This is a genomic window from Streptomyces sp. NBC_00726, assembly GCF_045161735.1.
GTDB lineage: Bacteria > Actinomycetota > Actinomycetes > Streptomycetales > Streptomycetaceae > Streptomyces.
On record NZ_CP108983.1, the window covers coordinates 1704615 to 1761077 of the forward strand.

Sequence of the window (56463 nt, forward strand, 5' to 3'; positions counted from 1 at the left end):
TACGACAGGGGCTTGTGGTCGTAGACCTCGACGCACAGTAGCCGGGGCGCCCGTGCGTCGACCATGGTGAGCTGGAGCGCACCCGAGGAGTAGATCAGGGTGCGGTCGAGGTCGCTGGCGACGAGGGTGACCGGGGTGGCCGTCACGCGGACTCCACCGCCTTGCCGTCGGCGCCGGTCGCCCCGCGCGTGTACTTCGGGTGGATGAGCCCTACGCAGGTGTACGGGAGCGAGTCGACCTCCTCGACGGGTACGCCGCGCTGCTCGGCCAGGAGCCTGATGTGGTCCAGGTCCGGGCCGGCGCCGCGCCGGGCGAGGATCTTCCAGGGGACGCGGCGCAGCAGGACCCGGGTGGTCTCGCCGACGCCGGGCTTCACGAGGTTGACGTCGTGGATGCCGTACTCCTCGCTGATGCGCTCGACGGCCGCCCAGCCCTCCCAGGTGGGCGCCCGGTCGGCGGCCAGGAGCTCCTTCACCTCGGTGTCCACGTCGTCCGCGACCTCGTCGAAGCGGGCGGCGACCGTGTCGAGGAAGAGGCCGGAGACGTCGGAGGCGGCCAGCTCGCGGTAGAACTTCGCGCCGTGGAAGTCGTGCGGACCGACCAGGTCGGCGCGCAGGACCGTACGGGAAATGAGCCCGGACACCGTGGAGTTGAGGCAGGCGGAGGGGATGAGGAAGTCCTCGCGGGTGCCGTACGTCCGCACACAGCCGCCCGGGTCCGCCAGCACCGCTATCTCCGGGTCGAAGCCCGCCACTCCCCCGGCCTTCTCGAACTCGGCGACGGCGGCGGCCAGTTCGCGGGTGATCGCGCCCTTGCCGGTCCAGCCGTCCACGAAGACGACGTCGGCCGGGTCGTGGTGCTCGGCCAGCCAGCGCAGCGCGTTGGCGTCGATGCCGCGTCCGCGCACGATGGAGACGGCGTAGTGCGGCAGGTCGATACCGCGCCGTGCCAGGGCCCAGCGGCGCATCAGCACGCCGACCGGTGTGCCGGCCCGGGCGAGCGAGACGAGGACCGGGCGCGGGCCGCGCTCGGCGAGGACCGTCTCGGTGACCGTGCCCACGGCGCGGGCGATCCGGGCGGCCGACAGCGCGAGGGCGCTCCTGAACAGTTCCTGGTACTCGGCGGAGGGCTGGTACTCGACGGGGAGCGATTCCGCGTAGTGCGCGCCCCCGCTCTGTATCGCTTCCTCGCGCTCCTCCGTGGGCGCTTCGAGGCGGGTGTCCGAGAGGTCCTGGAGCAGCCAGCCGACCTCGTCCGGCGCGTACGAGGAGAACGCGGGGCCGCGCAGGGGCTCGGGCAACTGCATGGGGGCTTCTTCCTGGCGTTCGGGGGCGGGCGCCCCCGGGACGTACGAGGGGATCACCGCGAGCAGGACCTGCGCGGTGTGCGGGGCGAGGCGGTCCAGCAGGCCGCCGGGGGCGTGCAGGGCCGGGGTGTCGGCGGCGGAGTCGACCACCAGGACGACGGCGTCGAAGCCGGCGCCGGCCACGTTGTAGGCGTAGCGCTCGCCGGGGCCGTCGGCCGGGTCGTCGTGGGCCGGGAAGACCAGCCGGGTGCGTATCGCGTAGCCCGGGTCGTCCACGGCGAGGACCGGGGAGCGGGTGGTCGTGGAGTAGCGGACCTCGGTGTCGGTGCGGTCCTCCAGGGCGGTGGCCAGGCGCAGCGGCGCGTACATCAGCTCCTCGAAGCCGAGGACGAGGACGCGGCGGGGTCCTTCGCCGAGCGCCTGGGCGACGCGGTCCGCGAGGGCGGGGAGCGCGGGCTCCAGGAGGGCGCGGTGGGCCTCGGTGAAGCCGTGCCGGCCGCCGTCGGGGACGCCGGGCGGCCAGGGGAGGTCGAGGCGGGTGTGGGGGCGGGGGGCCGTCTCCCCGGGCCGATCCCCGGGCCGGCCCTCCGGCTGCCGCTCCCGCTCCCGCTGCCGCTGCCGCTCCTGCTCCTGCTGCCGCTCCTGCTCCGCGACCAGGGCCTGGCCCTTCTCCAGGACGCCGTCCGGGAGGGTGACCGTGCCGGTGTTGCGGGCCACCAGGTCGACGCGGGCGCCGATCTCGGCCGCGAATTCGGTGAGGCGGCCCCGGTCGGCCGGTGAGCGCATGTCGACCAGGGCGACGATGACGTAGTGGTCGCGGGGGTAGCGCTCATGGAGAGCGCGGATCGTGTTGAGGACGGTGTTGCCGGTGGAGAACTCGTCGTCCACCAGGACCAGTGCCGCACCGGGCCCGTCCGCCGCCAGCAGCTCCGGGTCCTCGGGGAGCAGCAGGTGCGAGGTGGCGTGCGAGTGGGCCTCCTCGAAGCCGCCCGCCCGGGCGACCCCGGGCACCGGCCTGCGGGTCGAGTGGAGGTAGGGCGCCCCGCCGAGGCCGTCGGCGACCGAGTGGCCGAGGCCGGTGGCCGTCTCCGCGTAGCCGACGACGACCGCGCGCCGCGCGCCGTCCTCGCCGAGGAGGGCCCGCACCCGGCGGCCCAGCTCGACGCCGGCCCCGTACACCACGGAGGGGCGCTGCGGCACATGCTTGCCGAGCACGTTGGAGACGAGCAGGTGTGCCCGCTTGGGGTTGCGCCGCAGGGCGAGGCCCAGCAGCTCGCGCAGCTCCCCGTCGCCCACCAGCCCGACGCCCAGTCGCTCCGCCACCCAGCTACCCGACCACACCACGTCCGCCGTCCCTCTTTCCACTCGACTGTCGGACCCGGTGCCGTGCTCGGCGCCGGTGTCCCTCTCCGATCGTCCCGCCGGCCCCGCTCATTCCGCGAGGCAGGCCGTCAGCAGGTCCACGAAGCCGACGTCCTCCCGGGCCACGCCGAAGACCTCGGCGCGCAGCAGGGTGCGCTCGGCCCAGGCCCGGTGGGGCTTCACCTCGTTCATCTTGTTCGTGTACGCGGAGCGCAGTACCCCGCCGCCGTCGCTCTCGGGCCGCAGGATGTCCTGGGCGTCGCTGAACTCTTCGTGGCTGACCACGGACAGCGCGTGCACGGGGGCGACGTGCGAGGGGTGGATGCAGGTCTTGCCGAGCAGCCCGTTGGCCCGGTCCAGGTCGATCTCGCGCAGCAGTCCGTCCAGGTCGTGCGCGATGAGCGCGGTGCGCAGCGCCTCGGCCCGGTTCCCCTGGAAGGGGCTGCTCCGCAGCTGCGGCTTGAACATGCGCTCCTGGCGGGGGAAGTACTCCCAGACGGGTCCGGTGATGGTGAAGCCCGTCCCGTCGGCCCGGCCGAGCACATTGACGACGTCCGCGATGACGTGGGCGACGATGCCGACGTCGTACGCCGTCATGTCGGGCGAGCGCCGCAGTCCGTAGGCGGAGCAGAAGTCGGTGACGCCGAGGCGGAGCGCGAGTACCCGGTCACGGTGTGCGGCGACGGTCTCGGCGATGCCCCGGAGGGTTTCGCGGCGGCTCTCCAGGTGAAGGAGCTCGGGCGATTCGAGCACGGGCATGGCGAAGAGCCGGCGGCCCGCGGCGGCCTCGGCCTTGGTCAGGGCCTCCATGAACGGGACGCCCCGGGCGCGCGTGAACTTGGGCAGCACGAAGCCGGACAGCAGCCGGGCGGACGCGCCGAGGCGGCGCACCAGGTCGGTGATCTGTTCCGGTTCGCGGACCCGGACGAACAGCAGCGGCAGCTCGATGGAGCGGGCGTCCAGCTCGGCGAACTGCCTGACCAGGTTCTCCTCGGCCCCGGCGACCTCGGAGTCGTCGATCGAGTCCTCCAGGCAGAGCACCATCGAGACGACTCCGCGCCCGGCCAGCTTGACGATGTCGTCGGCGAGCCGGGGGCGGGTGGCGGGGCTGTAGAGCGTGGCGCCGAGGGCGGCGGAGAGGAGGGGGGCCGGCGAGTCGGCGTCGAACGCACAGGGTTCCTGGAAGAAGAGCCCGCCCTTCACCGCATCTCCGATATGCCCGAAATGACGCATGCAATTCCCCCCGTACTCTCTGACTGGCCGGACAACGTGTGGCCGGTAATAGTACGTACGAACGGATGTCGACGGTTCCCGGCCTGGGTGAATTCCGGGCGTCGTGACCGTTTCGCACGAATCCCAAAAGTGGCGGAGCGGGTGAATCCGCCCGGCCCCCGGGACACGGACCCCGCCCCCCGCGTTGTCCGCGCGGGCGGCCAGCAGGCAGGATGACCGGCATGACGCACGCGATGGTGAAAGGCTCGAACGTCCCCCTCGACGCCATGGCCGTACGGGCCGTGCTGCGCTGGACGCCGGGTACCGGGGTGCCCGATGTGGACGCCTCGGCCCTGCTGCTCGGCGCCGGCGGGCGCGTGCGCTCGGACGAGGACTTCGTCTTCTACAACCAGCCGCGCCACCCTTCGGGCCTGGTGCGCAGGCTGCCCAAGCGCAGCCTGCCCGAGGGCCTGACGGACACCATCGAGGCGGACCTGAACGCACTCGACCCCTCGGTCGACCAGGTGGTCATCGCCGCGTCCTCGGACGGGGCCGCCTTCGAGGCCGTACGCGATCTGCGCATCCTGGTCTACGACGCCGCGGCGGCCGGCGGCGAACCGCTCGCCGTGTTCGACGTGCGCGCGGAGACCGGCGAGGAGACCGCGATCATCTGCGGCGAGCTGTACCGGCGCGGCGACGGCTGGAAGTTCCGGGCGGTCGGGCAGGGCTACCCGACGGGGCTCATCGGCCTCGCGACCGCGTTCGGCATCTCGGTCGACGAGGCGGAGCCCGAGCCCGAGCCGCCCGCCCCGGCGCCGCCCTCGGCCCCGCCCGCCCCGGCCCCCGTACCGGACTCGCAGGCGACCGTGCTGCACCAGCAGCCCTCGTACGGCTATCCCCAGCCCACCGCGGTCCCGGCGCCGCAGCCCTCGTACGGCTATCCCCAGCCGGCCTCCGCGCAGCCCTCCTACGGCTACCCGCAGCCCGCACCGGCGGCGGCGCCCGCTCCGGACCCGAATTTCGTGCTGCCCCCGCAGGGTCCGCAGTTCATACGGCCCTGAGGACACTCAGGCGCGGCTCTTGTAGCCGCGGCCCCACTGCATGCCGTAGCCGTACATCCGGTCCAGCTCGGACTGGAAGCCGTAGACGAACTTCACCTCGCGCCGCACGATCAGCTCGTCCTTGATGTTCTCCACCGTGAACACCGCGCAGGAGCGGGCCTGCGGGGCGCGCTCGTCCAGCTCGATCTCGATGCGCGGCCCGTTGCCCGGGTAGAGCGTCACCTTGGCGTGCGTACGGTCGAAGGCGGGCGTCTGGTCGTAGATGTAGACGAAGCACAGCAGCCGCTTGATGTGCTCGCGCTGATCGAGGTTGACGTAGAGCGTCTCGCCGGAGGGGGCGCCGAAGCGGTCGTCGCCGCTGAGCCTGATGTAGGGCGGCCCGTTCAGATCGCCGAGCAGATTGCCCAGGGGCTGCACCACGCCCCGGGTGCCGTCCGCCAGCTCGTACATGCAGCCGAGGTCCAGGTCGACGTTGACCATCCCCTGGGTGTGCGCCTGGACGGCCTCCGGCTGGAAGAGCTTGAAGGGGCGCAGCAGCCGGCCGCTCTGCCGGGAGCGGCCTCCGATGTCCGAGGTGCGCATGCGCCAGGAGAGGTTGACGCGGAGGTTCCCGGTCAGCGCCCCCTGCTTGGTCAGCGAGACCGTGGCGTGCCGCCGGGTGAGCACGATGGAGTTGGTGGCCGCGCTGCCCGACTCGAACTGCGACTCCCGCCCCGGCCACAGGCTGTTCCAGAACGCCATCCCCGACCCCGCCCCTCTCGGTCCTCACCCGTCGCACGCGGCGCGTACGACGCACGCACCACTGCGGGGCGGCTCCGGGCCGTCTCCGGGTGTGTCCCGGAACCTTGCCGTACGAGCCGCCCCGCAGAGAGCGTTCCCTCAATTCCTACCGGGTCACACCCCGGCGGTCACTTCGGTCTTGCCCTCTTCCGCCTCCAGCGCCTTGTTGCGGCGGACAGAGGACCAGAAGGACCAGGCGATCAGGACGACGCCGACGAGGCCGGTGATGATCTCGTTGATCTCGTACTGGATCGTGATGAGCAGGATGGCCGCCAGCGCGCCGATCGCGTAGTGCGCGCCGTGCTCCAGGTAGACGTAGTCGTCCAGGGTGCCCTGGCGGACCAGGTAGACCGTGAGCGAACGGACGTACATGGCGCCGATGCCGAGGCCGAGCGCCATGAGCACGATCTCGTTGGTGATGGCGAAGGCGCCGATCACACCGTCGAACGAGAAGGACGCGTCGAGGACTTCCAGGTAGAGGAACATGAAGAAGGCGGCCTTGCCGGAAAGGGCGACCGCGGAGATCTTCTTGCCGCTCCGCTTGGCCTCTTCCTCGGCCTCGTGCTCGCGCTCCTCCTCCTCTTCGAGTTTGTCCTCGAAGTAGCCGGAGAGCCCGCCGACGATGAGATACGTGATCAGCCCGGCGATGCCGGAGAGCAGGACGGTCTCCGCCTTGTCCACATGGCCGCCGCCGTGCTGGTGGGCGTGGGTGGCGACGGTCATCGCGGAGATCAGCAGGACGATGAGCGCGATGCAGACCGACAGCATGTCGACCTTGCCGAGCTTGGCCAGCGGGCGCTCGATCCAGCGGAGCCACTGGATGTCCCGGTCCTCGAAGATGAAGTCGAGGAAGATCATGAGCAGGAACATGCCACCGAAGGCGGCGATCGCCGGGTGGGCGTCCGTGACCAGTTCCTTGTAGCGGTCCGGGTCGTTGAACGAGAGGTCGATGGCGTCGACCGGGTTCAGGCTGGCGGTAATGGCCACGATCACGACGGGGAAGACCAGCCGCATACCGAAGACCGCGATGATCACGCCGATGGTGAGGAAGATCTTCTGCCAGAAGGCGGACATCTTCTTCAGGATTCCGGCGTTGACCACGGCGTTGTCGAAGGACAGCGAGATTTCCAGGACGGAAAGGATCGCCACCACACCGAAGGCTTCCCACCCCCCGTAGAACCACGCGGCCACAAGGCCGATCACGGTGATCGCGAACGACCACCCGAAGGTTTTCAGAAGCACTGGCTACCCCATCATGTATGTAACGGGTCTCCCCCGATGAGCACGGGGCTCCCCCGCGCCGTGCGCGGCTTTACGAAACGTTGACCCCGAAGTCTAGAGCGATGCCCCGGAGTCCCGACGCGTACCCCTGACCAACTGCACGGAACTTCCACTCGCCGTTGTAGCGGTAGAGCTCGCCGAAGATCATCGCGGTCTCCGTGGAGGCGTCCTCGGTGAGGTCGTAGCGCGCGAGTTCCTGGCCGTCCGCCTGATTAACGACGCGGATGAACGCATTGCTGACCTGGCCGAATGTCTGGCCGCGATTGTCGGCCTCGTGAATCGAGACCGGAAAGACGATCTTGTCGCAATGGGCCGGCACCTGCGTGAGGTTCACGATGATCGACTCGTCGTCGCCCTCGCCCTCACCCGTGAGGTTGTCACCGGTGTGCTCCACGGAACCGTCGGGGCTCGTGAGGTTGTTGTAGAACACGAACCACTCGTCGCCGAGGACCCGGCCCGACTGGCACAGCAGCGCGCTGGCGTCCAGGTCGAAATCGGCCCCCGTCGTGGATCGTGCGTCCCAGCCGAGCCCGACCAGCACCTGGGTGAGATTGGGTGCGGCCTTGGAGAGGGAGACATTGCCTCCCTTGGCGAGCGTGACGCCCATGGTGTGTCCTCCCCGAGTCTATGAACCGTCTTTGTACCGGACGGAGCCGCCGGCCGAACCCGTGCGGCCGGAAGAACTGTCCGGCGAGCGCGTCCGGCGCCGCACGTGGTGCGGCGCCGGACGGAAATGCTGGTGCCGGGGCCGGGGCCCCGGGCAGGTCAGACGTTGACGCCGAAGTCCTGCGCGATGCCACGCAGACCGGAGGCGTACCCCTGGCCGATGGCGCGGAACTTCCACTCGGCGCCGTTGCGGTACAGCTCGCCGAAGACCATGGCGGTCTCGGTCGACGCGTCCTCGGACAGGTCGTAGCGGGCGAGCTCGCTGTTGTCGGCCTGGTTGACGACGCGGATGTACGCGTTGCGGACCTGGCCGAAGCTCTGCTGGCGGGTCTCGGCCTCGTAGATCGAGACCGGGAAGACGATCTTGTCGACGTCTGCCGGAACCGTGGCCAGATTGACGTTGATGACCTCGTCGTCGCCCTCGCCCTCACCGGTGAGGTTGTCACCGGTGTGCTCGACGGAGCCGTCGGGGCTCTTGAGGTTGTTGAAGAAGACGAAGTTGCCGTCGTTGGCGACCTTGCCCTCGGCGTTCGTCAGCAGAGCGCTGGCGTCGAGGTCGAAGTCCCCGCCGGTGGTGGTACGGGCATCCCAGCCAAGACCCACGATGACCGCGGTCAGGTTGGGCGCGGCCTTGGTCAGCGAGACGTTGCCGCCCTTGCTGAGGCTGACTCCCACGAGTCCTCCCATTGGTTTCTTGGGGGCCGGCCGGTGCCGGCGCCTCCTCGTCGTGTTGACATCCGATCAACGAGTGGATCCTAGTGACCGGTTCCCGGCCGAAACAGGCTTTCCGCCCCGGGTCGGCCCGCGATCCGGGCCGGAGCCGGATCAGAGGGTGCCGAGCGCCTTGACGTAGTCGTTGAGGTCGCGCGCGTCGGGCAGGCCGTTGACGACCGTCCAGCGCACCACGCCCTCCTTGTCGATGATGAAGGTGCCACGCACCGCGCAGCCCTTCTCCTCGTCGAAGACGCCGTAGGCCCGCGAGGTCTCGCCGTGCGGCCAGAAGTCGGAGAGCAGCGGGTACTCCAGGCCCTCCTGCTCGGCGAAGACCCGCAGGGTGTGGATCGAGTCGTTGGACACGGCCAGCAGCTGCGTGTCGTCGTTCTCGAACGTGGGCAGCTCGTCGCGGAGCGCGCACAGCTCACCCGTGCAGACGCCGGTGAAGGCGAACGGGTAGAACAGCAGGACCACGTTCTTCTCGCCCCGGAAGTCGGAGAGCTTCACGGTCCGGCCGTGGTTGTCCTTCAGCTCGAAATCCGGGGCCTGGGTACCGACCTCGATCGCCATGAAACGCGTCCCTTCGCTACGTCACCGGGCTGGGCTGTCCGGGTGACCCCCACCCTACGCAGACCCCCGGGGCGCCCGTGCGGCACCCGGGACAGCTTCCCGCCCAGGTGCGGATCAAGCCACTGCGCACCCGGGACACGGATGTACGAAGGCCCCCGGGCGGCGCGATGCCGTCGGGGGCCTTCAGGGGTTGGTGGGGTCAGCGCTTGGCCTTGGCCGCTTTGGGCGTGACGAGGCGGCTTCCCGACCAGTCCTTGCCCGCGTTGACGCTCTTGGTCTGGGCGAGCCCTGCGGTCTGGGCGGCCTCGTTGATGTCGCTCGGCTCGACGTAACCGTCACGGCCGGTCTTCGGCGTCATCAGCCAGACCACGCCGCCGTCCTCGAGCAGACCAATGGCATCCACCAGCGCGTCCGTAAGGTCGCCGTCCTCGTCGCGGAACCACAGCAGGACGACGTCAGCGATGTCGTCGTAGTCCTCGTCGACGAGATCCTGGCCGGTAATGGCCTCAATGCCCTCACGGAGCTCCAGCTCGACGTCGTCGTCGTAGCCGATCTCCTGGACCACCTGTCCGGGCTCGAACCCCAGGCGTGCCGCCGGGTTGGTCCGCTCCTCCGCGTGGTCCGCGGTCGCGCTCACGGGTTGCCTCCTGATCATGTTCGGAAAATGCTTCAGCCACGCGCGGGCGCGGGGCGTTGGCCGTAGTCCACACGGGAGCGGCGGATCGCGCAAGTACCCAGCGTACGAGACCGCCTAAACGGTGACGTTTCCTGTCACGTCGCCGTCCTTCAGGCAGGCTCCCCGCGAGGGTCCGCGTCCTCCTCCACTCCTGTCGCGTCCTACGTCCATGGACAGCTTATGCCGTTTCGGTCCGGCATTCGGAGCCGAGCAGCCTTTGGGAACACTTGCACGCCTTGGGCGTATGGTGGCGGTCCATCCCTTCTCATCCTGCCTGCCCCATCCTGTCCGACACCGTCTGCCTGCACCGATACCCACTCGGCGGCCGTCCATCCGCCCCGGCGGAACCGGGCCGGGGACGCGTTCGCGGTTACCTCTCGGTAGAGATGACGTACGCGTTTCAGCGGTACACGATGGGGATGGCGTACACATCCTCATGCCCGGGGGCAGGACTCCCGCAACAGGCCCCGAAGCGCAGCACCGAACAGCGAAGGAACAGCGTGGCTTCCGGATCCGATCGCAACCCGATCATCATTGGCGGCCTTCCGAGTCAGGTCCCGGATTTTGATCCCGAAGAGACCCAGGAATGGCTCGACTCCCTCGACGCCGCCGTCGACGAGCGAGGCCGTGAGCGGGCCCGCTATCTCATGCTCCGGCTCATCGAGCGCGCGCGAGAGAAGCGCGTCGCCGTGCCGGAGATGCGCAGCACGGACTACGTCAACACGATCGCCACGAAGGACGAGCCGTTCTTCCCCGGCGACGAGGAGATCGAGCGCAAGGTCCTCAACGCGACCCGCTGGAACGCGGCCGTGATGGTCTCGCGCGCCCAGCGTCCGGGGATCGGCGTGGGCGGTCACATCGCCACGTTCGCCTCCTCGGCCTCGTTGTACGACGTCGGTTTCAACCACTTCTTCCGCGGCAAGGACGACGGTCTGGGCGGCGACCAGATCTTCTTCCAGGGGCACGCCTCGCCCGGGATCTACGCCCGCGCCTTCCTGCTGGACCGGCTGAGCGAGGCGCAGCTGGACGCGTTCCGCCAGGAGAAGTCGAAGGCGCCGAACGGGCTGTCCAGCTACCCGCACCCGCGGCTGATGCCGGACTTCTGGGAGTTCCCGACCGTGTCGATGGGCCTCGGCCCGCTCGGCGCGATCTACCAGGCGCGGATGAACCGCTACATGGAGGCGCGCGGCCTCGCCGACACGTCGAACTCGCATGTGTGGGCGTATCTCGGCGACGGCGAGATGGACGAGCCGGAGTCGCTCGGGCAGCTGTCCATCGCCGCCCGCGAGGGCCTGGACAACCTGACCTTCGTCGTCAACTGCAACCTCCAGCGCCTCGACGGCCCGGTGCGCGGCAACGGCAAGGTCATCCAGGAACTGGAGTCCCAGTTCCGGGGCGCCGGGTGGAATGTGATCAAGCTGGTCTGGGACCGGTCCTGGGACCCGCTGCTGGCGCAGGACCGCACGGGCATCCTGGTCAACAAGCTGAACACGACGCCGGACGGGCAGTTCCAGACGTACGCCACGGAGACCGGCGCGTACATCCGGGAGCACTTCTTCGGGGACGACCCGAGGCTGCGCGAGATGGTCAAGGACATGACCGACCAGCAGATCCTGCACCTGGGGCGCGGCGGTCACGACCACCGCAAGGTGTACGCGGCCTATGCGGCGGCCAAGGCCCACAAGGGCCAGCCGACGGTGATCCTGGCGCAGACGGTCAAGGGCTGGACCCTCGGGCCGAACTTCGAGGGCCGCAACGCGACCCACCAGATGAAGAAGCTCACCGCCGAGGACCTGAAGCGGTTCCGGGACCGGCTGCACATCCCGATCGCGGACAAGGAGCTGGAGGACGGCAACCCGCCGTACTACCACCCGGGCCGCGGCTCGGAGGAGATCCAGTACATGCACGACCGCCGCAAGGGCCTGGGCGGTTATGTCCCGACCCGGGTGGTGCGCGCGAAGCCGCTGCCGCTGCCGGCGGACAAGACGTACGCGGCCGCGAAGAAGGGCTCGGGTCAGCAGTCGATCGCCACCACCATGGCGTTCGTCCGCATCCTGAAGGACCTCATGCGGGACAAGGAGATCGGCAGGCGCTTCGTGCTGATCGCGCCCGACGAGTACCGCACGTTCGGCATGGACGCCTTCTTCCCGAGCGCCAAGATCTACAACCCGCTCGGGCAGCAGTACGAGTCGGTGGACCGCGATCTGCTGCTCGCGTACAAGGAGTCGCCGACCGGGCAGATGCTGCACGACGGCATCTCGGAGGCGGGCTGCACGGCCTCGCTGATCGCCGCGGGCTCCGCCTACGCGACGCACGGCGAGCCGCTGATCCCGGTGTACGTCTTCTACTCGATGTTCGGCTTCCAGCGCACCGGTGACCAGTTCTGGCAGATGGCGGACCAGCTGGCGCGCGGCTTCGTGCTGGGCGCGACCGCCGGCCGGACGACACTGACCGGCGAGGGGCTCCAGCACGCCGACGGGCACTCGCAGCTGCTGGCGTCGACCAACCCTGCCTGCGTGGCCTACGACCCGGCGTTCGGGTACGAGATCGCGCACATCGTGCAGGACGGCCTGCGCCGGATGTACGGCGGGGCCCCCGAGGAGAACGAGGACGTCTTCTACTACCTCACGGTCTACAACGAGCCGATCCAGCATCCGGCGGAGCCCGCCGATGTCGACGTCGAGGGCATTCTGAAGGGCGTCTACCGCTACAGCAGCGGGGAGAAGGGCGAGATCCCGGCCCAGATCCTGGCGTCCGGTGTGGCGGTGCCGTGGGCGGTGGAGGCTCAGCGCATCCTCGCCGACGAGTGGAACGTGAAGGCGGACGTCTGGTCGGCGACCTCCTGGAACGAGCTGCGGCGCGAGGCCGTGGACGTGGAGCGGTACAACCTGCTGCACCCGGAGGAGGAGCAGCGCGTGCCGTACGTGACGCGCAAGCTGTCCGGGGCGCAGGGGCCGTTCGTGGCGGTGTCGGACTGGATGCGGTCCGTGCCGGACCAGATCGCCCGCTGGGTGCCCGGCGCGTACCAGTCGCTGGGCGCGGACGGTTTCGGGTTCGCGGACACGCGGGGCGCGGCGCGGCGGTACTTCCACATCGACGCGCAGTCGATCGTGCTCGGGGTGCTCACGGAGCTGGCGAAGGAGGGGAAGATCGACCGGTCGGCGCTGAAGACGGCGGTCGACCGCTACGAGCTGCTGGACGTGGCCTCGGCCGATCCGGGAGCCGCGGGCGGCGACGCGTAACGCGGGCGCGGAGACCGGCCCGGTGCGGGGCGGCGGGACCCGGGAAGGGTGCCGCCGCCCCGCGGCGCGTCCGGGCCCGGTCAGTTCTCCCACACCTTGAAGGCGCGCACCTGGTACGGGGAGCGGGGCAGCCAGGTGCCGCCGCCCGGGTACGTCTCGAACTCGCCGGTCTCCTGGCACTCGGCGGACTGGTAGGTGGTGACGGGCCGGCCGGTGCGGTTGGCGAGGGCCTGGGCGGTGGTGCCGGGTTTCAGCGGGACGCAGCTCTCGATGTCGATGGTGGACAGCTCATGGGTCTGCCGGGCGCCGGTGAAGTCGGGCTTCGACCAGAGGCAGAGCTGCCCGCTCGCGCAGGCCCCCAGGGATACGGGCGCGGCCTCGGCGGGCGCGGTGGTCCCGGTCGGCGCGAGCAGGAACAGGGCGGTGACGGCCAGGAAGGCCGCGGCGACGGTCGTACGCATGTGAGTTGAACCCCCGTGATGATGAGACGGCTGTGATTCCCAGCACCCACCCTGCGCCGTTACGGAGAGTAATCGGAAGGGCTGGAGGTCAGGTCCACTCCCAAAGGTGACGACCCGCACAGCGTTGACGCGAATGGCGCGGAGCGTGCCGCAGGGCCGTACACAGGGTGAGGCGATCGCCGTGTCCTTCCGCACAGTCGGGTGATGTGCGTCACCCCGCTCCCGAACCGGCTCCACCCGTCTCCTAGGGTGGTCCGGAGTGACTTCCTTCGACTCCTCCCCCACGCTCACCGCCTGGCGCGCGCTGCTCGCTGTCGCGGTCGTCTTCGTGATGCTCGCGACGACCGGCTGGACCGCCGTGCACCACCAGCGGTCCGGTGACGCCCGCGCGCTCGCGCTGGCCGCCTGGGCCAAGGGGTCGATAGCGGGACAGCCGCTGCCGGACGCCGACACCCCGGCGTACAAGCTGGCGCACTTCTTCGCCACGCTGGCCCCGGCGCAGCGCGCCCACCTCGCCGACCGGTACCCGCTCGTCGTGGGGAACCTCAACGGCGCCCCGGTCACCACCCGTTACCGCGCGAACCGGCGGGCGATCGGGCAGGCGAGCGCGGTCGAGCGCGAACGCGTCCACGACACCAGACTCTCCGCGTCCGGCCGCGCCGAGGCCCAGCACCGCCTGGACCGGTTCCGGTCGATGCTCGCCCGGGACCGCCACTTCCTGGCGTTCGACCCGTCGGGGCGCGGGCTCGCCGCCGAGGTGTTCGGCGACCTGGACCGGGCGCAGCGCATCTCGCTCGTCGTGCCCGGCGTCGACACGAATCTGCTGACCCTGGAACGCACCGGGCCCAAGACCAACGCCGCGCCCGTCGGCATGGCCAGGTCGCTGTACGCCGCCGAGCGCGCCGCGAGCCCCGGGGTGCGCACCGCCGTCATCGCCTGGGCCGACTACACCACACCGGTCGGCATCGGCATGGACGCCGCCCTCGGCAATCTCGCCGCGCGCGGGGCGGTCCGGCTCGACGCGCTCGTCCGGGTCCTCCCGGGACCGGCGCCCGTCTCGCTGTTCTGCCACAGCTACGGCTCCGTCCTGTGCGGGCTCGCCGCGAGCAGGCTGCCCGGCCGGGTCGAGGACATCGCGGTGGCCGGCAGCCCCGGCATGCGGGCGGACAACGTCGGCCGGCTGCACACCCGGGCGCACGTGTGGGCGATGCGGGACAGCGGGGACTGGATCGAGGACGTGCCGAACCTGGAGTTCGGGGGCCTCGGGCACGGCGCGGATCCGGTGGACCGCGGCTTCGGCGCCCGGGTCGTCTCGGCGGACGGGGCGGTCGGCCACAGCGGTTACTTCGAGCCCGGCACCGAGAGCCTGGACAATTTCGCCGCGATCGGAGTTGGCGCGTACACGTCGGTCAGCTGCGCACCGGCCGACAGCACCTGCAACGACGGGGTGTACGCCGACTCGACAGCCTGACGCGCGTAGAGACACCGCGTCCGGCCTCCGGAAGCGGTCGACTCCGAGAGGAGACGGGGCGGGCAAGTGCCGCATACGATGAGGCGCATGGGTGATGTGCTGGCCGGAATTCATGCCACCTGGGAGTTCGACACCGACTCCGTGCTCATCCGCTACGAACGGGGTATCCGCACGCCGAGACTTCTCCAGAGCCTCCGCGAGCGCCGCGTCCCGCACGCGGCGCTGTCGTCGGTGACGCTGACCCCGGGCAGGCGGGGCACGGTGGTGCTGCGTGCCGTCCCGCGCCCCGGTGCCGATCCGCTCCTCGAAGCCGCCGCCGGGCAGCTCAAGGACGGCTGCGACCCGTACCGGCTGGTGCTCCCCGCCGCGCGCGAGACCCTGGCCGAGTACTACGCGGACGAGCTGCGGGCCTGCCTCGGCGCGGGCTCGGGCGAGCCGGCCGACCGTTTCCTGGTCGCGGCCCCCGAGGCGCCGATGCAGTTCAAGGCGTACGACGGGCGGGCCGGCTTCGACGGTGAGCGGATCTCGTTCCGCTGGTTCTGGACGGGCGCCTCGTCGGAGAAGTGGAAGGCCGGCGACCAGACGTTCCCGGTCACGGATCTGTGCGGGGTCGAGTGGCGCTCGCCGGAGGGGCTGGAAGGCTATCTGCGGCTGCTGCCCAGGGGCTCGGACGCCGTGGTCCACACGTCCGGAGGGCTCACCGGCCCCACGACGGGCGGGACCGCCACCGGTGTGCAGCCGGTGATACCCCGGCCCGCCCGGGCCGACCAGGACCCCGCGGCGGTGATCTTCGGGCTCGGCTACGGCCCGGTCCACGAGTCGCTGCCCTTCGCGGCCGCCGTCCTCGAATCCGTACGCAGGAAGCAGTCCGCGCCCCCGGCCGCCGCTCCCCTCACCGCCGCGGCCCGGCGCGATCCGGCGGACATCGCGGAGCGCATCCACCACCTCGGGGAGCTGCACCGGGCGGGCCTGGTGACCGACGAGGAGTTCAGCGCCAAGAAGGCACAGCTCCTGGCCGAGCTGTAACCGGAAGCCGGCGGCCACCCGAGATGACCGAGCCGATACCCGCTCCCGCCCTCGCGCACACCACCCGTTCGCGGCGGTGGACGAGGTTTCTGCCGCAGGCGGCCGCCGTCGCGCTGACGGTGCTCTTCCTCCCGGTCACCCTGGCCAATCTCCTCGATCAGTACGGGCTCGGCGGCGCGGCCGCCACCGCCCTCGCCGTCACCCAGGCCGGGCCGCTGCTGCTGGTGGCGCGCCGGCCGCTGTGGGCCTGGTGGATCGTCTTCCCGGCGGACATCGCGGGCGCGCTGGTGATCCTGGGGCAGCCGGCCCGCGAGTACGACGTGTGGCCGTGGCCGCCCGCGCCGCTCGTCGGCTACCTCTTCCTGCTTCTCGCGCTGGCCCTGCGCCGGTCCCGGCGGGTGCTCGTCGCCGTCTGGCTGGCGACCGGGGCGGCGAGCCTGATCCTCCATCTGGTCCGCGCGGACCGCAGCAACGGCAGCGCGCTGCTGCTGCCCCTGTTCGCGGCCGTGGTGCTGGTGATCGGCGCGGCGGTACGGGAACGGCGCGTCGCTCAGCGCCGGCTCGCCGAGCAGGAGACCGTCAGCGAGGCGGAGCGGGCCCGGCGGACGCTGCTGGAGGAGCGGGCCAGGATCGCCCGGGAGCTGCACGACGTGGTCGCCCACCACATGTCCGTGATCACGGTCCAGGCGGACTCCGCGCCCTACCGGCTGCCGGAGCTGTCGGACGAGGCGCGCGAGGAGTTCGGGACGATCGCGGCGAGCGCGCGGGAGTCGCTGGCCGAGATGCGGCGGCTGCTCGTGGTGCTGCGCGGCGACGGCACGGAGGGCGAGCGGGCCCCGCAGCCCGGGATCGGCCGCTTGCAGCAGCTGGTGGAGGCGACGGTACGGGCGGGGCTTCCGGCCGAACTGTCGCTGGCCGCCGAGCTGGGTGACGTACCGCCAGCCGTTGACTTGTCCGCGTACCGGATCGTTCAAGAGGCGCTGGCCAACGTGGTCCGGCATGCGCCGGGGGCACGGACACTGGTATCGGTCACCTCGGACGAAGGGCAGTTGACGGTGCTGGTCGTCAACAGCCCGCCGGAGCGGCCGGTTTCGCCGCTGGAGTCGGCGGGAACGGGGCACGGTCTGGTCGGGATGCGGGAGCGCGTACGGTTGACGGGCGGCTCACTGGACACCGGGCCGCTGCCGGACGGGGGGGTTCCGGGTCGCCGCGCGGCTGCCGCTGTCCCCGGCCGGGCCCGACGACGCCCCCTGAGTCCGGAGGAACCGTGCCCATCCGTGTGATCATCGTCGACGACCAGGCCATGGTGCGGGCGGGTTTCGCGGCCCTGCTGGCGGCGCAGGCGGACATCGACGTGGTCGGTGAGGCGCCGGACGGGCGCCAGGGCGTCGAGGTCAGCCGCCGGGTCCATCCGGACGTGGTCCTGATGGATGTCCGGATGCCCGAGATGGACGGCCTCGCGGCCGCCCGCGAGCTGCTGGAACCGCCGCCGGGCGTGGTCCATGTGCCCAGGGTGCTGATGCTGACCACGTTCGACGTGGACGACTACGTGTACGAGGCGCTGCGGGCCGGGGCGTCCGGCTTCCTGCTGAAGGACGCGCCGCCGGCCGACCTGATCGCGGCGGTCCGGGTGGTGGCAGCGGGCGACGCGCTGCTCGCGCCGTCCGTGACGCGCCGGCTGATCGCCGACTTCGCGAAGCAGGGCCCTTCGGCGGCGGCCCGGAACGGTGCGACGCTGCGGCTCAACGGGCTGACGCCGCGCGAGACGGAGGTCCTGGAGCTCATCGCGCGCGGCCTGTCGAACCAGGAGATCGCCGGGAAGCTGGTGCTCGCCGAGCAGACGGTGAAGACGCACATCGGGCGCGTCCTGGCGAAGCTGTCCCTGCGGGACCGGGCGCAGGCGGTGATCTTCGCGTACGAGGCGGGGCTCGTCGTCCCCGGCTCCGCCTGACGCACCCCCTACCCGGGTATCACGAGCCGGTTGGCTCCCCGGTGTGACGCCCGGGCGCCCACCGCGTTCCTACCTTCCTCCCGTCGCGCCGAACGGCGTGCGGGGACCGGCCGGTTCGGCCGGAGAGGGAGGGCGGGGCGGATGCGGCGTTACGCGAGGACCCTGGTCGCGGCCGCGCTGGCGGTCACCGTGGTGTCGGGGACGGCGGGCTGGGTGTCGGGCAACGCCCAGCAGGCGGTCACGGGCCCGCCGCCCGGCACGGCGTCCTGGCGGGCCGACCGCACGCTGGGCCGCGAGCTGCCCGACCCGGAGCGGGACGCGCCCGCCGAAGTGGCCCGGTTCTTCGCGGGGTTGACCGGGGCACAGCAACACGCCCTGGCCGTCCGGCACCCGCTCGTCGTCGGCAACCTCGACGGCGCCCCCATAAAGCTGCGCTACCGGGCCAACGCCCTTGCCCTGAAGGCGTCCCACGACCCCCGCTACGCCCGCCTCGCCGAGGACCCGGACCGCCGCTTCCTGGCGTTCGACCCGCGCGGCCGGGGCCAGATCGCGGAGGTCTTCGGTGATCTGGCGGCCGCCCGGCGGGTGTCCGTGGTGGTGCCCGGGTCCGACATCGACGCCGGCACCTTCGACCGTACGACCGATGTGTACGGCACTCCGGCCGGCATGGCCAGGTCGCTGTACGCCCGTACGGGGCCGGGCACCGCCGTGATCGCCTGGACCGGGTACACCACCCCGGTGGGCCTCGGGCCCGACGCGGCGCGGGGGACGCTGGCGGAGGCGGGGGCCACGCGGCTGAGCCGGTTCACGGACGGGCTGGCGGCCGCCGGGACGCCCGTCACCGCGGTGTTCTGCCACAGCTACGGCTCGGTCGTCTGCGGCCTGGCCGCGCACCGGCTGCGCGTCGCCGACCTGGTGGTGCTCGGCTCGCCCGGGATGCGCGCGGACAGCGTGGCCGGTCTGCGCACCGGGGCGCGGGTGTGGGTGGCGAAGGACCCCGGCGACTGGATCGGCAAGGTCCCGCACGTCGAGTTCGCCGGGCTCGGCCACGGCGCGGACCCCGCGTCGCCGGGGTTCGGCGCCCGCCGGGTGCCCGCGGACGACGCGGAGGGGCACACGGGGTACTTCGCGCCGGGCACCGAGTCGCTGCGGGCCTTCGCGGAGATTGCCGAAGGCGCGTACGCCCAGGGCTGATCCGGAGGAAAGGGCCTAGCTGTTCCCGCCCAGCTCCTCCGCCAGACCGACGATGACACCGTCCGGGCCGCGCAGATAGCAGAGCAGGTAGCTGTCCTCGAACCGGGCGATGGAGCCGACGACTTCGCCGCCGAGCGGGCGCAGCCGGGCGACCGTGTCCTCGATGTCGTCGACGGCGAACATGACGCGGTGCGTGCCGAGCACGTTGTGCGGCCGGTCGCGCGGGGCGTCGATCAGTGCGGGGCTGAGGTACTTCGCCAGCTCCAGGCGGCTGTTCCCGTCCGGGGTCCGGAGCATGGCGATCTCGCAGTGGGTGCCGTCGAGGCCGGTGCACCGGTCGGCGAAGCCGCCTTGGACCTCGCCCTTGCCCTCCAGCTCCATGCCGAGTTCTCGGAAGAACGCGATGGCCGCGTCCAGGTCCTCGACCACGATGCCGACGTTGTCCATCCGCTTGATCGCCATGCGTGTGCCTCCTCCGTCGCTCCCCCCGGCCGCTTCCTCGTACGGACGCTACTCCGCGTTACTCGCGTGCGAGGGAGGTCAGGCTCATGTCCTGGTAGCGGTCGCCCGCGACCTGTCCGGCGATCGGTTCGAGGAGGGCCAGCTCGTCTTCGGTGAGCGTGAGGCGGGTGGCGCCCGTGTTCTCCAGGAGGCGGTGGCTCTTGCGGGTGCCGGGGATCGGGACGACGGTGATGCCGTGGACCTGGGCGCGCTGCTGCACCCAGGCGAGCGCGACCTGACCGGCGGTCGCCCCATGGCCGGCGGCGATCTTGTGGACGGGCGCCAGGAGCGCCGCGTTGGTCTTCGCGTTCTCGCCGGTCATCCGGGGCTGCGAGGCGCGGAAGTCGCCCTGGGACAGCTCCTTGCCCGCGTCCGCGAAGGACCCGGTGAGGAAGCCCCGGCCCAGCGGCGAGTACGGCACGACCGTGACGCCCAGTTCGGCGGCGGCGGCGAGCGCGCTGCGCTCCACGTCCCGGCTGAAGAGGGACCACTCGGACTGGAGGGCGGCGATCGGGTGCACGGCGTGCGCCTCGCGCAGTTCGGCGCCGGTGACCTCGCTGAGCCCGAGCTGTTTGACCTTGCCCTGCCGGACCAGCTCGGCCATGGCGCCGACGGACTCCGCGAACGGGACGGCGGTGTCGTGGCGGTGCATGTAGTACAGGTCGATGACGTCGGTGTTCAGGCGGCGCAGGCTCGCCTCGACGGCCTTGCGGATGTAGGCGGGGCTGTTGTTGACGCCCCGGTAGTCGGGGTCGTCCTCGCGCCGCTCGATGCCGAACTTCGTGGCGAGGGTGATCTCGTCGCGGTGCGCCCCGACGAACGGCGCGAGGAAGGTCTCGTTGGCGCCGCTGCCGTAGATGTCGGCGGTGTCGAAGAGGGTGACGCCCGCCGTCAGCGCCGTTTCCAGCGTCTCGCGGGCCGAAACCTCGTCGGTGTCGCCGTAGAACTCGCTGATACCCATGCAGCCGAGGCCCTGAACCCCGATCCGGGGGCCGCCCCGGCCGAGCTCGACGGTGGCGATCTTCTGGTCAGTCATGAAGCACTGGTCCCTTCCGGCACCCCACGGGCGTCCGCGTAGAAGTCGATCTTGTAGTCCAGTACGGCCAGGGTGTCCTGGAGCTCCGCGATCCGCGTCCGTACGTCGCGGCGGGTGGCCTCCAGCAGTTCCTGCCGTTCCTCGAAGGTGTGGTCGCCCTCACGTATGAGCTCGGCGTACCGGACCATGTGGGCGACCGGCATCCCGGTCAGCCGCAGCTTGGTGACGAAGGCGAGCCAGTCGAGGTCCCGGTTGCTGAAGCGGCGCTGGCCGGTGTGCGACCGGTCCACATTCGGCATGAGCCCGATCCGCTCGTACCAGCGCAGGGTGTGGGCGGTCAGGCCGGTGAACGCGGCGACCTCGCTGATCGTGTAGCGGTCCCGCCCGTCGGGGCGCGGGTGCGCCGAGGGGGCGGAGGCGCAGATATCGGCCCGGTTCGAAGTGGTCTCCATCACCGTCATGCCTCCACGCTATGACGTTGGAGTGCACTCGAAGCAAGCAGGACCGGGGCGGTTTCCGGCCGGTGGGACCTGGAATCTACTCTCGTACGCATGCAGAGCCTGGCGATGATCGAGAACTGGCCGGTCCCCACCGCCGCGGCGGCCGTCGTACGAGCGGACGGGACGGTCGTCGGTACGCACGGCCCGACCGCGCACCGCTTCCCGCTCGCGTCCGTCACCAAACCGCTCGCGGCCTACGCGGCGCTGGTGGCGTACGAGGAGGGCGCCGTGGAGCTGGACGAACCGGCGGGCCCCGAGGGCTCGACCGTGCGCCACCTCCTCGCCCACACCAGCGGCCTCGCGTTCGACGAGCACCGGGTGATGGCCCCGCCCGGCAACCGGCGCCTCTACTCCAACGCGGGCTTCGAGGTGCTGGGCGACCACATCGCGAAGGCCACCGAGATCCCGTTCCCGGAATACGTCCGGCAGGCGGTCCTGGAACCGCTCGGGATGACCGCGACCACCCTGGAAGGCTCCCCCGCCAAGGACGGCGTCTCCACGGTCGCCGATCTCGCGCGCTTCGCCGCCGAGGTGCAGGCCCCCCGCCTCCTCGACCCGCGCACGGTGCTCGCCGCGCAGACCGTGGTCCACCCGGGCCTGAAGGGCGTCCTTCCCGGCTACGGCCACCAGAACCCCAACGACTGGGGCCTCGGCTTCGAGATCCGCGACTCCAAGTCCCCGCACTGGACGGGCGCCTCCTCCTCGCCCGCGACCTTCGGCCACTTCGGGCAGTCGGGCACCTTCCTCTGGGTCGACCCGGCGGCGGGCGCGGCCTGCGTCGCGCTCACCGACCGGGCCTTCGGCCCGTGGGCGGCCGAGGTGTGGCCGCCGTTCACCGACGCGGTGCTGGCGGAGCTGGCGGGCTGACCGGACCCGGCCGTCAGCGGTCGTTCACCGTCGCCACCCGGCCCGCGTACCGCTGGGTCCAGCCGGTGCCGGTGTCGGCGGTGAGGACCACGTCGTAGTAGCCGTGCTCGGTGGGCCAGTCCACGACCGCGGAGTGGCCGCCGGGGACGGTGACCTTGCGGGTGCCGCCCGCGTAGTCGTGGGCCTTCAGGGTGTAGCGGACCGGGTGACGGCCGTCGTTGTGCAGCCCCAGCCGGACCACCGGGCGCCGGCCCCGGACCAGCCGCGGCTCGACCCGGGGCAGGCCGATGTGGCGCGTACTCGCGTCCTCGGGGAGCAGCTGCCCGGCGAAGGAGCGCAGGAACCCGTCGGGGCCGTACACCGAGAAGGCGTACCTGCCGTCGGTCGCGCTCGTGTCCCAGGTGTACGTGCGCGGGGCGGCCGCGCTCACCGTGTGCGGGATGTTCTCGAACGGGAGGTGGCGGTCCGGGAAGACCTGGAGGCTCACCGCTTTGCCCTCCGGACCGCCGGTGAGCGTCATGGCGGCGGTCACCGTTCCGGCGGCCCGGTCCTCGGTGAGCACGGCGTGCGGGTGGAAGGAGAGGCCGCGCGGCTCCAGCCGGTCGCGGGGCGGCCTCGGCGGGGTGCCGGTGACCGGGTCGGCGATGACGACCGGGCCGGGGCGCGGGTGCGCGAAGTCGATGGCGCTGGTCAGGTCCCCGGCGATGGAGCGGCGCCACGGGGTGATGTTCGGGCAGGTGAACGGCTTGCCCAGGTGCGCGGCCCAGGTCTCCAGGAACTTCACGGTCGAGGTGTGGTCGAAGACCTCCGAGGCGACGTAGCCGCCGCGCGTCCACGGGGAGACCAGCACCATCGGGACGCGGGGCCCGAAGCCGTACGGGGTGGTGCCGGAGAACTCGCCGGGGGTGCCCGGCTCCGGGCGCGGCGGCAGAACGTGGTCGAACTTCCCGTCGTTCTCGTCGTACGTGATGATCACCAGGGTGTGGTTCCAGATGTCCTCGTTGCTCTGGAGGGTCCTCAGCACCTTGTTCATGTACCGCTCGCCGTGCACCGTGTCGAAGCCCGGGTGCTCGCTCCAGGCGGCGGGCATGACCACCCAGGACACCTCGGGCAGCGGGTGCTCGGCGCCCGGCTCGCAGGCGGCGATCAGGTCGCGCAGGACGGCGTCCAGATTGGCGTCGGAGTCGTCGTCGGGCGTGGTGGCGCCCGCGTAGACGAAGGAGTTGGCCTTCCAGACCCGGCCGGTGCCCGGTTCGAGTTCGGCCGGGCCGGTGGTGCGGGGGTCGAAGGCGGCGAAGCTGTTGGTGACGTTGCAGCCGTACTCGCCGACGTAACCGCTCTGGAGGCTGCCGCCGACGCCGTTGCCGCTGTTGTCGGAGTAGACCCGCCAGTCGATGCCCGCCTGCTGGAGCTGTTCGGGGACGGTGGTCCAGCGGCGGGTGTAGTCGTTCTGGCCCGCGTTGGTGGTCTCGCCGCCCGCCGTGCCGCTCATCAGGTAGTAGCGGTTGGGGATGGTGGGCCCGTGCAGCGAGCAGAAGTTCATGTCACAGACGGTGTACTGCGAGGCGAGCGAGTACATCCACGGCATGTAGTCGGGCGTGTAGTACCACATGCAGTGGTCGCCCTTGTCCTGCACCCAGGTGTCCCAGCGCCCGCCGTTGGCACCGTAGAAGTTGTGCTTGTCGCTCCAGGTGGCGGTCGAGACGGCGGGCGTCACGATGGCGCCGGTCGCGTCGCGCTGCTGGAAGACACTGGTGCCGTCCTGGAAGGTCAGGACCTGCTTGTCGTCGTGGCCGCGCACCCCCTTCAGCTGGCCGAGGTAGTGGTCGAAGGAACGGTTCTCCTGCATCAGGATCACCACGTGCCTCAGGTCGGAGATATCGCCCTTGAAGCCTTTGGGCAGGCGGTATTCGGCCGCCTCGGCCTGCGCCCCGCCGACCGCCTCGGCCACCGGCCCCGCGGCGAGGGCGCCGAGCGAGACGGCGGCCGTCCGAAGCACCCGTCGGCGGCTCATGCGCAGGTCGTCGGCGAGCCGGCCGGTGTCGGCGGCGTCGGCGGGGGCTTCGGTCTGAAGGGTCATCGGGGCACCTCTGGGGGGAGTGGTTCACAAGGGAAGGAAGCGCGCCTGCGAAAACTAGGCCGCCGGTACGAACGGCGGGCGAACCGCGGGGGACGTGTTCCTGAGGCACCGGCAGATTTCCATGGCCCCGGCACGTAGTCGAGATCCCGCACGGTGATAGCCGAAAGTCGTGCCCCATTGGCCGGTCCGCCGGTCTTGCCGGGACCCTGGCCGCCGGTCCCGGACGGCCGCTACGCTCCCCGCCCATGACCGACGACATAGTCCGCGCCACCGCCTCCGACGTCCCCGCGCTCGCGGACGTGCTGGGCAGCGCGTACGCCGAGGACCCGGTCTGGTCCTGGCTGATGCCCCGGGACCGCGACCGGCGGCTGCGGCTGCTGTTCACCGCGCACCTGGCGCAGCAGGTCCCGGCGGGCCGGGTGTGGACGGACCGGGACCGCACGGTCGCGGCGGTCTGGGCGGAGCCCGGTGCGTGGAAGCTCCCGGCGCGCTACCTGCTGCGCAACGCGGGCACGCTGCTGCGGGCGGGCCGGGCACAGCTCCCGCGTACCGCCGGGCGGCTGCTGGCCCTGGAGCACCGGCACCCGGCCCGCCCCGCGCACTGGTACGTCGAGTACATCGGCACCCACGCCGACGCACGCGGTACGGGGCGCGGCTCGGTGGTCCTCGGCGGCCTGCTGGAACGGGCGGACGCGGACGGCCGCCCGGTCTTCCTGGAGTCGAGCAACAGCCGCAACCTCACGTTCTACCGCCGCCACGGCTTCGAGGTCCGCGAGGAGATGACCTTCCGGTCGGGGCCGCCGATGTGGTCGATGTGGCGGCGGTAGCCGGTGCGGGGCCGGTGCCGGATGCCGGCGTCCCGGTGCCGGTCAGTCGCAGAGCTCCCAGACCAGCACCTCGGCCGCGTCCGACGCGACCAGGTCGAGTCCCGTCTCGCCGGTGATCCGGGCCGCGTCGCCCGCCGTCAGCTCCTCGGCGCCCACCCGCACCGTGCCGCGCACCACGTGCACGTACGCCCGGGCGGCGTCGGGGACCGCCGCGCGCTCGCCCTCCGCGAGGCGGCGCACGTGCAGCATGGCGCCCGCCTCGGGGAGGGCGTACGGGGTGGAGTCGGCGATGCCCGGGACGGTCGTGTACGAGGGCTCGCCGCCGGGCTCCAGGGGCGCGAGCCACATCTGAAGGAAGGTCAGCGGATGCTCGCCGTCGTTGCGTTCGACGTGCCGGACGCCGGAGGCGGCGCTGAGGTGCTGGACGTCACCGGCCCGGACCACCGTGGCGTGGCCGGCCGAGTCGCGGTGCGTCAGCTCGCCCTCGACGACCCAGGTGACGATCTCCGTATGGCTGTGCGGGTGCTCCTCGAAGCCCGCGCCGGGCGCGAGGCGCTCCTCGTTGCAGGCCAGGACCGGGCCGAAGCGGAGGTTGTCGGGGTCGTAGAAGGCGCCGAAGGAGAACGCGTGCCGGGAGGCGATGCCGGCCGCCACGTCCCCGCCCTCGAACCGGTCGCCCGCGCGGTGTACGGAAATCACCCGTCCACGGTAGCCCGCCGGCCCGAGCGGAGCCCCCGCCGGACACCGAACCCGGTCCGCCACCGGCCCCGGCCCTCCGCCCGTCCGTCCCGATAAGGCAGTCTTGTGTCCGTGCCCCGACCCGATCCTGAGCAGCCCGCTGCGAACGACGCCCATCTCCATGCCGCGACCCTGAAGCGGCTTGAGCAGTCCTCCGGCCGGCTGGCCGCGAACGCGATCGCCCGCATGGACGAGTCGCTGCCGTGGTACCGGGCGATGCCCCCGGAGAACCGGTCCTGGATCGGCCTGGTCGCCCAGGCCGGTATCGCCGCGTTCACCGAGTGGTTCCGGCATCCGGAGACCCCGCAGGCGATCTCGACCGATGTCTTCGGGACCGCCCCGCGCGAGCTGACCCGGGCCATCACCCTGCGGCAGACCGTCGAGATGGTGCGGACCACGATCGAGGTCATGGAGGCCGCGATCGACGAGGTCGCCGCGCCCGGCGACGAATCGGTGCTCCGGGAGGCGCTGCTCGTCTACGCCCGCGAGATCGCGTTCGCGACCGCCCAGGTGTACGCGCAGGCGGCCGAGGCCCGGGGTGCCTGGGACGCCCGCCTCGAATCGCTCGTGGTGAACGCGGTGCTGTCCGGCGAGGCCGACGAGGGCGCCGTCTCCCGGGCCGCCGCCCTCGGCTGGAACTCCCCCGAGCATGTCTGCGTGCTGCTCGGCACCGCCCCGGACGGGGACAGCGAGCTGACCGTGGAGGCGATCCGGCGCGCCGCCCGGCACGCCAAGCTCCAGGTCCTCACCGGGGTGCTCGGCAACCGCCTGGTGGTCATCGCGGGCGGCAGCGACAACCCGCTCCAGGTCGCGAAGGCCCTGATCGGGCCGTATGCGGCGGGGCCCGTGGTGGCCGGGCCCGTGGTGGCCGACCTGCTGGCCGCGACCCGGTCCGCGCAGGCCGCGGCCGCCGGGCTGAAGGCGTGCGGCGCCTGGCAGGACGCGCCGAGGCCGGTGCTCGCGGACGATCTGCTGCCGGAGCGCGCGATGGCGGGCGACCCCGCCGCGCGCGAGCAGTTGGTGGAGGAGATCTACAGACCGCTCGAAGAGGCGGGCTCCGCGCTCCTGGAGACGCTGAGTGTGTATCTGGAACAGGCGAGCAGCCTGGAGGGCGCGGCCCGGATGCTCTTCGTGCATCCCAACACCGTGCGCTACCGGCTTCGACGTGTGACAGACGTCACCGGCTGGTCACCTTCCGATGTGCGCTCGGCGTTCACTCTGCGAATCGCCCTGATCCTGGGGCGCCTGGCCGACCGGGATACGCAATCCTAGACTTTTGTCGGACATCAACAATTCCCCCTACGGTTCTTCGTCCCTGTCCCCACGGGTGTTCCGGACCGTTCACAAGAGAGAGTGTGAGGGTGCTCGTACTCGTCGCTCCCGGCCAAGGCGCTCAGACGCCCGGCTTCCTGACTCCCTGGCTCGACCTCCCCGGTGCCACCGACCGCGTCGCGGCCTGGTCCGACGCCATCGGGCTCGACCTCCTGCGCTACGGCACCGAGGCGGACGCGGAGGAGATCCGCGACACCGCGGTGGCCCAGCCGCTGCTGGTCGCCGCCGGTCTGCTGTCGGCCGCCGCGCTCGACGCCTCCCCGGACGTCGTCGCCGGCCACAGCGTCGGTGAGATCACCGCCGCCTCGTTCGCCGGTGTCATCGGCGAGGAGGCCGCGCTGCGCCTGGTGCGTACGCGTGGGCTCGCCATGGCCGACGCCGCCGCGGTGACCGAGACCGGGATGGCGGCGCTGCTCGGCGGCGACCCCGAGGTCACCGTGAAGCACCTGGAGAAGCTCGGGCTGACCCCGGCGAACGTCAACGGGGCGGGCCAGATCGTCGCCGCGGGCACCGCCGCGCAGATCGCCGCGCTCACCGAGGACAAGCCGGAGGGGGTGCGCCGCGTGGTGCCCCTGAAGGTGGCCGGCGCCTTCCACACGCACCACATGGCGCCCGCCGTCGAGCGGCTGCGCGCGGCGGCCGGGGACCTGGACGTCTCCGACCCCTCGGTGACGTACGTCTCGAACGCCGACGGCAGGACCGTCGCCACCGGCCACGAGGTCATCACCCGGCTCGTCGGCCAGGTCGCCAACCCGGTCCGCTGGGACCTGTGCATGGAGACCTTCAAGGCGATGGGCGTCACCGCCCTCATCGAGGTCTGCCCCGGCGGCACGCTCACCGGCCTGGCCAAGCGGGCGTTGCCCGGCGTGCCGACCCTCGCGCTCAAGACCCCCGACGACCTCGACGCGGCCCGCGCGCTCATCGCTGAGCACGCGGGCGCCTAAGGAGCCCGAGCATGTCGAAGATCAAGCCCAGCCAGGGCGCTCCGTACGCGCGGATCATGGGAGTCGGCGGCTACCGCCCGACCCGGGTGGTGCCCAACAAGGTCATCCTGGAGACGATCGACTCCTCCGACGAGTGGATCCGCTCCCGCTCCGGCATCGCGACCCGCCACTGGGCCTCCGAGGAGGAGACCGTGGCCGCGATGTCCGTCGAGGCGTCCGGCAAGGCCATCGCGGACGCCGGGATCACCCCGGAGCAGATCGGCGCGGTCATCGTCTCCACCGTCTCGCACTTCAAGCAGACCCCGGCCATCGCGACCGAGATCGCCCACAGGGTCGGCGCCGGCAAGCCCGCCGCCTTCGACATCTCGGCCGGCTGCGCGGGCTTCGGCTACGGGCTGACCCTGGCCAAGGGCATGATCGTCGAGGGCTCCGCGGAGTACGTACTCGTCATCGGCGTCGAGCGGCTGAGCGACCTCACGGACCTGACGGACCGGGCCACGGCCTTCCTGTTCGGCGACGGCGCCGGAGCGGTCATCGTCGGCCCCTCCAAGGTGCCTGCCATAGGCCCGACCGTCTGGGGCTCCGAGGGCGACAAGTCCGAGACGATCAAGCAGACCGTGGCGTGGGACACCTTCCACGCCGACCGGCCGGAGAAGTTCCCCGCCATCACGCAGGAGGGCCAGGCGGTGTTCCGCTGGGCCGTCTTCGAGATGGCGAAGGTCGCCCAGCAGGCGCTGGACGCGGCCGGGATCTCCCCGGAAGACCTGGACGTCTTCATTCCGCACCAGGCCAACATGCGGATCATCGACTCGATGGTGAAGACGCTGAAGCTGCCGGAGAGCGTCACGGTCGCCCGTGACGTGGAGACCACCGGCAACACCTCCGCCGCCTCGATCCCGCTCGCCATGGAGCGGCTCCTGGCGACCGGTCAGGCCAAGAGCGGTGACACCGCGCTCGTCATCGGCTTCGGGGCGGGTCTCGTCTACGCCGCGACGGTCGTTACTCTCCCCTAGGCACTCCGGGCTTTTCGCCCGGACGCCCGAACCCAGCAGAAATACATCGAAGGAGCGCCGAAATGGCCGCCACGCAGGAAGAGATCGTCGAAGGTCTCGCCGAGATCGTCAACGAGATCGCCGGTATCCCGACCGAGGACGTCAAGCTCGACAAGTCCTTCACGGACGACCTGGACGTCGACTCGCTGTCCATGGTCGAGGTCGTCGTCGCCGCCGAGGAGCGCTTCGACGTGAAGATCCCCGACGAGGACGTCAAGAACCTGAAGACCGTCGGCGACGCCGCGGACTACATCCTCAAGCACCAGGACTGATCCAGCCGGTTCGTGTGTCGCCACCCGGCGGTGGCGCCGCTGATTCACGACCCCCTACACGTGGAGAAGATTTTCCAGTGAACTCGACCAATCGCACCGTGGTCGTCACCGGTATCGGCGCAACCACTCCGCTGGGTGGCGATTCCGCATCGACCTGGGATGGTCTGATGGCCGGGCGTTCCGGCGTCAAGCCTCTTGAGGGCGAACGTTTCGCCGAACTGCCTGTCCGGATCGCGGCCCTGGCGGCCGTCGATCCCTCCGAGGTCCTGCCCCGTCCGCTCGCCCGCCGGCTGGACCGCTCGGCGCAGTTCGCGCTGATCGCGGCCCGTGAGGCGTGGGCGGACGCGGGCTTCACCGGCAAGGCCGGTGAGGACGAGAAGATCCGGCCCGAGCGGCTGGGTTCGGTGATCGCCTCCGGCATCGGCGGCGTGATCACCCTGCTCGACCAGTACGACGTGCTGAAGGAGAAGGGCGTACGCCGCGTCTCCCCGCACACCGTGCCCATGCTCATGCCCAACGGCCCGGCCGCGAACGTGGGCATCGAGGTGAACGCCCAGGCGGGCGTGCACACCCCGGTCTCCGCCTGCGCCTCGGGTGCCGAGGCGATCGGGTACGCCGTCGAGATGATCCGCACCGGCCGCGCCGACGTGGTCCTCGCCGGCGGCACCGAGGCGGCGATCCACCCGCTGCCGATCGCCGCGTTCGCCAACATGATGGCGATGTCCAAGAGCAACGACGAGCCGGAGAAGGCTTCCCGCCCGTACGACGTGGGCCGCGACGGCTTCGTCCTCGGCGAGGGTGCCGGGGTCGTCGTCCTGGAGTCCGCGGAGCACGCGGCGAAGCGTGGCGCCCGGGTCTACTGCGAGGTGCTGGGCCAGGGCCTCTCGGCCGACGCCCACCACATCGCGCAGCCGGAGCCGACGGGTCGCGGTATCGCCGCGGCGATGCAGAACCTGCTGGACCAGACGGACCTCAAGCCGTCGGAGATCGCCCATCTGAACGCCCACGCGACGTCCACCCCGCAGGGTGACCTCGCGGAGGTCAAGGCGCTGCGCGCGGTGCTGGGCGACGACCTGGACCATGTCGCGATCTCCGCGACGAAGTCGATGACGGGTCACCTGCTCGGCGGTGCGGGCGGCATCGAGACCGTGGCGACGGTCCTGGCGCTGCACCACCGGATGGCTCCGCCGACGATCAACGTGGACCAGCTGGACGAGTCGATCGACGCGGACATCGTCCGGGACGCGCCCCGGGCGCTGCCGGAGGGGCCGATCGCGGCGATCAACAACTCGTTCGGCTTCGGCGGCCACAACGTGGTGCTGGCGTTCCGCAGCGTCTGACGCGCGAAGCGCGTCGTGTCCGAAGCCCGTGCCCCTCGGGGGGCACGGGCTTCGTCGTACCCGGGCCGGCCGGGAGACCCCTACACGACCTGGTGCAGCCAGCGGACCGGTGCGCCCTCGCCCGCGTGGCGGAAGGACTCCAGCTCGTCGTCCCAGGGCTTGCCCAGGAGCCCCGCGACCTCCGCCGCGAGGTCGGTCTCACCGCCCGCGGAGCGGGCCAGCGCGGCGCGGAGGCGGTCCTCGGGGACCAGGATGTCGCCGTGCATGCCGGTGACGGCGTGGAAGATGCCCAGCGTGGGCGTCGAGCTGTAGCGCTCGCCCTCCGCCGTGGGCGACGGCTCCGCCGTCACCTCGAAGCGCAGCAGGTCCCAGCCGCGCAGCGCGGACGCCAGCTTGGACGCCGTGCCGGGCCGTGCCTGCCAGGAGAATTCGGAGCGCCAGGTGCCCGGCGCGGCCGGCTGTCTGATCCAGTCGAGCTGCACCCGCCCGCCGAGGACTCCCGCCACCGCCCATTCGACGTGTGGGCAGAGCGCGCGCGGTGCGGAGTGAACGTACAGGACTCCACGTGTCGTCACCGGGACCTCCAGTGTGGGACGAGGTTCGCCTTCCCCAGCGGCCTGTCATCAGTAAACAGCATCGGGAGTTATTCTCCGGAAAAGCGACAGTATGTGACGCGGTGTGATGTTCGGATGCCACCCGAGTGGAGCCGGAAGCCGCGAAAGCCACTGGTTCGACGGGGAAAAGCTACCGCGCCCCGGTACCGGAGGTGTGACGTACCGTCGGTCCCGGGGCCCTTCTTCGCTCAGTCTTCACCCGACGGAGCGGCGGGGCACGAACATGAGGAGACCAGGCAATGCCGGATCGGTCCGTACGGCACCGCTCGCGCACCGCACTGGCGGGGCTGGCCGCGCTGGCCTGCCTCGGCCCGGCGGTGCTGGCGGGCTGCGGCTCGGGGTCCGACGGGACGACGAAGGGCTCGGCGGCCGCGCACCGGCCGTCCCCGGCGGCGGGCCCGGTCTGGGACCCGCGCCCGAAGTCGATCGCGGCGGTCGGGGACTCCATCACGCGCGGCTTCGACGCGTGCTCGGTGCTGGCCGACTGCCCGGAGGTCTCCTGGTCGACCGGCACGGACAGCTCGGTCCGCAGTCTGGCGGTACGGCTCCTGGGCGCGTCCGGCGCGGTGGACCACAGCTGGAACCACGCGGTGACGGGCGCCCGGATGGCGCAACTGCCGGAGCAGATGGCGCTGGCCGCGGACGAGGACCCGGATCTGGTGACCGTGATGATCGGCGCCAACGACGCCTGCCGGGACTCGGTGCGGTCGATGACCCCGGTGGCGGACTTCCGGAGGTCGTTCGAGACGTCGATGCGCGAGCTGCGCGCCGGGGCGCCGAAGGCGCAGGTGTACGTGTCGAGCGTGCCGGACCTGAAGCGGCTGTGGTCGCAGGGGCGCGCCAATCCGCTGGGCAAGCAGATCTGGAAGCTGGGCATCTGCAAGTCGATGCTGTCGGACGCGGACGACATGGGCGCGGCGGCGGTGGCCCGGCGCACCGCGGTCCAGGAGCGGGTCGTGGCGTACAACGAGGTGCTGCGCGAGGTGTGTGCGAAGGACAGCCGCTGCCGGTACGACGGCGGGGCGGTGTTCGACTACCGGTTCACCGGCAAGCAGCTCAGCCAGTGGGACTGGTTCCACCCCGGCCGCAACGGACAGGCCAGGCTCGCCGAGATCGCCTACCGCAACGTCACGGCGGTCCGGCCGCCCGCGTAGAGTCGCTGATCATGCAGACGGGTTCGGGCACGGTGATCGGTACGGAGCACTTCGGCACCCTGGCGGACGGCACCGCGGTGCACCGCTGGACGCTGGAGCGGGACGGCACACGGGTGTGCATCCTGACGTACGGCGGGATCGTGCAGTCGGCCGAGGTGCCGGACCGGGACGGTGTGCGGGACGGGATCGCGCTCGGGCTGCCGGACCTGGCCTCGTACCAGGAGTACACCGGGCCGTACTTCGGCGCGCTCGTCGGCCGGTACGCGAACCGGATCGGCGGGGCGTCCTTCGAGCTGGACGGCCGTACGCACCACCTCACGCGCAACGAGGGCCGCAACCAGGTGCACGGCGGGGCGTGCGGCTTCGACAAGCGGGTGTGGGACGCGCGGGCGATCCCGGACGGGGTGGAGCTGTCCCTGGTCTCGGCGGACGGCGAGGAGGGTTTCCCGGGGCGCGTCGAGCTGACGGCGTCGTACACGCTGGACGAGGACGGGGCGCTGCGCATCGCGTACCGGGCGGTGACGGACGCGCCGACCGTGCTCAGCCCGACGAACCACACCTACTGGAACCTCGCGGGCGCCGACAGCGGCAGCGCGCTCGGCCAGCGGCTGCGGATCGCGGCGGAGGCGGTCACTCCGGTGGACGCGGAGTCGCTGCCGACCGGTGAGCTCCTGCCGGTGGCGGGCACCCGCTTCGACTTCCGGGAGCCCCGGCCGGTGACCAAGGAGTACGACCACAACTTCGTGCTCGACGGTACGGCTCCGGCGGCGGAGCTGTACGACGAGGGGTCCGGGCGCGTGCTGACGGTGACGACGACGGAGCCGGGGCTTCAGCTGTACACGGCGGACCACTTCGACGGGCGGCCGTTCGGCCCGTGTGCCGGGATCGCTCTGGAGACCCAGCACTTCCCGGACTCGCCGAACCGCCCGGAGTTCCCGAGCACGGTGCTGCGGCCGGGCGAGGTGTTCACGTCCACGACGGTGTACGGGTTCTCGGTGCGCTGATCAGCCTTCGGCGGCCGTCTCGGCCTGGGCCGCGCCGTCCGGTTCCTCGTCCGTGTCCTCTTCGCCCACCAGGCCCCGCGCCAGCAGGGTCGCCCCCGCGACGGCGCCGGGCATCAGGAACACGGCGACGAACGGCAGCATGAAGGCCAGCCCCAGGGGTACGCCGAAGCCGAGGGTGCGCAGGCGGTGGCCGCGCAGCAGGGCGAGGCGGTCCTTCAGCACCATGCCCCGGCGCTGGAGCGCGACGGCGGTCAGCTCCTCGGCCAGGAAGTACCCGGTGACGCAGAAGCCGAGGACGGGGACGACGGTCTGCCCGGCCACGGGCACGAATCCGAGGGCGAAGAGCAGGATCGCGTACAGCCCGACCCGCACCAGGATGCGCACGCTGTCGCGGGCGGAGATCCACAGCTCCCGCCAGAGCGGCAGTCCGGATGCGGGGACCGTGCCGCCCTCGGTGCGCTCGACCTCCTCGGACAGCGACTCGTAGAAGGGCTGCCCGACCAGCAGGGTCACGGCGGTGAAGGTGATCACGGCCAGGAACAGGCCGAGCACGAAGACCAGCACGGTCAGGGTGTTGCGCAGCAGGCCCGGCCAGGGCGAGGACCAGTCGTCGGCGAACGGCGTCGCCCACGCCACCAGGTCGTCGGCGCCGTAGCCGAGGCCGACGAGGGCGCCCGCGTACAGCACGAGGGTGATCAGACCGGGCAGCAGCCCTATACCGAACCACTTGCCGTGGCCGAACACCCAGCGCTGGCCCCTGATCAGAAAGCCGAGCCCCGCCCCCAGGCCGTGCCCGGAAATTCCCGTCGTACGCCCGAAGGGCGTGGCCCGCGGCGTCTGGTGCGTGCTCTCGGCGTGCCGGCCGACATCCCTCGTACTGGATGTACTAGGGATTTCGGCCGGTGCGGCGAGAGTGCGTGCCAGGCGTCGCGGGCCAGACGGGAATTTGCGGGCACGGCCTGGATCACGCATGGCGTCAGCCTAGCGGGATACGGGACGGGGCTCGGTTCAGTGGTGCGGGGGCGGTCAGGCGACCGCGAGCTCCACCTTGATGTTGCCGCGTGTGGCGTTCGAGTACGGGCAGACCTGGTCGGCCTGCTCGATGAGTGCCTGTGCGGTCGCCCGGTCGACGTTCGGGATGGTCGCGGTGATGGCGACCTCCAGGCCGAAGCCGCCGGCCTCGGTCTTGCCGATGGAGACCGCCGCGGTCACCGTGGAGCCGGAGATGTCGGCCTTCACCCGGCGGGCGACGACGCCCAGCGCGCCCTGGAAGCAGGCGCTGTAGCCGGCGGCGAAGAGCTGCTCCGGGTTGGTGCCGGCGCCGCTGCCGCCCAGCTCCTTCGGCGGGTTGACGACGACGTCGAGCTTGCCGTCGTCCGAGGCGACGCGGCCGTCGCGGCCGTTCTCCGCGGTGGCGACGGCGGTGTAAGCGACGGCGATGTCCTGAATGGTCATGCTGAGATTTCCTCTGCTGATGCGCCGCGACTCGCGCCCACGATCGCGACGGCCTGGGGTTGAGCCTAGCGGGTACGGGGAAGAGCGGTTCAGCCGAGGGAGACGATCATCTTTCCGGTGTTCTCACCGCGCAGCAGACCGAGGAAGGCGTCGACGCCGTTCTCGATGCCCTCGACCACGGTCTCGCGGTACTTCAGCTCGCCCGAGGCCAGCCAGCCGGCCACGTCCTGGACGAACTGCTGCTGGAGGTCGGCGTGGTCGCCGACCAGCATGCCCTGGAGGCGCAGCCGCTTGCCGATGACCAGCGCGAGGTTGCGCGGGGCGGGGGTGGGCTCGGTGGCGTTGTACTGGGCGATCATGCCGCAGATGGTGGCGCGGCCGTGCACGTTGAACGAGGAGAGCGCGGCCTCCAGGTGCTCGCCGCCGACGTTGTCGAAGTAGACGTCGATGCCGTCGGGGGCGGCCTTGCGCAGCTGCTCGGCGACGGGGCCGTTCTTGTAGTTGAACGCGGCGTCGAAGCCGTACTCCTCGGTGAGGAGCTTGACCTTCTCGTCGGAGCCGGCGGAGCCGATGACCCGGGACGCGCCCTTGATCCTCGCCATCTGGCCGACCTGGCTGCCGACCGCGCCGGCGGCGCCGGAGACGAAGACCGCGTCGCCCTCCTTGAAGGACGCCACGTCGAACAGGCCGGCGTAGGCGGTGAGGCCGGGCATGCCGAGCACGCCGAGGTAGGCGGAGAGCGGGGCGAGCGAGGCGTCGACCTTCACCGCGTGCTGGGCGGGGACGCTCGCGTACTCGCGCCAGCCGAGGCCGTGCAGGACGTGGTCGCCGGCCTGGAAGCCCTCGGCGTTCGAGGCGACGACCTCGCCGACGGCGCCGCCGTCCATGGGGTGGTCGAGCTTGAACGGCGGGGTGTACGACTTCACGTCGTTCATCCGGCCGCGCATGTACGGGTCGACGGAGAAGTGCAGGTTGCGCACGAGGACGCGGCCCTCGGCGGGGGCGGCGACCGGGGCCTCACGCAGCGCGAAGTCCTCGGTCTTCGGCCAGCCGTGCGGGCGGGCGGTGAGGTGCCATTCGCGGCCGGACGCGGGAAGAGCGGCAGACATGGGCTCGGGTCTCCTCTGTGTGGGGGTGGGGTGCGGGTGTCTCGGGGTGTCTCGGCGGCGAAAAGCTTCACTACCTGAAACAACCATGCTCCTGGATATTTCATGTTGTCAAGCAACTGGGTATCCTGGGTGTCATGGCCACCTCGCGCACAGATCCCCTGACTCTCGAAGTCATCGAGCTCATCGGCAGCGTCGTCGCGCGTTATTACGAGGAGTACGAGCAGGCCGCCGCCGCACACAGCCTCACCGGCGCGCAGGCCCGGGTGCTGGGGCTGCTGTCCGTCGAGCCGCTTCCCATGCGCCGGATCGCCCAGAAGCTGAAGTGCGAACCGTCCAATGTGACCGGCATCGTGGACCGGCTGGAGGCTCGCGGCCTGGTGGAACGGCGCCCGGACCCGGCCGACCGCCGGGTGAAGCTGGCCGCGCCGACCGAGCGGGGCGCGGCGACGGCCGCGCAGCTGCGGGACGCGCTGGACTTCGCGCGGGAGCCGCTGGCGGGGCTGCCCGTGGCGGACCGGACGGTGCTGCGGGATCTGCTGCGAAGGATGCTGGGCGCCGGCGCCTGAGCGGCGGGCGGGCACGATGGGGGGCATGAGCGCTTCCGCCCCCTTCGGGCCCCGCGAGTTCCAGCTCGTCCTGTTGCGCCGGATGGCGGACCACCAGCCGGGGCTGGTGGAGGACGCCCGGCACGAGTTGAGCGCGACGCTCGCGGAGATGCGGGAGGCGAACCGGCGATGGCAGGCCATGGTCCGCGCGCCGCGCGGGCGGGGCGCGCTGCGGCGGTACCGGTCGGTGCTCGGCGAGCCGGAGCCGACGGGCCGCCGGGCCATCGGTGACCTGGAGTTCGACGTGCTGCTGTGGCCGGTGCCGCTCTGGCCGGAGCTGCGGTTCGAGGTGCTGGTGGCGCCGGGCGGGGCGGTGTGGAACGAGTGGCTGGTACGGGCGCGGGGCGCCGGCGCGCCGGTGCTCCGCACGGTGGACGACCTGGTGCCGTGGTCGTGCACGGTGGACGAGGTCGCCCGGGCCTTCGCCCCGGCCCGCCCGATGGAGGGAAGCGCGCCGACCCGGTTCGCGCTGGGGGTGGGGTCCGGGGCGGGCGCGTGCGTCGCGGAGTTCACATGGGGGTTGTTGCAGCGGGTGGTTCCGGGGAGCGGCGGCTGAGGGGGCCAGGACCAGCCGGGTTCGTCCGCGCGGGCCGCGTGTGACCGGTGAGCGAGCGCCCCGCGCGCAACACGCTCGACACGCCGTCAGGTTGTCCCTCCTCCGGACCAGTCCAGCGGGCGGCGCGTCCCCGAACGGCGCAGGCTTCAGGTGGGCCGGCTGTTCGCCGGTCGTCCTCAGCGCTCTCGGGAGGAACCCGCCGTGACCGTCAGCCTTGAGCAGTTGCGCCGTTGCCATGTCGCCGTCGACCTGGGGGCCGCCCGCACCCGGGTGTACGTGAAGGGGCCCGGCCTCGTCGTGGACGAGCCGAGTGTGGCCGCCGTCAACACCCGTACCGGGTCACTGATCGCCGTGGGCGCGCTCGCCGAGCAGATGACGGGCCGGACGCCGGACTACATCCGGGTGGCCCGGCCCGTGTCCGGCGGGACCGTCGTGGACATCGAGATGGCCCAGCGCATGCTGCGCCACCTGCTCGGCGAGAAGCTCCGGCGCCAGCTGCGCCGCAAGCCCTGGCTGCGCGCCGCCGCCTGCACCCCGCACGACAGCGACCCGCTGGCGCGGCGGGCCTCCGTGGAGACCCTGGTCGGCCTCGGCGCCCGGCGGGTGGAGCTGGTCGACACCCTGATCGCGGCGGCCGTCGGCTGCGGGCTGCCGGTCGAGCAGCCGACCGCGACCATGATCATGGTGTGCGGGGCCGCGACGACGCAGATCGCGGTGCTCTCGCTCGGCTCGATCGTGACGGCGGTCCGCCTCCCGGTCGGCGGCGACGCCATCGACCACGCGGTCATCCAGCACCTGCGCCAGCACCACGAACTGATGCTGCCGAGCCAGTCCGTGCGCCCCCTCCAGCTCGCCCTCAGCGGCACCGGGCTGACCGCGCGGGGCCCCTCGGTCACCGAGATCCACGGCCGGGACGTCGCCACCGGACTCGCCCGGTCCGTCCAGGTCGACACCGCCGCGATCCGGCAGGCGATCCACCGCCCGCTCACCGCGGTCCTGGACGGCGTCGGCAAGGTGCTGCGGGACTGCCCGCCCGACCTGGTCGCCGACCTCGCCGACTGCGGGATCATGATGGTCGGCGGAAGCGCCCTGCTGCCCGGCCTCGACCAGATGCTGCGCGACGCGACCGGCGTGCCGGTGCACATCGCGGAGCGGCCCGACACCTGCTCGATCCTCGGCCTGGGCGCCATGATGGAGGGCGAGATCAGCCCCCTGGTGCTCGACCCGCTGGCGAGCTGACCCCGGCGGGAGCGGTGATGACGGACCGGCCGGGGGCGCCCCCGGACCGCGGCCTGCCCAGCTCGCCGCTGCTGCCCCGGCTCCTCGAAGCCGTGCTGAGCGTCGGCTCGGACCTCGGACTCCGGGCCACGCTCCAGCAGATCACCGACACCGCGACCGCCCTGACCGACGCCCGGTACGGGGCGCTGGGCGTACTGGACCCCGGGCACGGCACCATCCGCGAGCTGTACGTATGCGGGCTGACCGAGGAGGAGCAGGCGGCGATCGGCGACTTCCCGGACGGGCACACGGGCCTGCTCGGCGCGCTCGCGGACGCGCCGGGCCCGCTCCGCTCCGACGACCTGCCCGCCGACCCGCGCGCCCACGGCCTCCCGCCCGGGCATCCCCCGATGCGCTCCTTCCTCGGCGCCCCGATCCGGGTGCACCACGAGGTCTTCGGCAACATCTACCTCGCCGAGAAGCGCACCGGCCCCTTCACGGAGACCGACGCGGGGCTGCTGAAGGTGCTCTCCGCACAGGCGGGCATCGCGATCGGCAACGCCCGGCTGTACGAGAGCGCCCGCCGGCGGGAGCGCTGGATCGAGGGTGCGGCGGCCGTCACCAACACCCTGCTCACCGGTGCGAACCCGGCCGACGCGCTGACGACGGTGGCGGAGCGGGCCCGGCTGCTCAGTGACGCCTCGGCCGGGGTGATCCTCCAGCCCACCGACGACGGCGGGATGGAGATCGTCGCCGCCGCGACGCACGAGGACCCGGCGGGTCTTGTGGGCACCGCGATCGCGCCCGGTTCGCCGGTCCTGGTGCAGCTGCTGGGCGGCGAGGCGGTCTTCATCGACGACTCGGCGACCGATCCCCGGATGACCACCCCCGTACGCTCGCGGTTCGGGCCGAGCATGATGCTGCCGTTGCAGAGCGGGGGCCGGCTCATCGGGACGCTCGCCCTGCCCCGGCGGCGCGGCGCCCGCCCGTACACCGGTGTGGACCGGCTGCTGGCCGCGCAGTTCGCCTCGCAGGCCGCGCTGGCGCTGGTGCTGGCGGACTCGCAGCAGGACCGGGAGCGGCTGGCGGTGTACGAGGACCGCGACCGGATCGCGCGTGATCTGCACGATCTGGTCGTCCAGCGGCTGTTCGCCACCGAGATGATGCTGGAGTCGACGCGCCGCAGGGCCGGTGCCGGGGAGACGGGCGAGCTGCTCGGGACGGCCGTGGACGAGCTGGACTCCACGATCCAGGAGGTGCGGACGGCCATCTTCGCGCTCCAGCAGCCGCCCGCCGATGCCCCCGCCACCTTCCGGGGCCAGGTGCTCCGGGAGACCGGGGGCGCGGCGGCGGTGCTCGGCTTCCAGCCGTCGGTACGGTTCGCCGGGGCGGTGGACGCGCTGGTACCGGAGCCGGTCGGCGGGCGGCTGCTCGCGGCGCTGCGGGGCGCGCTGGCGGCGGCGCACCGGCGGGCCGGGGTCTCGGCGATCGAGGTGGAGGTGGACGCGACGGCCACCCTGCCGGACGGGCGGGGCGCGGTCCGCCTCACGGTGGCGGACGACGGGCACGAGCCGGACGGTTCACGGGCACGGACGGTGACCTGGGAGGCGCCGCTGTGAGGGCGCCGGACGTCACGGGCCCGGCGCGGCCCGCAGGGCGACCCTGGTGTTCGAGTGGGCGACACCCGCCTCGCGCTTGAGGCGGCGCAGCAGAGTGTCGAGGGCCGCGGTGTCGGCGGCGGTGGCGCGTACGAGATAGTCGTGGCCGCCCGTCACGTGCACGACCTCGGTGATGCCGGGCAGGGTCAGCACCGCCCGTTCGAACGTCTCGTTGGTGGTGTCCATCCGCAGGGTCACGTCGATGAAGACGACGAGCCCGGTGCGGGTGTCGGCGGCCGGGTCCACGATCACCGTGAAGCCGCGGATGACGCCGTCCTTGCGCAGCCGCCGGACCCGGTCGGCCGCCGCGTTGGCGCTGAGTCCGACCCGTACGCCCAGGTCGCGGTACGAGATCCGGGCGTCCTCCTGGAGGACACCGAGGATTTCCCTGTCCAGACGATCCATGGTCCCTATTGTGGCAGTTTCGGCGCGTATTCGAAGGGTGGGGAAGTGTCCCCCGTACGGAGCAGGCCGACGCGCCCACGGCCCGTGGCCGTTCTTGACTGGCCGTGTGGACACAGCCGCGAAGCAGTCACCCGCACCCGTGGACGCCCCGGGTCCGGCCGCGTACCGGAATCTGATCATGGCCACGATCGGCTTCACGCTCACCTTCTGGGCGTGGAACCTGATCGCGCCGATGTCGGGGGACTACAAGGACCGCCTCGGCCTGAGCTCGTTCCAGCAGTCGCTGCTGGTGGCGGTGCCGGTGCTGGTCGGCTCGCTGGGCCGGATTCCGGTGGGCGCGCTGACCGACAAGTTCGGGGCGCGGCTGCTGTTCCCGCTGACCTCGGCGCTGACGATCCTGCCGGTGCTGCTGCTGATCCCGGCGAAGAACTCGTACGGGGCGATGCTCGCCGTGGGGTTTCTGCTGGGGATCGGCGGCACGACGTTCGCGATCGGCATTCCGCTGGTCAACTCGTGGTTCCCGCCCGCCAAACGCGGGCTCGCGCTCGGCGTCTTCGGCATGGGCATGGGCGGCGTCGCGCTGTCCGGCTATTTCACGCCGCGCATCGCCAAGCACGGCGACAACCTGCCGTTCCTCGTGGTCGCCGGCGCCCTCGTGGTGTACGCGGCGCTCGCCGGGGCGCTCATCAACGACCACCCGGGCCGCACGGTGCCGACGGACTCGCTGGCGCACCGGCTGGGCTCGGCGGGCCGGCTGCGGGTCACCTGGGAGCTGTCCGCGCTGTACGCGATCGGCTTCGGCGGCATCGTGGCGTTCGGCGTGTACCTGCCGACGTACCTCAAGACCTGGTACGAGCTGACACCGACCGACGCCGGCACGAAGGCGGCCGGGTTCGCCCTGGTCACGGTCATCTTCCGGCCGATCGGCGGCTGGCTCTCGGACCGGATGCACCCGGCGCTGGTCACCTCCGTGGCGCTGGGGGTGGCCGCCCTGATGGCGATCGTCCAGGCGTTCGACCCACGGCTCGACCCGACCGGCACGATCGCGCTGCTGGTCATGGCGGCGGGCCTGGGCACGGCGAGCGGCAGCGTCTTCGCGCTGGTCTCGCAGGTCACCCCGCAGGCGAAGGTGGGCAGCGTGACCGGCATCGTCGGCGCGATGGGCGGGCTCGGCGGGTTCGTGCCGCCGCTGGTGATGGGCGCGATCTACAGCGCGAAGGACTCGTACTCGATCGGCTTCATGCTCCTGTCCGACCTGGCACTGGCGGGCTGTGTGTACGCGTACGGGCGCATGCGGAACGTGCGGCGGGACGGGTGAGGGGCGGGGCGCGCGCCGGGGCGTGAGGCGGGCCTCATTCGCGCCGGTTCCCGGGGCCGGGGGGAGCGCCGCGATCCAGGGCCTGTCTGACAATTCGCGTCGTCCGCCCGGAGGGCGGGCCGGGCGGCGTCAGGCGTGTGCTCTCGGCGTGCCGGCCCCAGACCCCTGTACTGGATGTACTGGGGTCTGGGGCCGGTGCGGCGAGAGTGCGTGCATGGCGTCGCCCGGCAGACGGGAATTGTCAGACAGGCCCTAGGGTGCGCAGGGTGATGCCACTTCTGCCCGCACTTCAGGACGTGTCCGGTCCGGCAGCCGCCCGCGAGGCCGTCCGGTTCGACGACGTCACCCTCACCTACTCCGGGCTGGCCCGGGTCACCGACGCCCTGGCGGCCCGCCTCACCGGCGCGGGCCGGGTCGCCGTCTGGGCCACCCCGACCGCGCACACCGTCGTCGCGGTGGTCGCCGCGCTCCGGGCCGGGGTGCCGGCCGTCCCGCTGAACCCGAGGACCGGGGAACGGGAGCTGGCGCACATCGTGGCGGACAGCGCGCCCTCCCTGGTGCTCGCCGCGCCCGACGACGTGCTCCCGCCCGCCCTGGCCGGCCTGGCCCGCCTGGACGTCACCACCGCGCCCACGGACCCCGCGCCCGCCGCCGCCCTCCCGGAACCGGACCCGGAGTCCCCCGCGCTCGTCGTGTACACCTCCGGGACGACCGGCCCGCCGAAGGGCGCCGTCCTCCCCCGCCGGGCGCTCGCCGCGTCGCTGGACGCGCTGGAGGACGCCTGGGGGTGGACCGCCGACGACGTCCTGGTGCACGCGCTCCCCCTGTTCCACGTGCACGGGCTGATCCTCGGCGTCCTGGGCCCCCTGCGCCGGGGCGGCTCGGTGCGCCACCTGGGCCGGTTCTCGCCGGAGGGCGTGGCCCGGGAGCTGGGCGCGGGCGCCACGATGCTGTTCGGCGTACCGACGATGTACCACCGGCTCGCGGAGGCGCTGGCGGACCCGGACGCGCCGGCCGGGCTCACGAAGGCCCTCGCGGGCGCCCGGCTGCTGGTCTCCGGGTCGGCCGCGCTGCCGGTCCACGACCACGAGCGCATCGCGGCGGCGACCGGCCGCCGGGTCATCGAGCGGTACGGCATGACGGAGACCCTGATGAACACGGGCGTACGGGCCGACGGCGCCCCGCGCCCCGGCACGGTCGGCCCGCCCCTGCGCGGGGTGGAGCTGCGCCTGGTCGAGGAGGACGGCACCCCGCTCACCGGCGCGGACGCGATCGGCGAGATCCAGGTGCGCGGCCCGAACCTGTTCACCGGCTACCTCAACCGGCCCGACGCGACGGCCGCCGCGCTCACCGAGGACGGCTGGTTCCGGACGGGCGACATGGCCACGCTCGACCCGGACGGCTATGTGCGCATCGTCGGCCGCAAGGCCACGGACCTGATCAAGAGCGGCGGCTACAAGATCGGCGCCGGCGAGATCGAGAACGCGCTGCTCGACCACCCCGGTGTGCGGGAGGCGGCGGTCACCGGGGAGCCCGACGCGGATCTGGGCGAGCGGATCGTGGCCTGGGTGGTGCCCGCCGACCCGGCCGCCCCGCCCACCGCCGGTGAGCTGGCGGACCATGTCACCGCCCAGCTCGCCCCGCACAAGCGGCCGCGTACCGTCCGCTACCTGGACGCGCTGCCGCGCAACGACCTGGGCAAGATCATGAAGCGGGCGCTCCATGGCTGATCGGCTGACGGCCCGCGAGGCGATCGCCGCGCTCACGGACGGATTCACGGAGCTGCCCGCCCCCGCCGGGGACACCGACGGTGACGGCCCGCTCGGCTGGACCGGCTACGCGGAATCGCGGGCCCGGGCCACCGCGCGTACCGGCGAGCAGGAGTCCGTCGTGCACGGCACCGCGACGGTCGGCGGGCATCCCTGCGTGCTGCTCTCCTTCGAGTTCGGGTTCCTGGGCGGGTCGCTCGGGCAGCGCACCGGGGACCGGCTCGAAGCCGCGTACGAGGAGGCGGTCACCCGGGGGCTGCCGCTCGTCTCGCTCATCGCGACGGGCGGCAGCCGGATGCAGGAGGGCATGATCGCGCTCACCCAGCTCCAGCGGGTGGCCCGTGCCTCGGCCCGGCTGCGGGCGGCGGGCCCGGCGCAGCTCGCGGTCCTGCGCGACCCGACGACCGGCGGCGGCTGGGCCACGCTGGGCGCGGGCGCGGATGTGATCCTGGCGGTGCCCGGGGCGCAGATCGGGTTCGCCGGGTCGCGGGTGCGTCCGCCCGGCGCCGACCCCGCCGCGTACACCGCCGAGGGCCAGCTCGCGGCCGGTTCGGTCGACGCGGTCGTGCCGCCCGGGGAGCTGCCGGGCACGGTCGGCCGCTGGCTCGGCCTGCTCGCCCGCAAGGACGCCCCGCCCGCCCCCGCCCCGGTCCCAGCGGCGCTCGCGGCGACGGGACTGCCGGAGACGGGCTGGGACGCGGTGCTCCGCGCGCGGGCGGCGGACCGGCCGCGCGCCGGGGCCTATCTGGACGCCTACTTCGACGCGCGCCTGCCGCTGAGCGGCGACCGCTGCGGCGGCACGGACCCGGGGCTGCTGTGCGGATTCGGGGTGCGCGAGGGGCGTGCGGTGGCTTACGTGGCGCAGTGCGGTACGGCGACGCGCCCGGCCGGTTACCGCACGGCGGCCCGGGTGATCCGGCTCGCCGACCGCCTGGGCGTCCCGGTCCTCACGCTGATCGACACGCCGGGCGCGGCCAACGACGCGGAGGCGGAGCGGGCGGGCGCGGGGGCGGCCATCGCGGACGCCTTCGCGGCGGTGGCGGCGGCCCGGGTCCCGGTCACGACGCTGGTGATCGGCGAGGGCGGCTCCGGCGGGGCGCTGGCGCTGGCCGCGCCGGACCACACACACGTCACCCCGGACAGCTACTTCTCGGTCATCGCCCCCGAACCGGCCGCCGCGATCCTGAAGCGTTCCCCGGACCGGGTCCGGGACACGGCGGACCAACTGCGGCTGCGCCCGCAGGACCTGGTGGAGCTGGGCGTGGCCCGCTCGGTCGTGGGCCGCGAGCCGACGGGCAGGGGGCGTGAAGGCTGGCTAGCGTGAACAAGGAGGCGTTCACGAAAAAAGGGGGGCATTCACTCGTACGAGGAGATGACCACGATGCCCGCAGAAATGAGCGAGGGCACACCGTGCTGGGCCGACGCGACGTTCACCGATCCGGAGGGCGCGAAACGTTTCTACGGTGAGCTGCTGGGCTGGACGTTCGGCGAGTCGCTGCCGGAGTACGGCAACTACACCCAGGCCCATGTGGACGGCAAGGCGGTCGCCGCGCTGATGCCGCCGGGTCCTGGCGGGATGCCGACCGGCTGGTGCCTGTATCTGGCCTCGCCGGACGCGGCCGCCACCGCGTCGAAGATCCGCGAGAACGGCGGCACCGTCCTGGTGGAGCCGATGCGGGTGGGTGAGTTCGGCACGATGGTGCTGGCCACCGACCCCGGCGGGGTGACCTTCGGCGTCTGGCAGCCCGGCAGCCACCGGGGCTTCGAGGCCGGCCGGGTCCCCGGCGCCTTCACCTGGGCCGAGGTCTTCACCCGCGCCCCGGAGAAGGCGGACACCTTCTTCCCGGCGGTCTTCGGGTACGGCGTGCAGCGCATGGTGGACGAGGGCGCCGACTTCACGCTCTACGACCTGGGCACCGACCCGGTCCTGGGCCGCATGCGGATGACGGAGGACTTCCCGCCGGAGGTCCCGGCGTACATCAACGTGTACTTCGCGGTGGACGACTGCGACGCGGCGGTGGAGAAGGCGAAGTCGCTGGGCGCGACGCTGCGGTTCGGCCCGATGACCATCCCGTTCGGCAGGTTCGCCGCGCTCACGGACCCGCAGGGCGCACCGTTCTCGGTGTTCGACAGCGGTACGACGGACGGCGAGATGCCGAAGCTGAAGAGGGAGTCGTAGGGCCTGCCGCAGGGCCTTTACGCCTCTGGGCTGCGCGCGTCGTACCGGGCGAACCCGGGCCACCGCAGCGCGAGCAGCCCCACGGCGACGGCACACGCGATCCCGCCCCCGGTCACGGCGAGACCGGGGGACGTCAGGTCGGCGGCGGACCCGGCGAGGAAGTCCCCCAGCCGGGGCCCGCCGGCCACCACCACGATGAAGACGCCCTGGAGCCGGCCGCGCAGCTCGTCCGGGACGGCCGCCTGGAGCATGGTGTTGCGGAAGACCATGGACGTGGTGTCGGCGGCCCCGGCGAGCGCGAGGAACAGGATGCCCAGCCAGAGCTGCCGGGTCAGCCCGAAGACGGCGACGGCGGCGCCCCAGCAGGCGACGGCGACCAGGACCGCGAGCCCGTGCCGCCGGACGCTCCCCAGCCACCCGGAGAACACCCCGCCGAGGAGCGCCCCCAGCGCCGGTGCGGCGACGAGCAGTCCGGTGGTCTTCGCGTCGCCCCCGTACCAGAGGACGGCGACGACGGGGAAGAGCGCGCGGGGCTGGGCGAGCACCATGGCGCACAGGTCGCTGAGGAACGTCATCCGCAGATTGGGCCGGGTCCCCAGGAACCGCAGCCCGTCCAGCACGGAGGCCCGCTTCCGGTCCGCCGCGTCGTCCCGCTCCGGCAGCATGGAGGGCAGCCGCCACATCGCGTAGAGGGAGGCCGTGAAGGTGACGGCGTCGACCCCGTACGCGGCGCGGTAGCCCCACCAGCCGACGATGAGCCCGCCGAGCATCGGCCCGACGAGCGTGCCGGTGGTGCTGGTCATCGAGTTCAGCGCGTTCGCGGCCGGCAGCTGCTCGGCCGGCAGCAGCCGGGCGATCATCGAGGAGCGGGCGGGCGAGTTGAGCGCGAAGCAGACGGCCTGGAGCGCGACAACCCCGTACAGCACCCCCACCTGCTCGACCCCCGCCACGGTGACCCCGACGAGCGCCACCGACAGCAGGAACGACCCGAACGCACTGGCCAGCCCCAGCTTCCGCCGGTCCATGGTGTCCGCGACAGCACCCCCGTACAGCCCGAACACCACGAGCGGCACCAGCGAACACGCCCCGATGAGCCCCACGGAGAACGCCGACCCGGTCAGGTCGTACACCTGCAACGAGACCGCCAGCGCGGTCATCCCCTGCCCGACCCACGACACGGTGTTCCCGAACCAGAGCCGCCGGTAGTCGGGCGAGGTCCGCAAAGGGGTCAGATCGGCGAATATCCGCCCACGGGCCGCCGGCTCACCGGAGCCCTCGGCGGATTCGGTCAGGGATTCGGTCACGCGGAATGGTATCGACCGCTCTCACCCCTGCTGCCCAGTACCTTATTGCACATAGATTGCAGTAACGAACTATGTGCGAAAAGGAGAGGCCGTGCGGACTCCGGTGGTGTTGGGCGTCGAGTCGTCGTGTGACGAGACGGGCGTGGGGATCGTCTCGGGCGGCCGGCTGCTCGCGCACGTCGTCGCGTCGAGCATGGACGAGCACGCCCGCTTCGGCGGAGTCGTCCCGGAGATCGCGGCTCGCGCCCATCTCCAGGCGTTCAACCCCGTCGTCCGGGAGGCCCTGGCGCAGGCGGGGCTGGGGGTGCGGGATCTCGACGCCGTCGCGGTGACCACCGGCCCCGGTCTGTCCGGCGCCCTCCAGGTCGGCCTGGCCGGGGCGAAGTCCCTGGCCTACGCGGCGGGCGTGCCGCTCTACGGGGTGCACCACCTGGCCGGGCACGTGGCCGCCGACACCCTGGAACACGGCCCGCTGCCCGACCCGTGCATGGTCCTCATCGTCTCCGGCGGCCACACCTCGCTGCTGCTGGTACGCGACCTGGTGCGCGATCCGATCCTGCACCTGGGCGACACCGTGGACGACGCCGCGGGCGAGTGCTTCGACAAGGTCGCCCGCGTCTTCGGCCTCCCCTACCCGGGCGGACCGGCCATCGACCGGGCCGCCCGCGACGGCGATCCCCGCGCCGTCGCCTTCCCCCGGCCGCTGCTGGGCTCGAAGGAGGACCCGTACGCGTTCTCCTTCTCCGGGCTGAAGACGGCCGCCGCCCGCTGGGCCGAACAGCACCGCCTGCGCGGCGAGGACATCCCGCTGGCCGACGGCGCCGCCTCGCTCCAGGAAGCCGTCGCGGACGTCCTGACCCGCAAGGCCCTGGCCGCCTGCCGCCAGTACGACGTCCGCACCCTGGTCGTCGTCGGCGGCGTCGCGGCCAACTCCCGGGTCAGGGCCCTGGCCGAGGAGCGCTGCACGGCGGCCGGGGTCGAACTGCGCGTACCGCCGCTGACCCTGTGCACCGACAACGGAGCGATGATCGCCGCCGTCGGCGACCTGTTGGTACGGGCGGGCGCGGACCCGGCACAGCTGAACGTCTCCATCGACCCGTCGGCACCCCTGGAGTACGCCGCGCTCAACCCGGCCGCCGCGCCGGCGGGAGCCGCGTGAGCCCGGCGCGGAGGATCGTCCTGGGCGGATGCGGCTGATTCCTCGCCGCGAAACCAACGTTCCCGCAGGTCAGAACGTTTCCGCAGGGTAAAACCAGTGGGGCGGGTGGGACTCGAACCCACGGCCGACGGATTATGAGTCCGCTGCTCTAACCGGCTGAGCTACCGCCCCGTCTCGGCGTGGCGCGTACAAGTGTGCGCACCGTCTGCCGCAGCATAGCCGGTCATACGATCTCCCGCTGCGGCTGCCCGGCTGCCGATGACCATGAAGACGGTGCTGGTCGCCGACCGGTTCCGGACACACGAAAAAGGACCCCGGAGGGGGTCCTCTTCCGATCGCTCCCCCGACTGGACTCGAACCAGTAACCCTCCGGTTAACAGCCGAATGCTCTGCCAATTGAGCTACAGGGGATCGCGCTCCCCCGACTGGACTCGAACCAGTAACCTGCCGGTTAACAGCCGGCTGCTCTGCCAATTGAGCTACAGGGGATTGCTGCGGTGCCTCGAACGTACCTGCCTGGCGGATGCCGGGCGGCGCGCGCTCGCTGCGACACATACATTAGCGCAAGCAGGGGGGTGCTTTGCCAATCGGTATCGGCCGGGGTGATCTCGGGCGTCCGCGGGTAGGCGGGCAGCACACGTCGCACGGAGCGTAGGAAGGGTGGCAGCCATGCGGTACCGGCTCACGTTCATCGCCGGAGTGGCCCTCGGTTACGTGCTCGGCACGCGGGCCGGGCGCGAGCGTTACGAGCAGCTGAAGAAGTCCGCGCGCCAGTTCGCCCAGAACCCGGCCGTGCGCAACACCTGCGAGACCGCCGCCCAGAGCGGCCGGGAGTTCGCGGGCAAGGCGTACCACGCCGTGGGCGAGAAGGTCGGCGACAAGGTGCCGGCGTCCGTGACGGACCGGGTCCGGTCCATGCGGGGGCGCGGGAACGGGAACGGCGTGGAGGACGACTGGGGGACCACGAACACCTAGTCGACCGGCCGGCCCCGCCGTCGCTTCTGCCGCATCACCGGTACGGGAAACCTCCGGAGGTGCGGCAGAATCTGTGTATGGGCATAGTCGCCGGCTTGGACAGTTCTTCCGCGTTCACACACATCGTGGTCTGCGATACGGACACGGGCGCCGTACTGCGCGAGGGGTACGCCCCGCACCCCGTCGAGGCCAAGGCCGCCGAGGCCGATCCGCAGGCGTGGCTGCTCTCCCTGGGTGAGGCCGCCACCGGCGGGCTGCTCGAAGGGGTGCAGGCCATCGGCGTCTCCGCGCAGCAGCACGGGCTCGTCCCCCTGGACCAGCAGGGCAACCTCGTACGCCCGGCGCTGCTCGGCAACGACAAGCGGGCGCAGGCCGCCGCGGCCGATCTGATCGAGGGGCTGGGCGGGCGGCAGGCGTGGGCCGAGGCGGTCGGCGCGGTGCCGCAGTCCGCGCAGCCGGTGGCGAAGCTGCGCTGGCTGGCGCGGTCCGAGCCGGAGCAGGCGCAGCGGGTGGCGGCGGTGCTCCAGCCGCACGACTGGCTGGTGTGGCAGCTGCTCGGGCGGCCGGCCCGGCGGACCACCGACCGGGGCGCCGCGTCCGGCACGGGCTACTGGTCGGCGGGGACGGAGTCCTACCGGCCGGATCTGGTGGAGCTGGCGCTGGGGCACCAGGCCGCGCTGCCGGAGGTGCTCGGTCCGTCCGACGCCGCCGGGATGACGCCGGAGGGGCTGCTGATCTCCGCGGGGACCGGCGAGACCATGGCGGCGGCCTTCGGCCTGGGCGTCGGGGTCGGGGACGCGGTCGTGTCGCTGGGGGCCTCGGGCTCCGTGATGGCCGTGCACCGGGAGGCGCTGGCCGATCCGACCGGGATGATCACCTCGTTCGCCGACGCGACGGGCATGCACCTGCCGGTGGTCCACACGTCGAACGCCGTACGCGCGCTGCGCGGGACCGCCGAGATGCTGGACGTGGAGGGGATCGAGGCCCTGTCCGCGCTGGCCCTGAAATCGACGCCGGGCTCCTCGGGGCTCGTACTCCTGCCGTATCTGGAGGGTGAGCGCACCCCGCAGCTGCCGCACACCGCGGGGACGCTGTGCGGGCTGCGGCGCGAGTCGATGAAGCCGGAGCACCTGGCGCGGGCCTCGTTCGAGGGGATGCTCTGCTCGCTGGCGGACGCGCTCGACGTGCTGCGCGGCCGGGGCGTGGAGGTGCGGCGGGTGTTCCTGCTGGGCGCGGCGGCCGAGCTGCCCGCGGTGCGGCAGCTGGCGCCCGCGCTGCTCGGGACGCAGGTGGTCGTGCCGCAGCCCGCCCAGTACGCGGCGCTGGGCGCGGCCCGGCAGGCGGCGTGGGCGCTCGGGGTCTCACAGGGGGCGCTCGACGGGCGCACTCCCCCGGCCTGGCAGGGCGCGGCGGCGCAGGTGCTGGAGCCCGGCGAGGAGCTGGCCGTGGGGCAGGCGGTGCGCCAGCAGTACATCGCGACGCGGGACCAGATTCACCCGGGAGCGTTCGACCCGGCACAGTGAGTGCGGAGGGACCGCGAAATTATGGACCGGGTCCGTTTTTTGACCTGGACTTGAATAAAAACGTTCGCGGTCCCGGTGAGCGGTGCCGGAAGATGGGTCGGCTCCCCCGACCTACGCCGACTCCGAGAGACACGCGTGCTCATAAAACTCCTGCGGGCCTATCTCGGTCCGTACAAGAAACCGATCGCGGTGCTGGTCGTCTTCCAGCTGTTGCAGACCTGCGCCACGCTCTACCTGCCGACGCTCAACGCCGACATCATCGACAACGGTGTCGTGAAGGGGGACACGGGCTACATCCTCCAGTACGGCGGCGTGATGATCGTCGTCAGCATCGCCCAGGTGGTCTGCAACATCGGGGCCGTCTACATCGGCGCCCGCACCGCGTCCGCGCTCGGGCGGGACGTGCGGGCGTCGGTCTTCGACCGGGTGCAGTCCTTCTCCTCGCGCGAGGTCGGCCGGTTCGGCGCCCCGTCGCTGATCACCCGTACGACCAATGACGTCCAGCAGATCCAGATGCTGGTCCTGATGACGTTCACGCTGATGGTGTCGGCGCCGATCATGTGTGTCGGCGGGATCATCATGGCGCTGGGCCAGGATGTGCCGCTCTCGGCGGTGCTGCTCGCGGTGGTGCCGGTCCTCGGGATCTCGGTCAGCCTGATCGTGCGGAAGATGCGTCCGCTGTTCCGGCAGATGCAGAAGCGGCTCGACACGGTGAACCGGGTGCTGCGCGAGCAGATCACCGGCAACCGCGTCATCCGCGCGTTCGTGCGCGACGGCTACGAGGAGGGGCGCTTCCGGGGTGCCAACACCGAGCTGACGGACGTGGCGCTGTCGACCGGCCGGCTGATGGCCCTGATGTTCCCGACGGTGATGACCGTGGTGAACGTGTCGTCCATCGCGGTGGTCTGGTTCGGTGCGCACCGCATCGACAGCGGCGGGATGGAGATCGGCGCGCTGACCGCGTTCCTCGCCTATCTGATGCAGATCGTCATGTCGGTGATGATGGCGACCTTCATGTTCATGATGGTGCCGCGCGCCGAGGTGTGCGCCGAGCGCATCCAGGAGGTCCTGGAGACGGAGTCCAGCGTCGTCCCGCCGGTCGAGCCGGTGCGCGAGCTGCGCGCCCACGGGCATCTGGAGGTGCGCGGCGCGGACTTCCGCTACCCGGGCGCCGAGGAGCCGGTGCTGCGGGCGGTGGAGCTGGTGGCACGGCCGGGCGAGACGACCGCGATCATCGGGTCGACGGGCAGCGGGAAGTCGACGCTGCTCGGGCTCGTGCCCCGGCTGTTCGATGTGACGGACGGCCAGGTGCTGGTCGACGGGGCCGATGTGCGGACGCTGGATCCGGTGCTGCTGGCGAAGACGGTGAGCCTGGTCCCGCAGAAGCCGTACCTCTTCTCGGGGACGGTCGCGACGAATCTGCGGTACGGGAATCCGGACGCGACCGACGAGGAGCTGTGGCACGCGCTGGAGGTGGCCCAGGCGAAGGAGTTCGTCCAGGCCCTGGAGCACGGGCTCGACGCGCCGATCGCGCAGGGCGGCACCAATGTCTCCGGCGGTCAGCGCCAGCGGCTCTCGATCGCGCGGACGCTGGTGCAGCGCCCGGAGATCTACCTCTTCGACGACTCGTTCTCGGCGCTGGACTACGCGACCGACGCGGCGCTGCGTACGGCGCTCGGGCGGGAGACCGCCGAGGCGACCGTGGTGATCGTGGCCCAGCGGGTCTCCACCATCCGGGAGGCCGACCGGATCATCGTGCTGGACGAGGGGCGGGTCGTCGGGACCGGCACCCATCACGAGCTGATGGACGGCAATGACACGTACCGGGAGATCGTGCTCTCCCAGCTGACGGAAGCGGAGGCCGCGTAATGGCCGGGCCTGGCGGACGCATGATGGCGGGCGGGGCGCCGACCGAGCGGTCCATGGACTTCAAGGGGTCCGCGAAGCGGCTGCTGAAGCGCTTCGCCGCCGAGAAGAACACCCTGTACGTGATGCTGCTCGCGGTCGCGTGCAGCGTCGGGCTCTCCGTGGTCGGCCCGAAGATCCTCGGCAAGGCGACGGACCTGGTCTTCGCCGGGGTCGTCGGCCGGTCGATGGACGCGGGGACGACCAAGGAGCAGGCCGTGGAGGGCCTGCGCAGGAGCAACAGCGGGCTGGCCGACATGCTGTCCGGGGTGGACTTCACGCCGGGGCAGGGCATCGACTTCGGCGCGGTCGGCGACATCCTGCTGATGGCGCTCGCGGTGTACGTCGGCGCGGGGCTGCTGATGCTGGTGTCGACGCGGCTGTCGATCCGGGTGATCAACCGGGTCGTGTTCCAGCTGCGCGAGGACATCCAGACGAAGCTGTCGCGGCTGCCGCTCTCGTACTTCGACCGCGCCAAGCGCGGCGAGGTGCTGAGCCGGGCGACGAACGACATCGACAACATCTCGCAGACGATGCAGCAGACGATGGGCCAGCTCATCAACTCGCTGCTGACGATCATCGGCGTGCTGGTGATGATGTTCTGGATCTCGCCACTCCTTGCGCTGGTCGCGCTGGTGACCGTGCCGCTCTCGGTGGTCGTGGCGACGAAGGTCGGCAAGCGCTCGCAGCCGCAGTTCGTGCAGCAGTGGAAGGTGACGGGCAAGCTCAACGCCCACATCGAGGAGATGTACACCGGCCACACCCTGGTGAAGGTCTTCGGCCGGCAGGAGGAGTCCGCGAAGGACTTCGCCGAGCAGAACGAGGCGCTGTACGAGGCCGGGTTCAAGGCGCAGTTCAACAGCGGGATCATGCAGCCGCTGATGATGTTCGTGTCGAACCTGAACTACGTGCTGATCGCGGTGGTCGGCGGGCTCCGGGTGGCGTCCGGGGCGCTGTCGATCGGTGATGTGCAGGCGTTCATCCAGTATTCGCGGCAGTTCTCGATGCCGCTGACCCAGGTCGCCTCGATGGCCAACCTGGTGCAGTCCGGTGTCGCGTCGGCAGAGCGGATCTTCGAGCTGCTGGACGCCGAGGAGCAGGAGGCCGACCCGGCGAAGGGCGAGGGCGAGCACCCCGGCATCCTGCGCGGCAGCGTCGCGCTGGAGCATGTGTCGTTCCGCTACGACCCGGAGAAGCCGCTCATCGAGGACCTGTCGCTGAACGTCGAACCGGGCCACACGGTCGCGATCGTCGGCCCGACGGGCGCCGGCAAGACCACGCTGGTCAACCTGCTGATGCGGTTCTACGAGGTGACGGGCGGCCGGATCACGCTGGACGGCGTGGACATCGCGAAGATGTCCCGGGCGGACCTGCGCTCGGGCATCGGCATGGTGCTCCAGGACACCTGGCTGTTCGGCGGGACCATCGCGGAGAACATCGCCTACGGGGCATCCGGCGACGTCAGCCGTGAGCGCATCGAGGAGGCGGCGCGGGCGGCCCACGCGGACCGTTTCATCCGGACCCTGCCGGACGGTTACGACACGGTGATCGACGACGAGGGCTCCGGGGTCAGCGCGGGCGAGAAGCAGCTGATCACGATCGCCCGGGCGTTCCTGTCCGACCCGGTGATACTCGTGCTGGACGAGGCGACCAGCTCCGTCGACACCCGGACCGAGGTGCTGATCCAGAAGGCGATGGCGGGCCTGGCGCACGGCCGTACCAGCTTCGTGATCGCGCACCGGCTCTCCACCATCCGGGACGCCGACGTCATCCTGGTCATGGAGAACGGCTCGATCGTGGAGCAGGGCACGCACGACGAACTGCTGGACGCGAAGGGCGCCTACGCCCGGCTGTACGCGGCGCAGTTCGCGCAGGCGGTCGCCGAGGTCGACTGAGCGGTACGGCCGCTTCGCGGCTGCCTCGGGTGCGGGTTTCAGTCGAGGTAGCCGCGGAGCTGGTCGGCGGAGGCGTGGTCGCGGAGTCTGCTGAGGGTCCTGGACTCGATCTGGCGTATGCGTTCGCGTGTCACGCCGAAGAGGCGGCCGATCTCCTCCAGGGTGCGGGGCCGTCCGTCGACCAGCCCGTAGCGCAGCTGGACCACCTTACGTTCACGCTCGCCCAGGGTGGAGAGCACCGCTTCCAGGTGCTGGCGCAGCAGCAGGAAGGCGGCGGACTCCACGGGGGAGGCGGCGTCCCCGTCCTCGATGAGGTCGCCGAGCGAGACGTCCTCCTCCTCGCCGACCGGGGCGTGCAGCGAGACCGGTTCCTGTGCCAGCCGGAGGATCTCGCCGACCCGTTCGGGCGTCAGGCCGAGATGCGCGGCGACCTCCTCGGGCGTGGGCTCGTAGCCGCGTTCCTGGAGCATGCGGCGCTGTACCCGGACGACGCGGTTGATCAGCTCCACGACATGGACCGGGACCCTTATGGTCCGGGCCTGGTCGGCGAGGGCGCGGGACATGGCCTGCCGGATCCACCAGGTCGCGTACGTCGAGAACTTGTAGCCGCGCGCGTAGTCGAACTTCTCGACGGCGCGGATCAGCCCGAGATTCCCCTCCTGGACGAGGTCGAGCATGGTCAGGCCGCGGCCCACATAGCGCTTGGCGACGGAGACGACGAGGCGCAGGTTGGCCTCGATGAGGCGGCGCTTGGCCATCCGGCCCATGACGACGAGCCGGTCCAGGTCGACGGCGAGGCGGGTGTCGGGGTCCGGGGTGCGGGCGAGGCGTTCCTCGGCGAACAGGCCGGCCTCGATACGCCGGGCGAGCTCCACCTCGTCGGCGGCGGTGAGCAGCGGGATGCGCCCGATCTCGCGCAGATACTGGCGGAACAGGTCCGAGGTGGGCCCGGCCTCCGGTCTCCCGCGCGGCTCCGGGGGCTCGTCCGGCTCCTCCATGACCCCCTCGGGGTGGTGCACGGCCATGGCCTGTACGGGGACGGCCGGGGCGCGCTCGGCTTCGGTGACGGTCCGGGTCTGCACGGGGGCGACCTCCAGGTGATCGCTGCCGGACCGCGGGGGGTGGGGCCGCGCTCCGATGACTCAGGGCACCGCCATCAGTGTGGGGTACGACACACAGCCGCCACGAGGGGCGTGCGGTGACTTTCTGAGGTCGTCGCGTGACGACAGGCCCTGCGTCAGAGGGCGTCGGCGCCGTGGTTGCGCAGGGTCTGGGCGTACTGCTGGAGGACCCAGACCTCGTTCTGCGCGGCGGCGAGGTGGTCGGGGGCGACGTTGCTGCCGAGGCGGGCCAGGCTGCTCTGGACGTCGTTGATGCGGCGGTCGACGGCGCGGAGGCGGACCTTGACCAGGTGCTCGCCGGCGTAGGTCTCGTCGATGGACTTGCCGTGGAAGACCTCGACCGCGAGCTCGGTGATCAGCTTGCGGACGGATTCGTTGGGCGTGGCGTCGAGCACCCGGACGAGGTATTCGCGGCTGTCGGCGAGGCCCTGTTCGGCGCCGCCCGCCTCCTCGATGCACTGGCGCACGGCGGTGTAGGGCGGTGCGGTGAACTCGTCGGACCCGTAGGCGTCGAAGGCGGGTGCGACCAGCTCGGGGCGCTGGAGGGCGAGCTTGAGCAGTTCGCGCTCGGTGCGGTGGGCGGGGCTGCGGAGGTTGAGCGCGGGGCCCGAGGGGACGGGCGCGGCCTGGACCTGCTGGTGGCGGGCGCCACCGCGGGCGGGGGCGGGTCCGCGCCGGTCGCCGCCCCGGCCGCGGGCCCACTGGGCGAGCTGGTTGATCCGGTGGACTACGTACTCCTGGTCCAGGATGCCGATGAAGCCGGCCAGCTGGACGGCGACCTCGCGCTGGACGCTGCCGGTCTTGATCTTGGCGACGACGGGGGCGGCCTCGTCCAGCGCGGCGGCGCGGCCGGCCGGGGTCTCCAGGTCATAGCGCCCGACGATCTGGCGCAGTGCGAACTCGAAGAGCGGGGTGCGCGGTTCGACCAGGTCACGGACGGCGTCGTCGCCCTTGACCAGGCGCAGGTCGCACGGGTCCATGTTGTCCGGGGCGATGGCGATGTACGTCTCGGCGGCGAACTTCTGGTCGTCCTCGAAGGCGCGCAGGGCGGCCTTCTGACCGGCCGCGTCGCCGT

51 protein-coding genes, 3 tRNA genes and 1 pseudogene (2 of these 55 running past the window's edge) are annotated in these 56463 nt (G+C 71.9%); 29 read left to right on the forward strand and 26 right to left on the reverse strand.

The window, feature by feature from the left end; genetic code table 11:
* From OG338_RS07635 to OG338_RS07645, 3 genes are all read right to left on the reverse strand, one after another.
* Positions 1–146, reverse strand: partial view of an HAD family hydrolase gene (locus tag OG338_RS07635; protein WP_405936599.1) — the 5' end (the start) only. The gene continues 676 nt to the left of window position 1, outside the view; 146 of the gene's 822 nt are visible here — the first part of the coding sequence; the start codon lies at positions 144–146; the stop codon falls past the left edge of the window.
* Positions 143–2650, reverse strand: a complete 2508-nt coding sequence (locus OG338_RS07640; protein ID WP_405936600.1) for a phosphoribosyltransferase — start codon at positions 2648–2650, stop codon at positions 143–145. The genes OG338_RS07635 and OG338_RS07640 overlap by 4 nt, the downstream gene beginning before the upstream one ends.
* A gap of 87 nt (positions 2651–2737) precedes the next feature.
* Complete coding sequence (locus tag OG338_RS07645) at positions 2738–3901, reverse strand: HpcH/HpaI aldolase/citrate lyase family protein (protein WP_405936601.1); 1164 nt, start codon at positions 3899–3901, stop codon at positions 2738–2740.
* A gap of 221 nt (positions 3902–4122) precedes the next feature.
* On the opposite strand from OG338_RS07645, the gene OG338_RS07650 reads away from it, so the two are divergent.
* Positions 4123–4941 (forward strand): TerD family protein, encoded by an 819-nt coding sequence (locus OG338_RS07650; RefSeq protein ID WP_405936602.1) that lies wholly within the window; start codon positions 4123–4125, stop codon positions 4939–4941.
* Between the two features lie 6 nt (positions 4942–4947).
* On the opposite strand, the gene OG338_RS07655 is transcribed toward OG338_RS07650, so the two are convergent.
* The 6 genes from OG338_RS07655 to OG338_RS07680 form a co-directional block, all read right to left on the reverse strand.
* Positions 4948–5682 (reverse strand): Tellurium resistance, encoded by a 735-nt coding sequence (locus OG338_RS07655; RefSeq protein ID WP_405936603.1) that lies wholly within the window; start codon positions 5680–5682, stop codon positions 4948–4950.
* 153 nt (positions 5683–5835) lie between these two features.
* Entirely contained in the window at positions 5836–6963 is a 1128-nt protein-coding gene (locus tag OG338_RS07660; protein ID WP_405936604.1) for a DUF475 domain-containing protein, read from the reverse strand.
* A 70-nt stretch (positions 6964–7033) separates the two neighbouring features.
* Positions 7034–7609 (reverse strand): TerD family protein, encoded by a 576-nt coding sequence (locus tag OG338_RS07665; RefSeq protein ID WP_018103347.1) that lies wholly within the window; start codon positions 7607–7609, stop codon positions 7034–7036.
* Between the two features lie 158 nt (positions 7610–7767).
* Positions 7768–8343 carry a TerD family protein gene (locus tag OG338_RS07670; protein WP_026171553.1) on the reverse strand — a complete coding sequence of 192 codons (576 nt, stop codon included), beginning with the start codon at positions 8341–8343 and terminating at the stop codon, positions 7768–7770.
* 150 nt (positions 8344–8493) lie between these two features.
* Positions 8494–8952, reverse strand: a complete 459-nt coding sequence (locus OG338_RS07675) for a peroxiredoxin (protein ID WP_164402589.1) — start codon at positions 8950–8952, stop codon at positions 8494–8496.
* Positions 8953–9151: 199 nt separating this feature from the next.
* Complete coding sequence (locus tag OG338_RS07680; RefSeq protein ID WP_018103344.1) at positions 9152–9589, reverse strand: DUF3052 domain-containing protein; 438 nt, start codon at positions 9587–9589, stop codon at positions 9152–9154.
* A 539-nt stretch (positions 9590–10128) separates the two neighbouring features.
* Here OG338_RS07680 and aceE point away from each other — a divergent pair.
* Positions 10129–12870, forward strand: a complete 2742-nt coding sequence (aceE, locus tag OG338_RS07685) for a pyruvate dehydrogenase (acetyl-transferring), homodimeric type (RefSeq protein WP_405936605.1) — start codon at positions 10129–10131, stop codon at positions 12868–12870.
* 80 nt (positions 12871–12950) lie between these two features.
* On the opposite strand, the gene OG338_RS07690 is transcribed toward aceE, so the two are convergent.
* A complete protein-coding gene (locus tag OG338_RS07690; RefSeq protein WP_405936606.1) occupies positions 12951–13331 on the reverse strand; it encodes a peptidase inhibitor family I36 protein in 381 nt (126 codons plus the stop codon).
* A 259-nt stretch (positions 13332–13590) separates the two neighbouring features.
* Here OG338_RS07690 and OG338_RS07695 point away from each other — a divergent pair, with 259 nt between their 5' ends.
* The 5 genes and pseudogenes from OG338_RS07695 (at position 13591) to OG338_RS07715 (ending at position 18973) form a co-directional block, all read left to right on the forward strand.
* Positions 13591–14802 carry an alpha/beta hydrolase gene (locus OG338_RS07695; RefSeq protein WP_405936607.1) on the forward strand — a complete coding sequence of 404 codons (1212 nt, stop codon included), beginning with the start codon at positions 13591–13593 and terminating at the stop codon, positions 14800–14802.
* An 87-nt stretch (positions 14803–14889) separates the two neighbouring features.
* Entirely contained in the window at positions 14890–15828 is a 939-nt protein-coding gene (locus OG338_RS07700) for a DUF4429 domain-containing protein (protein ID WP_405936608.1), read from the forward strand.
* A gap of 23 nt (positions 15829–15851) precedes the next feature.
* Positions 15852–17082 (forward strand): annotated as a pseudogene (locus tag OG338_RS07705) (sensor histidine kinase).
* Positions 17083–17095: 13 nt separating this feature from the next.
* A complete protein-coding gene (locus OG338_RS07710; RefSeq protein ID WP_405936609.1) occupies positions 17096–17779 on the forward strand; it encodes a response regulator in 684 nt (227 codons plus the stop codon).
* Between the two features lie 141 nt (positions 17780–17920).
* On the forward strand, positions 17921–18973 hold the full coding sequence (locus OG338_RS07715) for an alpha/beta hydrolase (RefSeq protein WP_405936610.1): 1053 nt from the start codon (positions 17921–17923) through the stop codon (positions 18971–18973).
* A 15-nt stretch (positions 18974–18988) separates the two neighbouring features.
* Here OG338_RS07715 and OG338_RS07720 read toward each other — a convergent pair whose 3' ends face one another.
* From OG338_RS07720 to OG338_RS07730, 3 genes are read right to left on the reverse strand one after another with little or no spacing between them, the layout of a single operon-like run.
* On the reverse strand, positions 18989–19435 hold the full coding sequence (locus OG338_RS07720) for a VOC family protein (protein ID WP_405936611.1): 447 nt from the start codon (positions 19433–19435) through the stop codon (positions 18989–18991).
* 58 nt (positions 19436–19493) lie between these two features.
* A complete protein-coding gene (locus OG338_RS07725) occupies positions 19494–20510 on the reverse strand; it encodes an aldo/keto reductase (RefSeq protein ID WP_405936612.1) in 1017 nt (338 codons plus the stop codon).
* Positions 20507–20971, reverse strand: a complete 465-nt coding sequence (locus OG338_RS07730) for a MerR family transcriptional regulator (RefSeq protein WP_405936613.1) — start codon at positions 20969–20971, stop codon at positions 20507–20509. The genes OG338_RS07725 and OG338_RS07730 overlap by 4 nt, the downstream gene beginning before the upstream one ends.
* A gap of 90 nt (positions 20972–21061) precedes the next feature.
* Here OG338_RS07730 and OG338_RS07735 point away from each other — a divergent pair, with 90 nt between their 5' ends.
* A complete protein-coding gene (locus tag OG338_RS07735) occupies positions 21062–21877 on the forward strand; it encodes a serine hydrolase domain-containing protein (RefSeq protein ID WP_405936614.1) in 816 nt (271 codons plus the stop codon).
* A 13-nt stretch (positions 21878–21890) separates the two neighbouring features.
* Here the strand turns inward: OG338_RS07735 and OG338_RS07740 are convergent, their stop codons facing one another.
* The gene (locus tag OG338_RS07740) at positions 21891–23957 is read right to left on the reverse strand and encodes an alkaline phosphatase family protein (protein WP_405936615.1); all 2067 of its coding nucleotides are present in this window, start codon (positions 23955–23957) and stop codon (positions 21891–21893) included.
* Positions 23958–24202: 245 nt separating this feature from the next.
* Between OG338_RS07740 and OG338_RS07745 the strand changes: the two genes are divergently transcribed.
* Positions 24203–24784 (forward strand): GNAT family N-acetyltransferase, encoded by a 582-nt coding sequence (locus tag OG338_RS07745; RefSeq protein WP_405936616.1) that lies wholly within the window; start codon positions 24203–24205, stop codon positions 24782–24784.
* A 42-nt stretch (positions 24785–24826) separates the two neighbouring features.
* On the opposite strand, the gene OG338_RS07750 is transcribed toward OG338_RS07745, so the two are convergent.
* Positions 24827–25483, reverse strand: coding sequence for a pirin family protein (locus OG338_RS07750; protein ID WP_405936617.1), 657 nt, complete (start codon positions 25481–25483; stop codon positions 24827–24829).
* A gap of 111 nt (positions 25484–25594) precedes the next feature.
* On the opposite strand from OG338_RS07750, the gene OG338_RS07755 reads away from it, so the two are divergent.
* The 5 genes from OG338_RS07755 (at position 25595) to fabF (ending at position 30462) form a co-directional block, all read left to right on the forward strand.
* Complete coding sequence (locus tag OG338_RS07755) at positions 25595–26794, forward strand: CdaR family transcriptional regulator (protein WP_026171552.1); 1200 nt, start codon at positions 25595–25597, stop codon at positions 26792–26794.
* An 89-nt stretch (positions 26795–26883) separates the two neighbouring features.
* Complete coding sequence (locus tag OG338_RS07760) at positions 26884–27798, forward strand: ACP S-malonyltransferase (protein ID WP_405936618.1); 915 nt, start codon at positions 26884–26886, stop codon at positions 27796–27798.
* 11 nt (positions 27799–27809) lie between these two features.
* Positions 27810–28811: a ketoacyl-ACP synthase III gene (locus OG338_RS07765; protein WP_405936619.1), complete on the forward strand. Its 1002-nt coding sequence runs from the start codon at positions 27810–27812 to the stop codon at positions 28809–28811.
* A gap of 62 nt (positions 28812–28873) precedes the next feature.
* Positions 28874–29122 (forward strand): acyl carrier protein, encoded by a 249-nt coding sequence (locus OG338_RS07770; protein WP_164402572.1) that lies wholly within the window; start codon positions 28874–28876, stop codon positions 29120–29122.
* Between the two features lie 77 nt (positions 29123–29199).
* Positions 29200–30462, forward strand: a complete 1263-nt coding sequence (gene fabF / locus OG338_RS07775; protein WP_405936620.1) for a beta-ketoacyl-ACP synthase II — start codon at positions 29200–29202, stop codon at positions 30460–30462.
* 80 nt (positions 30463–30542) lie between these two features.
* Here the strand turns inward: fabF and OG338_RS07780 are convergent, their stop codons facing one another.
* The gene (locus OG338_RS07780) at positions 30543–31037 is read right to left on the reverse strand and encodes a DUF3145 domain-containing protein (protein WP_405936621.1); all 495 of its coding nucleotides are present in this window, start codon (positions 31035–31037) and stop codon (positions 30543–30545) included.
* 278 nt (positions 31038–31315) lie between these two features.
* Between OG338_RS07780 and OG338_RS07785 the strand changes: the two genes are divergently transcribed.
* Positions 31316–32230, forward strand: a complete 915-nt coding sequence (locus tag OG338_RS07785; RefSeq protein WP_405936622.1) for an SGNH/GDSL hydrolase family protein — start codon at positions 31316–31318, stop codon at positions 32228–32230.
* Between the two features lie 11 nt (positions 32231–32241).
* Complete coding sequence (locus tag OG338_RS07790; RefSeq protein ID WP_405936623.1) at positions 32242–33234, forward strand: aldose epimerase family protein; 993 nt, start codon at positions 32242–32244, stop codon at positions 33232–33234.
* On the opposite strand, the gene OG338_RS07795 is transcribed toward OG338_RS07790, so the two are convergent.
* From OG338_RS07795 to OG338_RS07805, 3 genes are all read right to left on the reverse strand, one after another.
* Complete coding sequence (locus OG338_RS07795; protein ID WP_405940349.1) at positions 33235–34020, reverse strand: EI24 domain-containing protein; 786 nt, start codon at positions 34018–34020, stop codon at positions 33235–33237.
* 240 nt (positions 34021–34260) lie between these two features.
* Entirely contained in the window at positions 34261–34689 is a 429-nt protein-coding gene (locus tag OG338_RS07800) for an organic hydroperoxide resistance protein (protein WP_405936624.1), read from the reverse strand.
* 89 nt (positions 34690–34778) lie between these two features.
* Complete coding sequence (locus OG338_RS07805) at positions 34779–35798, reverse strand: NADP-dependent oxidoreductase (RefSeq protein ID WP_405936625.1); 1020 nt, start codon at positions 35796–35798, stop codon at positions 34779–34781.
* Positions 35799–35932: 134 nt separating this feature from the next.
* Between OG338_RS07805 and OG338_RS07810 the strand changes: the two genes are divergently transcribed.
* The 4 genes from OG338_RS07810 (at position 35933) to OG338_RS07825 (ending at position 39796) form a co-directional block, all read left to right on the forward strand.
* Entirely contained in the window at positions 35933–36364 is a 432-nt protein-coding gene (locus OG338_RS07810; RefSeq protein ID WP_405936626.1) for a MarR family winged helix-turn-helix transcriptional regulator, read from the forward strand.
* 16 nt (positions 36365–36380) lie between these two features.
* Positions 36381–36959 carry a hypothetical protein gene (locus OG338_RS07815; protein ID WP_405936627.1) on the forward strand — a complete coding sequence of 193 codons (579 nt, stop codon included), beginning with the start codon at positions 36381–36383 and terminating at the stop codon, positions 36957–36959.
* 201 nt (positions 36960–37160) lie between these two features.
* Entirely contained in the window at positions 37161–38198 is a 1038-nt protein-coding gene (locus tag OG338_RS07820; protein ID WP_405936628.1) for a rod shape-determining protein, read from the forward strand.
* Between the two features lie 17 nt (positions 38199–38215).
* The gene (locus OG338_RS07825) at positions 38216–39796 is read left to right on the forward strand and encodes a GAF domain-containing protein (RefSeq protein WP_405936629.1); all 1581 of its coding nucleotides are present in this window, start codon (positions 38216–38218) and stop codon (positions 39794–39796) included.
* A gap of 12 nt (positions 39797–39808) precedes the next feature.
* On the opposite strand, the gene OG338_RS07830 is transcribed toward OG338_RS07825, so the two are convergent.
* Positions 39809–40240, reverse strand: coding sequence for an Lrp/AsnC family transcriptional regulator (locus tag OG338_RS07830; protein WP_026171549.1), 432 nt, complete (start codon positions 40238–40240; stop codon positions 39809–39811).
* Positions 40241–40346: 106 nt separating this feature from the next.
* Between OG338_RS07830 and OG338_RS07835 the strand changes: the two genes are divergently transcribed.
* The 4 genes from OG338_RS07835 to OG338_RS07850 all read left to right on the forward strand — a co-directional run bounded on the left by OG338_RS07835 (position 40347) and on the right by OG338_RS07850 (position 45506).
* Positions 40347–41558: a nitrate/nitrite transporter gene (locus OG338_RS07835; protein ID WP_405936630.1), complete on the forward strand. Its 1212-nt coding sequence runs from the start codon at positions 40347–40349 to the stop codon at positions 41556–41558.
* Positions 41559–41827: 269 nt separating this feature from the next.
* Positions 41828–43288, forward strand: a complete 1461-nt coding sequence (locus OG338_RS07840; RefSeq protein WP_405936631.1) for an acyl-CoA synthetase — start codon at positions 41828–41830, stop codon at positions 43286–43288.
* Positions 43281–44651, forward strand: a complete 1371-nt coding sequence (locus OG338_RS07845) for a carboxyl transferase domain-containing protein (RefSeq protein ID WP_405936632.1) — start codon at positions 43281–43283, stop codon at positions 44649–44651. Before OG338_RS07840 ends, OG338_RS07845 begins: the two co-directional genes overlap by 8 nt.
* A gap of 48 nt (positions 44652–44699) precedes the next feature.
* Complete coding sequence (locus OG338_RS07850) at positions 44700–45506, forward strand: VOC family protein (protein ID WP_405936633.1); 807 nt, start codon at positions 44700–44702, stop codon at positions 45504–45506.
* Positions 45507–45523: 17 nt separating this feature from the next.
* Here the strand turns inward: OG338_RS07850 and OG338_RS07855 are convergent, their stop codons facing one another.
* Positions 45524–46798, reverse strand: coding sequence for an MFS transporter (locus OG338_RS07855; RefSeq protein WP_405940350.1), 1275 nt, complete (start codon positions 46796–46798; stop codon positions 45524–45526).
* A gap of 115 nt (positions 46799–46913) precedes the next feature.
* On the opposite strand from OG338_RS07855, the gene tsaD reads away from it, so the two are divergent.
* A complete protein-coding gene (gene tsaD, locus OG338_RS07860) occupies positions 46914–47969 on the forward strand; it encodes a tRNA (adenosine(37)-N6)-threonylcarbamoyltransferase complex transferase subunit TsaD (RefSeq protein WP_405940351.1) in 1056 nt (351 codons plus the stop codon).
* Positions 47970–48066: 97 nt separating this feature from the next.
* Here the strand turns inward: tsaD and OG338_RS07865 are convergent.
* The 3 genes from OG338_RS07865 to OG338_RS07875 all read right to left on the reverse strand — a co-directional run bounded on the left by OG338_RS07865 (position 48067) and on the right by OG338_RS07875 (position 48458).
* Positions 48067–48140: transfer RNA gene (locus tag OG338_RS07865), tRNA-Ile, on the reverse strand.
* Positions 48141–48307: 167 nt separating this feature from the next.
* A tRNA-Asn gene (locus OG338_RS07870) sits at positions 48308–48380 on the reverse strand.
* Between the two features lie 5 nt (positions 48381–48385).
* Positions 48386–48458, reverse strand: a tRNA-Asn gene (locus tag OG338_RS07875).
* A gap of 180 nt (positions 48459–48638) precedes the next feature.
* Between OG338_RS07875 and OG338_RS07880 the strand changes: the two genes are divergently transcribed.
* The 4 genes from OG338_RS07880 (at position 48639) to OG338_RS07895 (ending at position 54267) form a co-directional block, all read left to right on the forward strand.
* Complete coding sequence (locus OG338_RS07880; RefSeq protein ID WP_403998952.1) at positions 48639–48944, forward strand: YtxH domain-containing protein; 306 nt, start codon at positions 48639–48641, stop codon at positions 48942–48944.
* A gap of 77 nt (positions 48945–49021) precedes the next feature.
* The gene (locus OG338_RS07885; RefSeq protein ID WP_405936634.1) at positions 49022–50467 is read left to right on the forward strand and encodes an FGGY family carbohydrate kinase; all 1446 of its coding nucleotides are present in this window, start codon (positions 49022–49024) and stop codon (positions 50465–50467) included.
* Positions 50468–50602: 135 nt separating this feature from the next.
* A complete protein-coding gene (locus tag OG338_RS07890) occupies positions 50603–52336 on the forward strand; it encodes an ABC transporter ATP-binding protein (protein WP_405936635.1) in 1734 nt (577 codons plus the stop codon).
* Positions 52336–54267, forward strand: coding sequence for an ABC transporter ATP-binding protein (locus OG338_RS07895; RefSeq protein WP_405936636.1), 1932 nt, complete (start codon positions 52336–52338; stop codon positions 54265–54267). Before OG338_RS07890 ends, OG338_RS07895 begins: the two co-directional genes overlap by 1 nt.
* A 38-nt stretch (positions 54268–54305) precedes the next feature.
* On the opposite strand, the gene OG338_RS07900 is transcribed toward OG338_RS07895, so the two are convergent.
* Positions 54306–55349 (reverse strand): RNA polymerase sigma factor, encoded by a 1044-nt coding sequence (locus OG338_RS07900; protein ID WP_405936637.1) that lies wholly within the window; start codon positions 55347–55349, stop codon positions 54306–54308.
* 155 nt (positions 55350–55504) lie between these two features.
* Positions 55505–56463: the 3' portion of a DNA primase gene (gene dnaG, locus OG338_RS07905; RefSeq protein WP_405936638.1), read on the reverse strand. 946 nt of this gene lie beyond the right edge of the window; the window shows 959 of its 1905 coding nt (coding positions 947–1905); its start codon lies beyond the right edge, outside the window; it ends in the stop codon at positions 55505–55507.

Coding starts and splice junctions, on each gene's coding strand:
- OG338_RS07725 (WP_405936612.1), bottom strand. CDS start 20,510: ATGACTGACCAGAAGATCGCCACCGTCGAGCTCGGCCGGGGCGGCCCC.
- OG338_RS07805 (WP_405936625.1), bottom strand. CDS start 35,798: ATGTCTGCCGCTCTTCCCGCGTCCGGCCGCGAATGGCACCTCACCGCC.
- OG338_RS07700 (WP_405936608.1), top strand. CDS start 14,890: ATGGGTGATGTGCTGGCCGGAATTCATGCCACCTGGGAGTTCGACACC.
- OG338_RS07770 (WP_164402572.1), top strand. CDS start 28,874: ATGGCCGCCACGCAGGAAGAGATCGTCGAAGGTCTCGCCGAGATCGTC.
- OG338_RS07800 (WP_405936624.1), bottom strand. CDS start 34,689: ATGACCATTCAGGACATCGCCGTCGCTTACACCGCCGTCGCCACCGCG.
- OG338_RS07675 (WP_164402589.1), bottom strand. CDS start 8,952: ATGGCGATCGAGGTCGGTACCCAGGCCCCGGATTTCGAGCTGAAGGAC.
- OG338_RS07645 (WP_405936601.1), bottom strand. CDS start 3,901: ATGCGTCATTTCGGGCATATCGGAGATGCGGTGAAGGGCGGGCTCTTC.
- OG338_RS07880 (WP_403998952.1), top strand. CDS start 48,639: ATGCGGTACCGGCTCACGTTCATCGCCGGAGTGGCCCTCGGTTACGTG.
- OG338_RS07720 (WP_405936611.1), bottom strand. CDS start 19,435: ATGGCGATCAAGCGGATGGACAACGTCGGCATCGTGGTCGAGGACCTG.
- OG338_RS07810 (WP_405936626.1), top strand. CDS start 35,933: ATGGCCACCTCGCGCACAGATCCCCTGACTCTCGAAGTCATCGAGCTC.
- OG338_RS07765 (WP_405936619.1), top strand. CDS start 27,810: ATGTCGAAGATCAAGCCCAGCCAGGGCGCTCCGTACGCGCGGATCATG.
- OG338_RS07715 (WP_405936610.1), top strand. CDS start 17,921: ATGCGGCGTTACGCGAGGACCCTGGTCGCGGCCGCGCTGGCGGTCACC.
- OG338_RS07815 (WP_405936627.1), top strand. CDS start 36,381: ATGGGGGGCATGAGCGCTTCCGCCCCCTTCGGGCCCCGCGAGTTCCAG.
- OG338_RS07655 (WP_405936603.1), bottom strand. CDS start 5,682: ATGGCGTTCTGGAACAGCCTGTGGCCGGGGCGGGAGTCGCAGTTCGAG.
- OG338_RS07885 (WP_405936634.1), top strand. CDS start 49,022: ATGGGCATAGTCGCCGGCTTGGACAGTTCTTCCGCGTTCACACACATC.
- OG338_RS07650 (WP_405936602.1), top strand. CDS start 4,123: ATGACGCACGCGATGGTGAAAGGCTCGAACGTCCCCCTCGACGCCATG.
- OG338_RS07840 (WP_405936631.1), top strand. CDS start 41,828: ATGCCACTTCTGCCCGCACTTCAGGACGTGTCCGGTCCGGCAGCCGCC.
- OG338_RS07665 (WP_018103347.1), bottom strand. CDS start 7,609: ATGGGCGTCACGCTCGCCAAGGGAGGCAATGTCTCCCTCTCCAAGGCC.
- OG338_RS07785 (WP_405936622.1), top strand. CDS start 31,316: ATGCCGGATCGGTCCGTACGGCACCGCTCGCGCACCGCACTGGCGGGG.
- OG338_RS07740 (WP_405936615.1), bottom strand. CDS start 23,957: ATGACCCTTCAGACCGAAGCCCCCGCCGACGCCGCCGACACCGGCCGG.
- OG338_RS07735 (WP_405936614.1), top strand. CDS start 21,062: ATGCAGAGCCTGGCGATGATCGAGAACTGGCCGGTCCCCACCGCCGCG.
- OG338_RS07825 (WP_405936629.1), top strand. CDS start 38,216: ATGACGGACCGGCCGGGGGCGCCCCCGGACCGCGGCCTGCCCAGCTCG.
- OG338_RS07790 (WP_405936623.1), top strand. CDS start 32,242: ATGCAGACGGGTTCGGGCACGGTGATCGGTACGGAGCACTTCGGCACC.
- OG338_RS07845 (WP_405936632.1), top strand. CDS start 43,281: ATGGCTGATCGGCTGACGGCCCGCGAGGCGATCGCCGCGCTCACGGAC.
- OG338_RS07730 (WP_405936613.1), bottom strand. CDS start 20,971: ATGACGGTGATGGAGACCACTTCGAACCGGGCCGATATCTGCGCCTCC.
- OG338_RS07745 (WP_405936616.1), top strand. CDS start 24,203: ATGACCGACGACATAGTCCGCGCCACCGCCTCCGACGTCCCCGCGCTC.
- OG338_RS07850 (WP_405936633.1), top strand. CDS start 44,700: ATGACCACGATGCCCGCAGAAATGAGCGAGGGCACACCGTGCTGGGCC.
- OG338_RS07895 (WP_405936636.1), top strand. CDS start 52,336: ATGGCCGGGCCTGGCGGACGCATGATGGCGGGCGGGGCGCCGACCGAG.
- OG338_RS07830 (WP_026171549.1), bottom strand. CDS start 40,240: ATGGATCGTCTGGACAGGGAAATCCTCGGTGTCCTCCAGGAGGACGCC.
- OG338_RS07690 (WP_405936606.1), bottom strand. CDS start 13,331: ATGCGTACGACCGTCGCCGCGGCCTTCCTGGCCGTCACCGCCCTGTTC.